This window comes from Neobacillus bataviensis LMG 21833 (assembly GCF_000307875.1).
Classification (GTDB): Bacteria; Bacillota; Bacilli; order Bacillales; family Cytobacillaceae; genus Neobacillus; species Neobacillus bataviensis.
Genome location: NZ_AJLS01000137.1, coordinates 1 through 57,671, shown reverse-complemented (window position 1 = coordinate 57,671; position 57,671 = coordinate 1). Strand labels below are relative to the sequence as shown.

Below are 57,671 nucleotides of genomic sequence, written 5' to 3'. Positions count from 1 at the left end.
TATTGCACATCTCCTAATCCATAATCTTGGAATTTTTCGATTAACGCCGATACAAGCTCTGTTTCCGGAACAGCTTGATGCCTTTGAATATCCAACATCAGATCACTATCTTTATTACGATAATTCAAATATAATTCCACTCCCTTTTTTAAAGGGGCTGGATGAATCACTTTAGGCATTGTTTTATCCATTACTACTTGTTGATATAGTGCATTATATCCCTCAACCTTTAGCCTAAAACATTCCACAGGTTTAAATTGCTCCCCAACGATATGAAGGGTGATGGGATCCTGATAATGTTGTTGATCCAGCCATCCTAGAATCGTAAGCAGATTGATTTGGCAAAACATATCGGCATCAAACCAACATTCGATGCTGGTAAAATTTCCACTAAAGAGGGAGTGCAATGGTTTTAGCGTGATGTCAGCATATTGCTCCGGCGTTACGTGATGAACCATTGCACGTACTTCAACAAATTCCTGCGAAAATAGCTCCCCCGTTGTGTTTCCATAACACATCGCTTCATTAAACGGGATCATCCTTTCCTGTTCGAGGAAATTCGTTTTGTTAAAATAGTTGTACATTTCTTGGCCATTTAATATATGTAATGGTTGAATTTGAATCATCTTTAACAGCCCCTGTTTCACTGAATTTGGCCAGTTACACGTATTTTACAAGTTAATTGAATTACTTAGAGTTGCGATTTATCTTATTTTAAATTCCTACCATTATTTCGTTTCCGCAAACCGGTCATAGGCTGCTTGATAGACTTCAACCAATCGGTCGACCCCAATTTCCTTTTGAGTCTGGATATATTGGCCCCATTTTGACAATGGTTCTTCGCCGGTAATAAACTTCTCTTCCATTTGTGCAACATAGTCATTTAACACGGTTGAAATTTCCATTACTTGGTCGAGTTCTTCGGGTTTCAAGAAAACATCTGGGAATGGGACTTGTCCGTTTGCGATAATTTTATTATCGGTTTCGCGATAATTGAACTCGGCAAATTTATTTTTAAATGATTTAGCAAAATCAATCCTCGTCCACTGTGGCACCGCAATGCCATAGTTCGGTGTTAATGTTCCACGATGATTCGTCGGCAGACCCGTTATATATTTCCGCGTTGTTTTATCCTTATCAGCCCATTCCCATACATCGCCCACATCTAATGAATGCAAGAAGGCTGAACCCTCGCTTGAGTAGGAATAATCAATCCAGCGGATCGTGGCTTCCGGATTTGGGTTGACATGGGTGATCGCAAACTGGCCGACACTTTGACCCGTACTAATCGGAATGACGGGCTTCACTGTAGTTGGACCTGTGACAGGCTTCACCATTGGATTTTCATCATTATCCCCTTTCCCTAAAAAGGCCCCCGGGCCCCAGCCCGCATATAGACCTATCCGATTATCATTCCCTTTAGCAATTTTCTGTTCATTTGACTGGGAAAAGGTTTCATGGTCAAGCAGCTCCTCCTCCCATAATTGATGCATATATTCTAAATAGGCTTTATACTCTGGCTGGATTGCGCCATACTTCACTGTACCGTTATACACCCCATGTTTGATGGAAACGATTCCAAAGAAACCCATGAACCATTGATGGATATCGGTCATTCTCATCGCCGTGATTGGAATCTCATCTTGTTTGCCGTTCCCATTAGGATCTTCATATTTGAATCTTTTTAAAAGCGCGTACAATTCCTCGGTAGTCCCAGGAAGGTCGGTTTCATGTAAGGCGTTTAGAAAAGAACCGTTGTACCAAAGCGGACTTTGCCCCCATGGCAGCGAGCGATCAACGGACGGCAATGTATAAATATGATCATCTGCAGCGGTAATTGATTTTTTGACATCCGGGTATTCTTCAAACATTTCTTGAATATTTGGCGCGTATTGTTCAATTAACTCTTCAAGTGGAATAAGGAATCCTTGTTTGCTGTATGCAGTAATTTCACTGTTGCTTAGTGAGGATCCATAAAGAATATCAGGCAGTTCTTTACTGGCAAACAGAAGTTTTTTCCGCGTCTCGAAGCTTTCAAGCGGTGGAGTAGAAAAAGTAAAATGAATATTCGTCTTTTTTTCCATTTCGATAAAGAACTTCATATCCTCCCATTTGGATACCCCAACATTTGGAGCAAACATCGAAAGAGTTATTTTCTTGTTAACAATGGGGAATCCCGTTTGATTTATTTTTTCCTTTTGTTTGGAACCGGTTTGGCTTTGCTCCGTTTTTGGACTCATTGTGCTTGTTTGAGAACAGGCGGCTAATCCACTTACTGATAATATAAGCGCTATCAATACTAGTTTTATATTTTTCTCTTTCACGCCACTCTTCCCCCTATTATGCCGATCTGCTTATAAAAGAATTTTACTAAAAATATTCTGACTCTTTAGTTAAAATTTTACCATAAATATAGTATGATGTTTTTATTAATGTAAATTTTTTTACTTGTTAGGAGGGAATTGGTTACGCAATGTTTAAAGTTCCGTCAAAATTACAGCTTAAATATGTCCTTTCTTATATGTTAATTTTCCTTGTTCCCTTTTCAACCATGGCATTCATTTTCTATCAAAATTCTGTCTCCAGCTTAAGGGGAGAGATTGAGCTGTCAAACATCAATAATTTAAATAATATTAAAACCATAACAGACAGCCGTTTAAAAGAACTAGCAAAAACCGCACAGCTCATTTCATTTAATCCTAAATTATCATCTTATATGATTAAAAAAAGCGAATTTCAATCAGAAGCGATTAAACAGCTTGAGAAGTATAAAGAAAATAGTTCGATTATCACGGATATCAATCTTTTCTTTCAGAATCAAAATATGATTTACTCTTCAAAGGGACTAATGTCCAGTGATATTTTCCTAAGAAACCAGACGGGTGTTCCAAACATAAGCCTTAGTCAGGAATTGTTAACCAATGAGATCATGAAAATTGATTCTCCCCATGTCTCTACAAACGTTAAGTTATTTTCCCATCATCCAGTATTTTTGTATCCGCTTTCCTCTGGTTCAGGAAACCCATATGGAAGCTTGGTATTTGAATTGGATGAAACCTTTTTTCAAGAGATGATTCGTAACACGCTTGGCAGCTTCGAAGGAAATGTGTTTATTCTTAATCAAAATCATGAGGTCATTGTGACGTATTCGAATAACAAGGATTCCAGCTTAAAATCAGCTGATATTCTTAAAATCACAAACAACAAATCCGGGATCAGTGAGATCAAGATCAATAATGTGAATTATTCCATATCCACGGTCAAATCTGAGACAAGCAGCTGGTCCTTTGCTACCGTTATCCCGACTAAACAGTTTTTTAGCAAGGTTTCAAAGTTTAAAACATTTATTTTCTTAGTGATTGCCTTTATCGTGTTTGTCACTTCGATTATTTCAATCTATATTTCACTTAGACAATATCATCCGATTAAGAATCTGATTGAATTTGTAAAAGGAAAGGATACAGCTTATCAACTGACGAGTAAAAATGAATTCGATAGTTTACAAAAGTCGATTGAGAATATGTACACGAATCATGAAAATTTGCATGAACGCTTTGCGAAACAGGAACCATTGCTGCGCGACCAATGCCTGATGATGCTCCTCCAGGGGCAAATGAAGGCGGCCGAACATGCCAGAGATTTATTCGAATCCTTTCAATTACATTTTGAAAACCCTTACTCTTTCGTCATGGTTGCATCATGTCCAACATCACAATTAAGCGATTTGAGTGGATTAAGCCAGATTCTGAGCGACATTAATGTATACGAAGTCGAATTAATAAATGATAATGTAATGGCTTACATTGCAAATTGCGAGACCGACCAACTCGTGGCGAAGCAGCAATTTTTAGAGCGATTTGAAAAGTGGCTGCTAGAACATGAGGCGACAGCGATTATTGGGGTTGGGGAAACCTATAAGGGGAAGGAACAAATCAATCGTTCGTTTATTGAGGCGTCTGCAGCACATGAGAGGGGGAAGGGGAATAAAAAATGCGGGATCACCTCTTTCATTGAAATAAAGGAATCCCATGAGTCACTTTGGCTGCCAAACGAGCATCTGCTGAAATTATCCCACAGCTATAAACAGGGAAATGCCAAAATTGCGAAAGAATCGATTACCTGTCTCTTTACCTGGTTAAAACAAAATCATTCATCGATTTTATTATCCAAGCACATGAAATATGATATCATGAACACCATTATGAAGACGATTACAGATATGAATCTTAGCTATTATCTTGAAAAATTTTATTATTTAACAGAGATTGATTCTTTGGAGCAATTGGAGGAGAAGCTGGCCCTATTTACAGACGACATTTGTCAGGTCATCAATAGAAACAAAGAAACACAAAAGAATGAACTACAATCCAATATTTTTAAATATATTGCCGATCATTTTGATCAATATGATTTAAGCCTTGAGAAACTAGCGGGTGAATTTAATCTTTCCACCTCTTATTTAAGCCGCTTTATTAAGGAAGAAACGAGTATCACGTTTTCTCAATATGTATGGGAGCTGCGGCTTAATGAAGTGAAGAATCAATTGGCACAAACCAAACTGCCTGTGAAGGAAATTATTTCAGAAGTGGGCTATATCGATGTGCCAAATTTCACGAGAAAGTTCAAAAGCGCTGTCGGGATTACACCGGGGGAATATCGGAAACTAAATTCACAAGTATAGCAAGAGGCTGTCCCCGCGTTGGGGCAGCCTCATTTATTTATCGATTTTCGTAGAATACAAGTTTATTGCCGAATGGGTCCCTTAAACGAATCTCTGTGTCCCCCCAGTCTGCCACTTCAAGACCTGGTTTGGCATACTTGTAATCCTTAGAAAGTAATGTTTTGTGAAAATACTCGATACCCTCAACTTCGATTCTTAGAGCGATTCCGGGACTAGAATCACCAAAGTGTTCAGAAAGATGTAACTTACATGCACCCCGAGATACCTGAAGATAAAGAGGGAAGTTTTCCCCGTACCGATGTTCCCAATCTAAAGAAAACCCTAGGACGTTCAAATAAAAATCCTTTGCCATACTCACATCAAAAATACGAAGAATCGGTGTTAGGCTTTTGACCTTTATAGTTGTTTCTTCCATTGAAATATCCCCCATCAATCAAATGCAATTTCTCGTTTTTTCTCAGCAGATTCGTAAATGGCGGTGAGAATTTTCATCATTTCCAGGCCATCTTCAATGCCGCCGATTGGCTCTTCCCCTGTTAAACAGCTGTTGACAAAATGATTAATTTCATTTTGGAATCCATCCGCGAAATTAAATGATGGATGATCAATTTGCGGTGTGCAATTGAGAATAATGTCATTTTCCTCACGCACCATGACTAGTTGCGGGTCAATTTCCGCTCCGCCTTTATCGCCAAAAATAATCGCGCTAGACTGATCCTGCTTGGCATGGAGAGTGAAGCTAACATCAACCATTAAGGACGCACCATTATCAAAGCGAATGATGGCATTAGCTAAATCTTCAACATTATTTTCCGGAGAGTAGTCGGCCGCTTGATAGAATGATAGAGTTTTGATATTGCTGCGATTCCCAAGCTTGTTATACGTATTGGCACTGACTGTCTTTACTTTTGGTCGCCCCATTAAGTACCATAGTAGATCGAGTACATGAACGCCAATGTCAATTAACGGGCCGCCGCCGGAACGGGATTTATCGGAGAACCAGCCGCCAGGATTCCCGAGCCTTCTTAGGTTGGATGCTTTTGCATAATAAATTTCCCCTAATGAACCATTGTCGATAAACTCTTTTAAAATTGCGATACTTGAAGCATGGCGGCGGACATAGCCAATCATGAATTGTTTATCTGTCCGTTCAGTGGCTGCTTTGATCTCCAGGGCTTCCTCATAACTCATGCACAGCGGCTTCTCACATAACACATGCTTTCCGGCATCCAATGCAGCGACCGCAATGTCCTTGTGGGTATTATTCCAAGTAACCACACTGACGGCATCCAGCTCCGGATCCTTAAGCATTTCTTGATAATCCGTATAGATGTTTGCAATCGCATACTTTTTGGCCTTTTCGGCAGCACGTTCTTCAACCAAATCACAAACAGCGACTAATTCTACAGTAGGATTGTTTTTATAGGCATCTAGATGTGCTTCTGATAAAGAGCCTGCACCAATAACACCAACTTTTAATTTCTCCATAACTACTTACCTCCAAATATATTCTTTAATAAAATCGCCAGTAACTGGCGGCTTTGTGACAGTAGCTCGGCTCCGCGACAGTAAATCAATCTTATCCGACAGTAACTCGGCTCCGCGACAGTAAATCAATCTTATCCGACAGTAATTTATCCTTATCCGACAGTAACATCGCCCTATACGACAGTTTTGCGCCCTTATACGACAGTTACTTTATTGACTGATCCACCTTACCCAATAATTCAAACACACGCTTAAATTTGTCTTTAGCTATCACAAAATCGGTATCGCCAGATTGTGTAATCGAATAGAATTGTTCATCGTAATCTTGATAGTTCGTGGTAGTCACATCCCCATCTGTATACGTGACAGAAACGCTTAGTTGATTTTGTCCGACTGCGCCCGATGCCTGTTCCCCCATATCGGTATCTGCCTTTAACTCTAACAGCGATAGAAACAAATCCTTGACGACTTGTGTTTCTACCTTTTTGCCATTGATCAAGTATGCTTCTGGATTTTCCATATTGATGGAGTACTTCTTGCCATCCCGTTCCAGCTCCAGCTTTTTCACCTTCGTAATAAACGCATAAACAGGGGCTTGAATCGCCAGCTTCACTGGGTTAAATTGAAAAATTTTATCTGGCTGCTCAATTTGCAGCTCGTACACCTTTTCAGAAGAATTGAATCTGACATAATAGCGATTGCTATCCTCAGCAATCGTATTTCCCACGATCACACGTTTTTCATGTCCATCGATGGTTTGAATCAACACATCTAAATTCGGATCCTGAAAGCCAAAATCAGCTGAAGTAGATGTTTCCGAGATGGGAACAGCCGCATTTACAAAGTCTAAGAATGCAGGAAGATCAGGATGCGCAATATCTACCTGTGGCTTTGTTTTAAATGGGTAATCGAGATAATAATCACTAAAATTCTGATCGCGTTTATCAGTATACCTCTGCAGCGTAAATTGCTGGCTTTTTGAAACATACTCGATCTTTTTGATATTCACTAGGCTGACCGGAAAGATTGTCCGCTCCATGCTTGAGGTATCCATGCTAAAGTGAACCATTTTCGCTACCGCGCTGGAGACGATATACACCGCGTCATCCTCCGCTTTCTTTACGTAGTACCCTTCCTTCGTCGGTGTTTCATTCCCCACGAAAAGGGCAATTTCTTTCCCTTCCTTTGTTGTGATTCTCACCTCTGTCTTCGCATCCTGCAATCCAAATGCCGCCAAATTCGGCTTTGTTACTTTTCTTTTTACTTCCATTTTGGCAAGGATGGATGCAATCTCTTCTGCCTTGTTATCTAGAGAACTTTCATCGTTGACCAGCCAAAGCAGCCCATCTTTTTTACGAAAATCAAACACACCATTGGCATTCTGAACCGTAAATGTTGCGATATTCTCCAAGTTTACTAGTTCCATAAATGGAGGCTGTTTTCCTTCTGTCGGCTTTGCCATATCATTATTTTTTGAAATGGTCATGAAGGCCGTTGTTAAGCCGATGCAGGCAACAAGTAACAATAAGATTGCTAGTTTCCTTTTTTTCATCATCCACACCTCCTATCCCTATTTCTTTTGTCTTCGATACCAGTAAAGGAACCCCGGCGTGGCGATCAACAGCGGAATAAAGAAAATGACCGCAATCGAAATGAGAATTTGCTGGTAATTATTCATTACTATTGGACTGCTTGAAATATCCTTTGGCCGGATCACTATTTGTTCCTTTGCATCCTGAAGCCAATTCACACTATTCACAAACATATCCAAATTGGCTTTATTACTGCTTTTAATCAAATTTTCATTTAAAAAGAAGGAATTCGAATACAGTACCATGGCTGGCTGTTCTTCCCCTTTTTCCTTTTTACTGATGACCACGCCAAGATGAAAGGGCCCTATTGGATCGTCTGCTTCCTGATTAATATCTCGCTTTACTTTGATATCATCCGGTAACTTGCTGTACGAATCCTTCGATGAACTCAACAATGGTGAAATGAGTAAATTGTCTTTCTTCACATGTAAAATTTCAATTGGCTGACCGTAGGCAACGATTGCTTTATAATTGGATTCTTGAAGGGAATCAACAATTCTATGCTTGCCAAACTCTGGAATCATGACGTATTTGTCAGAGTTTAAACGATGGGTCATATCGTTCTCAAATACAATCGAGCGCTGAATCTGGACACCATTTAGCTTTAAGATATTTTCATAGTTTTTCCGATCGGCGTCATATAAATCATCTATCACCAATAGCTTCCCGCCAGATGACATATACTCTTTCAGTTTCGCTGCTTCTTCTTCTGAAATGTCTTTTTTCAAGCTGTTAATCACTACCACGCTTTCCTTCGCCGCAGGGGCAGTGTCTGTTAATAAATTGATTTCTTCAATTATATAATTTTCATTCTCAAGCGCTTGTTTTAACTCCTCATTCAAGGCCTCCTCCCCATGACCGACAGTCGTGTAGATGACCTTTTCTCCTTTTGCCGTCACGCTTAAGATCGCACTGGTTATTTTTGATTCAGTGGCAATCTCCTTGACCTTACTTTGATCCTTTGATAATGTAACAAAATCAATGGGGCTTAAGGTTTTCACCTTGCCGCCGTTTTCCACAATGATCGAGCCAAATGTCAGGTTGCTGTCATCGCCATACTCCTGCAGCAAATTCGGATTTAATTCCGGGTCGATGAATTGGACTGTGATATTTGATGACGCCTCTTGATATTCCCCTACAATTCTTGCGTTCGTACTGCGTTCACTTCCGGCTTTTTCAAGAACAATGATTGTCACTTCATCTTTTAAGTCTGTTACAATCGTTTTCGTTTCCTTGGATAACGTAAACACTTTCGTATTGGTAAAATCAAATTTCTGATCAAATTTGGCTACAAATAAATTAAGAATGATCACAATAGCGATGACGACTAACAGGAAGGCTAATGAGAGACTTCCATATTTTAAATTCCTTTTTCGTGATTGATCAGTGATTTTTTTTACTTCCTTCATAACATATCATCCTTCCTAACTCCATCTTCTTCTTTCTAAAATGGCATAAGAAAAAAATAGAAAGAGGAAAATAATCGACAAATAGTAAACAATACTTGATAGACTAATGACTCCAATAAAATATTCATTACTATAATTTGTTACCGAAAGCAGTTTAATTGTTTTTTGAATGATTCCTTCGAAAAGGACTTTTTGCGATAGATATAACCAAATCGTGCCGCCAATGAAAACGATAAAGGTAATCAAAGCAATCCAGATATTTTTTAATAGCCAATAAAGTAGGCCTGAGAGGGCAAGAATGCCAACGATAACAAAAAACATGCCGGATAGCGAATCCCTTGGAATGAACTCCGACACACTCGAGATCGTAAAGAAAATGATACTGACCCCTAACGAACTGATGCCTGCAACAATTTGATTTCCTGAGATAACAGAAATGAAAATTCCAATCGCAATAAAGGCTGCTCCTAAGAAAAGAAAGCCGATATAGGAAGTAAGGATCAAATTGACATCGGTTTGGACAGTAAATGAACCAATGATGATTGCATGGATGGCCGTGATCAATACAGTCATGAGAAATAATACAATTGCCGCCAAATATTTCCCTAACACAACACTCCCTAAATGGAGCGGCGATGTAAACAGGAGCGGATCCGTTTTGTTTTTCTTCTCTTCCGCAAAGCTTCTCATCGTGATCATGGGAAAAATGAGGAGAAAAATAAACACCATATTATTGAGTGTGGAGCTAAGAACACTGTTCGGGTTAGGATAGATGTTCATGAAGGTAAAATATAACCCAAAGATGAATAAATAGATGGTCATAAACATCGTTCCATACCCGGTCATAAAGTATGCTTTCATTTCTTTCGAAAATATGGTTGTCACATCTATTCACCTTTTTTCTTCAAAATCGTTTGCATGAATAATTCCTCGAGGGAATTCCCTTGCAGATTCATTTCTAAAATTGGCAGTTCATGTTTGGAAAGCTCCCAAAATAGGGTTTCGCGTATATCTATATTGGGGTTATATAATATGCTGAAATCACAGCATTCTTTTTCAGAGTCAGGCTGTCCTTCAATCGATACGACTCCCTCAATGTGCTTGAGGATGGATTGAATTTTAGCAGAATCACCTTTAATTCGAATGAACAATTTATGCTGCAGATTCTTTGCTGCATCGGACTGCACATCCATCGGTCCCGCCGTCACCAATTCTCCCTTTTCCATAATGACCAAGTAGCTTGCGACGGAATTAATTTCACTTAAGATATGGGAGCTGATTAACACCAACGATGTCTCCCTTAACTCTTTAATAACCTTACGAATGTTTCGCAGCTCAGTTGGGTCAAGACCAACTGTTGGTTCGTCCAAGACAATTAACGGTGGATTCCCGAGAATGGCCTGGGCAATCCCTACCCTTTGTTTGTATCCTTTTGACAAATTCTTGATCAAACGGTGTTGGACATCAATTAAATGTAATTTCTCTAATTTCGATTGTATTTCGTTTTCTCGTGATTCTTTGGCAAGTTTTTTGACCTTTGACACAAATAGCAAATATTCATAAACGGTCATTTCCTCGTAAAGTGGAGGCGTATCGGGCAAATAGCCAATTTTCCCTTTCATTGCATCAGGCTCGTCTAAGATATTCATCCCATCAATCAACACATCACCGCTTGACATCGAAATATAACCAGTAATGATGTTCATGAGCGTAGATTTCCCAGCCCCATTGCTGCCGAGAATGCCGACAATCTCTCCCTTTGGAATCGACAGAGAGATATTATGTAAGGCAATATTCCCTTTATAGACTTTTGAAACATTTGATAGCACAAGCATATTCGTACCTTCCTTCCTATGAGATCCTTCAATCTAGGCAGCCATTACACAATTTTGTCATACACATTTTTTAACAGAAAGGATGAAACGAAACAGTAGATTCCCGGCAATAGAAAGAGTGTAATAGTCGGGATTAATAACATCAAATAAACAAAGATGGCAGCGGCAACGAGCATCATAAACGTCAGCTTGAATTCCTTGATAGAAAAGTATAATGATAGTTTAAATATTTCCTTCGTCTTCGACTTTTTCAACGATACGAATGGAAAGGCATATAAGCTGATACACATTAACAACGATAGCACAATCAAAAGCGGTAATAACAAGAATCCCATTGTTTCGGATTGTTGAATGATGGCATAATTAACCACCGCTAATATGTAGAAAAGGAATAGGATGGATGAAACGGTGATTGATTGTTTAAAGTGTTGACGATACCCCTTGAAATAGTCATTTATAACAGACACTTCCTGTGTTTGAACAAGCTTGTTCATTACCGTATACATCCCTGCGAGGGAAGGGCCCAGTGGAACAGCTACAATGCCAATCCAGATCACATGGTAAATCGAAAACGGAATATCCTGACTGGCGACCACCACCGCATAAAGCGAAAACACAAGCAGAATATTCGAAACAAGAAACAACGCACTAGACATAAACATCCAGTACAAATAATTCATCACCTTAAACAGCTTCCCATCAAAAAACTGCAAACCCTTCGATTCATTCATACCGAACACATCCTTATGGTGCCTGACACCCTTTCCACTATTATGGGGGTGCCAGGCTTGTATACTAGCAAACTTGTTTTTTCTTATTTGCCTTCTTCTTTTTTCTTTTTTAGTTCTTCTTTTGTTTTTTGGATTTCTTCTTCTGATACGCCAAGGTCGACTCCGTTGTCGTGGAAGTCTTTCAATGCTGCTTTAATTTGCGGGTCGACTGCTTCTAAGCCCGTTTGTACGGTTGTAGCGCCAGTTGCAATATCTTTGAATAATTTATTAACAATCCCGTTAAGCTCGCCAAAACCATAAATTAAATTCGTTTTTACGTTTTTATGCATGAGCATCGCGTACTCAACAGACTCAGCGTCATTTGCACCGACCTCATACTCTTCTCTTGTCCAGCGATCCCAATCTTTGGCTGTACCGATATTCGTGATTTCATCCCAAATTTCTAATTTCTCTTTAGGTTTTTCCGCTGTACCAAGCATGATTTCCATGGAATCATCAGCACCAACCGATACAGGCTGTTCCGGATGTTCGTTTGATGGACCTGCTGGGAAAGGAATAAACCCATATTCATCCTTCATTCTGCCGCCGTTCAAATCACTGGTAGATACCCACCAGTCTTGGGCAACCATTAAGACACGGCCATCACGGAAATCATCTCTGACATTGACCGGACCACCTTCTTCTTTCGGCTGCAAGAATACTCCTTTATGGTCTTTATTCACCTTTTGGAAGTACTCTAATGCTTCGACAATTTTCGGATCATTTAAATCAACATCCACACCATCCGCTGTCTTCTTAATCGCTTCTGCCCCATTGTTGTAAATTAAATCAAAAGCTAGACGATCCGCACCAAGTCCAAACACATCGGTTTTTCCGTCATTGTCTAAATCCTTTGTCGCAGCTTCCGCCACTTCAAACAATTTATCCCATGTCCACTCGCCTTTTTCGTATATGTCATATAGATTTGGCAAGCCAAGGTTTTGGAATTGAGTTTTGTTCCACCAAATCCCATCGCGAACGATTACTGTTTCCATTGTTCCAGGGCGAACGGAATAGGTTTTCCCTTTATATTCACTCGTTCTTCTAGCAGATTGTACCCATTTTGGATTATCAAAATCGACTACATTTAAATCACTGACAGGATAGGCGATTCCGTTCGCCGGGAATGCCGGGTAGTAGTTAAAAGCATGAACATAAACAATATCACCAACAGGGTCGCCGGCTAGTGTCGTACGAATATAATCGCCAACCATACTGTCGTATGGAATTTCAACAGGTTCAAATTTAAAGTTCCACTTCTTTTCCAGTGCTTGAATTCTCTCCAGCCACTTTTCCTTTACTTCACTGGCGTTAGGATCAATTTGTCGGAACGGCCCAGCCCATTTAAATGTCAGGCCGCCATAATCACGATCCTCCAAATCTTCGACTGGTACCACTTTATTGAATTTTTCCTCTACCTTCGGCTTCTCTGCCGTCTTCTTTTCAGCCTTTTTTGGCTCACCGCTTGTACTGTTTGAACACGCTGCCAATAAAAGGGCTAAAGAACACCCGGCTAATACTCGATAAAACTTCTTCACATCTTTCCCCCCAAATCATTAGTAGAATAAATTGCTATACCCTTCTGAAAACTAAATCTAAGCTGCTTGCCACAACCACCCCCTTCAAGTGCTATCCAACACCACGATGAAGTGGTGAACCCCTTCTTATCCGACGATCCCCGAGCGCTCAATGCTCTCAACAAAGTATCGTTGTGCGATGAAATAAAGGATGAACAGCGGAATGATTACTAAAATGGTTCCTGTATTATTGATCATGGATACCAATGCAGGGCTGACAAAACTTAATTCCGTTGAAAAGGCTTTGCTTGCTAATGTACCAAGAGAGTTCGCCATCACCTTATACTCAGATAAATACAAATTCGAGTAGAAATTATCAGTCCACTGCCAGACAAACCCGAATAACAGAATCGTCATCATCATCGGCACTGCACTAGGCAGCATGATTTTATAAAATGTTTTGAACACACCACAACCGTCCATATATGCGGCTTCTTCTAATTCATTTGGCATTCCGCTAAAATATTGCCGCATTAAGAAGATGTATAAGCCATTTTTAAGCCCCTGGGCTGTAAGCGATGTCAAGATAAACGGCCACAATGTGTCTAATAAGTTGATGCCTTTCTTTCCGGTTATCCATTCAAACAAGCCAAAGAAATCAAAAAAGCGAAAATGGAAAAACAGCGGGAGCATTAATGTCTGCGGCGGTATCAATAAACAAAAGATAACCACCATAAACAAGGTATTTTTAAACGGAAATTTAAAACGGGCAAACCCATAACCGACAATCGTACAAGAAATGAGTTGCAGCAGGCTTGTCAGCAATGACAGACCCAGCGTTCTAAAAAAAACAGAGCCATAATCCATTGCGGCAAAAACCGTTTTAAAATTGGTCATCGTGAATTCGCGGGCAATATAAACGACAGAGGCATCGTACAGGTCACTCTCTGTCATTAAAGAAACACTGAGTTTCGTTAACAACGGCTGTAAGATGACAAAGCAAATGCCAAAAATGATTACCGCCCTAATCAACGCCCATACGACCCGGCCGGCGTTTTTCCGGATAAAGTATTTTCGTTCTTCAAAGGAAAGCTTTTGTTTCACTTGCAGCTGCATGGATTTTTCCCCTCCTGACCTAGGTTTTATATCTTGAAGTTAGCTTTAGAACAATTAGTGATAAGACCGTCAATATCAGGGCAACTGTCCCTAAATAAACCCATGCCATTGCGGAACCTCTTCCAAACTCAGATTGGCTGAAAATCGTCGTTCGAATTAATGACATGATCTGATTATCTGCACTCGTAAAGGTATTAATGATCGTATACACTAGATTCACAATGATTAACGGGCTAACCATTGGGAAGGTGATTTTCCAAAAATTTTCCCAGCCTGTCGCCCCATCCATCGTGGACGCTTCATACAAGGATTTTGGAACAGACTGCAGCCCTGCTAAAAAGATTAAGATTTGTACACCTGAAGCAATGACAATTTCGTAGATTTGATCCACGGCTAGAATGAGAAAGCTGACAATCGGCGCAGGGATATTGATGGCAAATAGAAGTTGCCTAAATTGCAAAAACTGTAACGCTGTCGTAGACTTTTCAATTTCTTCCTTTGCTGCACCTTGAGCCGCATTAACGAGCAGATCCGTGTTTTCAATCGCCAAGACAATCCCTGATGTTAAAATAACTGGCAGAAAGAATATCGCTCTGGCAAAGGCTCGTCCTTTGAATTTCTGATTCAGTAAACTGGCGGCAAAAAAGCTGAAGATAATAATAACTGGAACCCTTGAGATAATTTCCGTCGCATTGGCCAGCAAGGACGGTACAAAGTTCGGATCAACTCGAAGGACTTTTTCATAGTTTTCGAGACCAATATTTGTTAGGTGGTAGCCCGAGGACGTAACACTTAACTTACTAAAACTAAATTGCAGTGATTGGATTAGCGGTGTTAAGAACAGCAACAAGAAGCCAATGAAAAACGGTGCGATAAACAGATAGCCAAACAGCGCCTTTTGTTGGGTAAGGGTCAGGCTTTTTCTTTTCTTGTTCCTTACCTTTGTCTTCACATTCACGGCAAGATTCACTTTATTCATCGCTTCCCACCGCCTTCTACAGCAAATTCCTTCGCTTTCACGATTGCACCACTTGGCAATTGAAAGTCCTGGTCTCGATAATTGACATACACGTCCACACCATTTTCATAGCTTGTTTGATATACCTGTTCTGCGATCTGTTCATGGTGAATAATCCGCTGGTTTTGTGTTATCTTTAACTGCTGATTCATCTCTTTGTATTTCTCCATTGCCTCCCTAAACCAGGAGTCGAATTGTACAGAGTAATAGGTAGCAAATTCCGTATTTTTAAGTATTTCATTCCCGCGATACATCCAGGTAAAATACAGACCTGCACCCGATTCCACCGCCTTTAAATAATCGGTTTTGAAATCCTCGGTTAAGTTCAACGCATTACCCGCAAATTCCACATATCCCTTTAACACCATTTGATAAAACGGAACCGTTTCATCCAGAATTGTATACTCATTTGAGTACATTGGAATGTCAACCATATCCTGCAAGTAACCAATGGCATAACTATTCGCATTTCTCCCTAACAAATTAATCTTCTTTTCTTTTAAAAGCTCAAAAGAGGATTGATAGTTTTCCATACTTGCTTCCCGGTCAAGCTGATGTTTCTGCGAAAAATTGGAGGAAAGACTTTTGGTCATGGAACGTAACAATAATCCTTTTAGTGAATTAGTTTTGTCACTGCTGAGAAAATCGCTGACAAGCGGCTTCGTATCAGCGGAACTTAAGATATAGCGTTCCGGATTTAACGTACTAGACCGTTTATCAATGCCATCCTTAACCAAATTCTTTCGTTTTAATACCGCGATTGTATTATCAAAATAGCGGGTCGCTTGACTATCCTTGGAAAAGCCATCAAACATCTTATCACGGTATACGTGCTGGAAATCAACCTCGAAATAGAGTGGAATCTTTTCCTTCTCTGTATAATCAATCAAGGAATTTCGTGTATAGTTTCCATCGTTTAAGTCTTTCATTTCCTTGATTTCATCCGGATAGTCATGATGAATGCCGCCATTAAACCAACCATTCATGATCACTTTGAGGTTATGGATCTCGCTTGCCTGTACTTTGCTCAGCATTTCTTGTGCCTCTTTGTAGGTGGTCAGCACCTCTGTCCCATCATAAGGAATACCGAGGAAGGTTTTCCTCACATTGATTCCTCCCAAAACTTCCATATAGAAGGGAATATCCTCTTTCTGTTTGGTCCGTTTCAATACGCCGTTTTTCTCAAGGTAAGCCTGATATACACGAGCCATGCCAGAATAATCAGCTTGATCCTTGTTTAAAAAGAAATATTGGATCTGATACTTTCCCTCATATGGCTCTTTTTGATAAAGCTGAAGCGCTCCATTCCCCGTCCGATTTTGCAAAGCACTTTTGCCATTTGGCACAATCGTGAACTCTGCATGAGCAAAGTTATAGGAATTCGTCTTCCCTGAAATATCCCCATAGACTTTAGCGTGCGTTGCTCCCTTCGTAATCACGGCAAAAAGGGCTTGGTCGTCCTTTTTTACGCCAAAAACAGGCATTCTTACGGCAATATCCTGGTTGTCGCTTGAGCTTGTCTGATAATTCAGGGTCTCATCTGCACCAAATACGTTGGAAATATACGTTGTTGCGGTTTTTTTGCCATTATTAAAGTTAATCAATGCCCCCGAACCATCTGGGACAAATAAATACCCATTTTCAGCAGAATCGGCTGCACCGAAATACTCAAGCAGTTTGATGTCCGTTAAAGTGGATTCCTCGCCATTGACTATATCCTTATGATCAATCGTTGCTTTGAAAGAATCCTGTTCAATGACATATTCAACCGGTACGGTAAAAAATGCTCCACCGGCCTCCTCAACCTGATTTTCTTCAATATCTTTGGCATACTCTTCCGCTGTATATCCGGCTTCGGCAAATAATGGTTCAGCTGCTTTTTGGCGAAAGCTCGGTGCCTTTGACCTTAGAATATAAAGCTTATTTGCCGGATCTTCTTGATACAAACGTAAGACTTCCTTTTGATCATCTTCGCTCATCTTCGCTAGAAATTTGTCCATTCGCTCATAGCTGATTTTTTTCGGAATAATATTTCCTTCAATTTCTTTTCCCAGCGTATAGGTCACGCGGACACCATTTTTAATCTTTTGGATCTTCACTTGATTATTTTTGACCGCATCTTTATACGAACTCAAAAATCCCTCTTGGACCTTGCGATTCAAATACCTTACCGTCAGCTGGGAGCGTAATTTCTCTTTGTTATCCAAGGTTGCAATGGTATCTGATTCCGCCTGAACGGGATTGGAATACCAAACAGCTTGACTCTGTTTAGACACAATGGCAAATTCCGCTGTTTGCTTATTCATGTAAAACAGTAAATTCTCATTTTCACTGACTAACTCCATTTGCAGTTTTTTCAATTCTGCTTCTACTTGTGTGGCCGCAGATGCTTTTGAAGGTGGAATGATGGCCACAAGTGAAAGGATGAGAACCATTATTACGATCATATATTTTTGCACTGTCACCCCTCCTTCACACACGAAAGCGTATTTCTTTATAGATAATATAGAAAAAACCGATAATTTGCTGGATGACACTTGTAAACAATAAGGCGATAAAAACAATTAATCCCATACCGATCAAAATACCCACAATGGTTAAGGCCGTCCTTTTTAACGAGTATTGATGCGTAACCATGGTGCCAAAAAAGAGCAAGGCAGCCGACCAGAGCAAGGAAATCGAAAGAAAGAAATAATAGAAGGCTCCCTCTTCGAAATTTAATACATGCGACAGGATGACCAATGGGACATTAATGAGAATAATCGGTGTTAATGAATAAGCCGCTGCAATAAAAATATCTTTAAATGTGCCTTCACCATCTGCTAAAGAAGTTAAACACCAATTGGCAGTACAGAATAAGAGAAATGGTAGTAAGACACTGGCAATTTCTAAATAAATATTTAATTCTTTGACATTATTAAAATTAAATAGGAATGCGGTATATTGCTGCCCGACAATAAAGGTCACGACCACAAGAAGGGTAATCGTGCTGGCTGCTGCTACCGATCCACGTTTTTCCTTTTTCAAATCCCAAAACCCATCGAAGGGACGGAAAATGAGATGTAGGCTATAGGATAATGCACTAAGATAGGGACTCATTTTCTGCCTCCTTTCTGCCTCTTCTTGTAAACCATTGTGATGTCAATACCAGGCGAACGAAAATCATGATGATAAGAGCGGACAGAACAGATGTCATAATCCTGCCAAAATGTTCATTTAAATATTCTCTTCGATAATCGCTAAATGCTTTAGAATAGTATTTTCTGTTATCTGCCAGCTTAAAGTATTCCATCGCTCGCTTGTTCTCATCATTGCGCAGATAAACTTTCCCAAGCCCTGTATAGGCAAGATCCGCATTCGCATTTAATGCTAATACCTCTTTCCATTTCTTCGCCGATCCTTGATAGTCACCATCATTATGTGCCTTGATCGCCGCATTCACTGTTTTTCCATACGCCGTTAGCTCGAAGGTAATAATCGCATTTTTCTTGTTATCCAACACAAATAATTGATCGTCATATTGCCCAAGTGCAACCGGATTCAAGAAATTCCCTAGACGATTGCCGTTTCCACCAAAGACATACAATAAATTTCCGTCATAATCATACGTGAAGATTTTCCCATCCGTACCATCTAGTGCACTATACACATGATAATCGGTGACGGAAATATCACGAAATTGCGTAAATTTATTGGAGTTACTGATATAATAGTCGCCGATTGGCGAACCATAGCCAAAATCACGCAGCACATTGACACCTGAAGGGTTTAATCGGCGGATCACATCTTTCCCGCGCTCCTCTTTGCTGATGTTTCCAAGTGTGACGTAAAGAAACTCATTCTCATCAAGAAAAAGATTATTGTATTCGGTTGGAATGATAAGCTTCATCCGTTTGATTTGTTCTTCTGACGCAAAATATTTAGTCCAAATATATTTAAGTGGATCAACAGAAACCTCGGAAGCACCCATAAATCCTTGGAAGGTGCCGTCAGGATTCAGCTCAATGATCCCTGAGTTCACACCGATTGCAATCGCAAAAATCCTGCCGGCGCCATCAACCGCTACCTTTGTCGGTCGGAACCCGGTCTTATCCGTAAGCAAGTTCGTTTCTGGTCTCACGATGCTCCTCACAAATCGGTTCTCCTGATCGAATTCAACAATCCGTTGATTTTCCGTGTCTGCTACAAATTTATGATTCTCACTTGTGACAAAAATCCCCTGCGGCTGATTCAGGCTATCACCATGATGAAAGGATGTAATCTCGCCAAGCGGTTCCATTTTTTCATTAAAGTAGACAATGCGATTATTCTTGGTATCCACCACATAAATCGTGCCATCCTTCGTCACAAACAGATCGCTCGGCTCCTTTAATTCCCCAACGCCAAGTGCTTGTCCATTCATTTCACTTACGGGAAGATAGGGACTGGGACTTTTTACTGGCTCAAGCCAGAAGTTATACGTGTAGCTATCATACGGAGCATCCGCTGAAGCGCTTTGGCTAAATACGCTAGAAACATAGATCACTAGCAGCAGGACCGCTGTATATTTCAATAACGTTCGAAACACTTTTATCAGCACCCCCTTAGTCCTTAATTCCTGAAGTAGACATCGTTTCAATCACATTGCTTTGTGAAACAATAAACACCGATAATGGAACAACCATCATAAACAGGGCAATCGCTGAAGCCGCCCCAGCCCGTGAAAAACCTGTTGCCACAATTTGATTCAAGGCGGTCGGCAGCGTCTTCAAAGCTTCGTTGTAAATAAATGTCCCCCCATTTAAGCTCCAAAGCGCCTGGAAAGAGAAGATCAGTAATGTCAACCATGCCGGTTTAACAAGCGGCATCGCCACTTTCCAAAATACATAGAATTCATTAGCGCCATCGAGTCTTGCTGATTCCAATAAGGAAACCGGAATCTGCTCCATAAACTGCTTCATCAGAAAGACGCCGAGCGGCGCAGCAATTGCCGGGACAATTAAAGAAAGATAGCTATCGATCCAGCCAATTTTCGCCATGATTAAATAGTTTGGAATGGCTGTTACATGTGGTGAGAACATTAATGCCAGAATGACCATGCTAAAGAACATCTTTTGTCCGGGAAATTTATGCTTTGCTAATACATAGGCTGCGAGTGACGCGACTACAAGATGCAGAAATGAACCAATCACGGTGATAAAGACCGTGTTAAAAATATAACGTGTGAACGGTACCCAGGAAGAATTCATTAAGGTAAATAAATCCCGAATGTTATCAAACGTTGGATGTCTCACAAAAAACTTTGGCGGGAATTGAAATAGCTCTTCTAATGGCTTGAATGCATTATTTACGGCATACACAAGCGGCAATGCCATAAATGAGGCTACTGCCAGCAGGGCCAAAACGTTAAAGATATCACCATACAAGGAACGATTTGGGGTTCTCCGCTTGATTTTCAATTCCATTATGTCCCCACCCTTTTCAAGATCTTTTGAATCAAAATATTGCAAGTGATCATAACTAAAAATAAGAGAGTTGCGATGGCTGACGCATATCCCATTTCAAAGCGAATCGTCCCGAAATCAACTAGGTGAGAGACAATCGTATGGGCAGCATAATCCGTCGATGGGAAACCAGCTAACGGCACAATCACATCGTGGATCGCAAATGATCCGGTAATCGTTAAGATGGCACCAAACATTAATTGCGGCCTCATCTGCGGCAGTGTAATAAACCATAGCTCCTGCCACCTGTTGCTCACCCCATCAATATAGCCTGCTTCAAACAAGCTCTTATCAAGTGTCTGCAGTCCGGCAACAAAGGCAAGAAACCCTGCACCAACACTTGTCCAAAGGATGACAATAAACAATGCCGGCAGCATATAATCAGGGTTGGTAAACCATTGTATCGGTTCTTTCAGAATCCCAATCTTCATAAGGAATCCATTGATAAACCCGTACTGATCGCCGCTAAAAATGATTCCCCAGATGACAAACACTTGTCCTGATAAGGACGGGGCATAAAAAACGACGACTAAAATCGTACGAACCTTTCTTGGGAGCTCATTGATAAACCAGGCGAATAAAAACGAACCAATATACCCAATCGGGCCCGTGATAAACGCGAATAAAAACGTGGTTTTAATCGACTTGATAAACAAATCATCGGATACAAACAAATTTAAGTAATTCTGCCAGCCAATAAATTTCGGCGGCTCCAAAATATTGTAGTAGGTAAAGCTTAGGCCAATCGAGATGATGACCGGCAGCACATAAAACACACTGAAAATCAGGGCAAAGGGGGCAAGAAATAAATAAGAAATCCTATTTTCTTTCACCTGTTTGCCCAATCTTCTCGACTTTTCTTTCCAGCGCTGAAAGGCTGTTTCTCGTTGAGCGCTGTCTGGTTGTATAAGATCGATTCCTTCATTAGAAGGAACATATTCTGCGTTCCGAAGCTGTGTGCCTCCCTCAGCATTACTCATGGTATCCCCCCTATCATTCTTCTAAATGTAAGCCAAACTCTTTTCGTTTGTTGGTAATTTCCCGATCAATCAATTGTTTATAATCAAGAATCGTTTCTCTTGGATCATCCAAATCGTTATAGACACGGCGAAAGGCATTCTCAATATGTCTTGAGGTGAAATATGCGCCCGGAACCTCTGGATTTCCTTCCACCCATTTCCATTGGTTTTCAAGGTTGCGATACACAGCAGACGGCCATCCAAGAATCTCCACTGCTTCCTGATTGGCGGTCGCATATCTTGCTGCAACACCAATAATGCTTTCTAACTCATTACCAAATTTCGCCTGTATATCTGCGGATGTCCACCATTTCATAAACTCCCATGCCTCTTGTTGCTTTTTCGAAGCCTTTAACATGATTGCGGCTGTTCCCGAACTGCTGACCGACCGATTGATCGTTCCATCTGGCTGCATTGTTCCCGGTACGGGGGCCATTTCCCATAATCCCTTTAACTCCGGTGCAAAAACCGATAAGTAGTTAAAGGTAGAATAGTCAGCAATCCCAATGGGCATCTCACCTGTACGAAAACGGTTCGCAAAATCATAGAGGACCGGGATGGAGTAATCAACAAATAACGAAGTCCAATCCTTGAAAGCCTTCACCGCTTCCGGCGATTCCAATTTTGTTGCTGCCCCATTGTCCGAATATAACCGGCCGCCATTTTGATATAAAAACATCGTGTATGAACTTAAGGTCGATTCGACACCGGCAACGGCCCCTGTCCCTGTTACACCGTTAATTGGAATGCCAATATTCATTTGATTCTTTTGGATATAAGGCATAATCTCATAGAGATCGGCCCATGTTTCTGGTTTTTGGATCCCTAATTCTTCAAAAATATCTTTTCGATAAAACATCATTGGAAACGTTTGCGTCTCCGGTAAGGCAAAAACTCCTCCGTTTAAGCGGTAAGGCAAAACTGCACTTGGTGAAAAGCGCGCTTCCACATCCTCATAACCAGTTAATTGACTGACATCGACAAGGGCATTCCTGATCGCATAATTGACTGGCGATGAAATAGGCACACCGAGGGCCACATCCGGCCCTTGTCCTGCTAATGTTGCCGGCAAAAGGGTGGCAGCATCAACAATCTCCACGTTGACATGGATCCCTGTTTGATTCTCAAAATAATTCTTCACGAGCGAATTTAGAATATTCCCATAGTCTCGGCTTGCTACCCATACCGTTAAATTATTTTTATCGGTTTCACCACCGAGGCTGGAATAATCCTCAAAGAATGAGCCGACAAAAGATCGGGTCGAATACCAACTGCTCGCAAATATATTTGCCCCTGCCGTTGGTGTTTCTAACTGACTGGAGGTGAGGAACAAATAATCCAGCTGCAAAGGGTTCTCCTGCATACTTAGAACCCATGCACCAAGCGAGGATAAATTGTTTTGAAAGGCCTTCCATCTGTCTTTTATCGATTTAGGGTCTTGTACCATTTGATCCAGCTGGATAACCAATGTATCTAACGTTGCCGTGGTAACTCCTTTTTTCGCCGTTTTCTTCGTTAAATCGGCGGACACCTTTGCTAAGCTTTCTTTTGCTTCTTTTAATTTCTTTAGTGCTTCAGGCGTTCGCTTCGCCAATTGATAATCCCGGAATGGATCGGGCGTGCTGCCGATAATCATTAACATTTCACGATAGGCCTCATTTAGATGGATTAAATCAGTCTCTACCGTACTGATCGTTTCTGCTAAAGCACCGAGGGAAACATCAAGTCGAATCTCATGCTTTCCTTTTTCTAAATAAAATAAGTACGGATCCTTCCCGTGAAGCTTATCGATTTGCCAAGCAGCATCATAATTGAATGAAATATTCTCCATTTCCTTAAACGGGATTTTTCCATCAATTTTTAATGATCTTGCTGCATAGGAACCACTTTTCAGATTTTGCCAATATTTCATGCCAATTTCATAGAGTCCCGATTCCGGCACATCTACTTCCCATGTCAGCCATTGTCCGACTCGTTTCCACGTATCCCCTCCAATGGTATTTAAGCGGATTTTCGTTGGATGGCTCGGTTCCGTTGCAGGAGTGGATCGGTCAAATGTCGGATAAAGCATTGGATCTGACTTGTAAGCAGCAGCCTCGGCCTGGATTTTAATTTCCTGATCCAGCTTCACCTTTTGATAGTGATTCGCTTGATATACCTTTTGAACGTCTGCGTATGTTGGGGTTTCTTCATACTGTGTTAGTTTCAGTGAGCGAATTAGCATCGTATCCTGGATGGCCTTGAGCTCAATACTGTTTTTACCTTTATTAAAATGAAAGTAAAGCGGTTCCTGTACATAGCCTAAATAATCACTGAAATAAGTAGTTTGCCAACGCGGTTCTTCCACTTGGGATGGACGGATTTCATTTTGATTCGCATCCTTTTTAACTTTGTTCGCATCCTTCCAGACCCTAGAAAACGATAGATATTGCGCATTTCTAAATGGAATTTCTCCATTAATCTTCAATTCTCTTTCAATATTCATGCCCTTCCCTTTATAAGGGTAATAGTCAATCTGAACATTGTAGAGTCCGGCTTCCGGGACATCAAAATCCCATTTCATTGTGCCTTCTTCAGGACTCACAACTGATGTTCCCGCTTGTCCTTCAAAGTCACGAATTGTTTCATATTTCTCACGATCCAGCAGGTTTTGTTCATCGATCACGATATCAACTGCCGGTTTTCTTCCACCATCACTTACTTTCGCTAGATACTCCTCATAGCTTGTCTTCATAACGGTAGTAGGTTCCAGCAGATCCTGTTGGTTTCCATCCTTTTTCTCGGCCGCGTAGCCAGGTTGAAAAGGGACAAAAATCGATACTATTAGTGCTAATACAATTGGAATGATAAAAGTACGGCTTTTCCACTTTTTCCCCAAATGACTCCCTCTTTTCAAAGTAGGTTCTGGTTTAAATATTCTGACTTCCTTGGTTAATCCGATCATACAATGCCTTTGCTTTCTTGTAGATATGTAGGTTTTTGCCTATGTGTCGCTTTTGAAAGTGTTTACAAAAACATGACAATAACGCAAAAAATACATATTGTGCAAGAATTTCCAGCATAAAAAAAGAAGGATTAAGACACTGCATGTCTTAATCCTTCTTAAATCTTGTACTACCCTTGCCAAACTAATTATTGAATGGTAAATCCATACCGATACATCTGATCTGCAAATAGCGTGAATTCTGGATGTGTTTTTGCCTGCCAGGAGTCATCGCCGCCAACACCCATTTGCTTATGGTTGATACGGACATATGTTTTTGTCCTCTCAGGCAATTGATATGGATGCCCTGCCTCCTGTAATTCTGTGGCAGTGTAGGCACCTGCATTGATTTCTAGCAACGAATCACCTGTTACTTGGAGTTTTACTCCCTGCTCATTCGCAATTTCAAAGGAACGAACATCGATTTTATTACCATGCTCCTGCGGTTTTAAATATGGAACAAATTCATTTTCCACAGTCGAAACATATCGCCCGATTTTAGCACCTTTTTCACGATCCCAATGATTCTCATGTGGACCCTTTCCATACCAGGAAAGATGTTCAAACGATTTTTTCAAAGGAATAATCATCCCGATTTCCGGAATTTCCGGCAGCCCCTCACCAGGCTGTAGTTCAAACACAACCCGGACTTCTCCATCTCCGGTTATTTCGTAATCAACCGTACATTGTGACACAGGCGATGTTTGCAATTGAAATACAGTCCGAATCTCAACTGTTTTATCCTTTTCTTCCACATTCAATTGTTGAAGCTTAGCCGTCCTGCCGGCGTGTTCCCAAATCCCCGCACGCTCGTCTAACTTGTTCCCGCGGTCATTATCGGTAAGTGCCCGCCAGAAATTCGGTACGATTGGGTCAGCTAATACCTCAGCACCCTGTTTTACAAAAGATGTAATCAGCCCTGTTGCTTTGTCTAAAACAGCGGAGAATGTTTCTCCCTCAATTTTTACATGCCCGTGGGTTTCCTCAAGGTTTTTAATGGGCTGGCTTGGTACTGACGCAGCAACACTGCGGTCGGATAAGACAAATTGATCAAATGCAATTTCATGACCTTTATCAGCCCAAAGCTGATCTTTTACCGTATGGAAACTAATCGTAATAATCGATTCATAATCTTCTTCTACATAGTTTGCTAGAACATCAGTCAGGTCCATGATCGTCTCCGATAATGGCGGACAAGAAACACGTATTGTATCACTTGCAATTTCTTCCCCATCTCTCAGCATCGTCCATCTTGCTTCATATTCGTTCAGTTCGGTGAAAAGCTGCTTGTTCATGATGGTAAAGAGGTTGTCTTCACGGCGAATATCAATTGGCTGATAGCACTTTTTCACTTCATACATTTTCGGTGTTAAAGACCCGTTTGCAAATAATAGGCCATTGCCGCTAAAGTTTCCGTCATTTGGTGATTCACCAAAATCGCCCCCGTAGGCTAAATACGTTTCGCCCGTTTCGGCCGTCGTTTGAATGGCTTGATCCTTAAAATCCCAAATAAAACCGCCCTGCAAAATCGGATACTGATTAAATAGATCTGTATATTGATAGAGATTTCCAACTGAATTTCCCATCGCATGCGCATATTCACAGACAATATAAGGCTTTGCCGGCACATCGCTCGTTTTAGCATGTAAGGCATATGCCTCGAGCTTTGATGGATGCTCATACATCATGCTTTCGATTTCAGATGCATCGCTTGAGGCTCGGTAGTGGGCCACACCCTCGTAATGAACAAGACGTGTTGGATCCTCTTTCTTGATATGTTCCTTCATCTTAATAAAGTTCGTGCCGCCAAAGGATTCATTTCCGAGCGACCAAATCACGATCGATGGATGATTTTTATCCCGATGCAGCATGGAATGGCAGCGATCTATGACATTTGCTGTCCACTCTTCCTTATCCCCTGGAACGGTATCAAGGAGTTCTGTTTGGCCATATGACCAAGAGCCGTGCGTTTCTAGGTTTGCTTCATCAATCACATACAGCCCGTATTGATCACATAATTCATACCAATAGGGATGATTTGGATAATGGGAAGTGCGAACAGCGTTAATATTATGTTTTTTCATGGCAAGAACATCGTGAAGCATATCCTCTTTCGTCACAGAACGCCCACGAAGATGCGACCACTCATGACGATTCACACCGTTAAATAAGATTCGTTTGCCATTAACCAGCATCAGACTATTTTTGATTTCAATTTTTCGGAAACCTACTTGACAGCTTTGCGCTTCCATAACGGTTCCATCCATTGTTTTCACTGTCACGACAAAGGTATAAAGCGCCGGCTGCTCTGCACTCCAAAGGGACGGCGAAAGAATTTCTTTGGAGAACTTCAGCTCTGCTTCTTCCATTGATTGCTGGTAATTTTCCGCCACCATTTCATGGAACACACGGTTTTTAGCCGGGTCGAATAATTGCACTTCAATCGTAACCGGCACATCAAACAAACTGGCATAATTGGATAGCTTCATGTCGACAGACAGTTCTGCATTCTGATAGTGATCATCCAAATGTGTTTGTACAAAATAATCGCGAACATGAAGAATCGGTGTAGTATATAGATAGACATCGCGGAAAATCCCACTTAAACGCCAAAAGTCCTGATCTTCCAACCAGCTGGCATCACTCCAGCGATAGACCTCAACAGCTAATTTATTTTTTCCTTCTATTAAATAGGGTGAGATGTCAAACTCACTCGGAGTAAAACTGTCTTCACTATATCCAACCAGTTCTCCATTTATCCACACATAAAATGCGGATTCCACTCCTGCAAAATGAATGTACACGGGCTGATTGTCCCACTCTTTTGGCTGTTCAAAATAAGTAATGTATTGGCCAACAGGATTATACTTTGTTGGCGCAAATGGCGGCTTGAGGTCTTCTTGGTTTTCCCATGGGTAGCGGACATTGGTATACTGCGGATAATCATATCCTTGGAACTGCCAATGCGAGGGCACCTGAATCGACTTCATCGCACTTTCATCGAAACCAAGCGTAAAGAAGTCCACCGTCTTTGACGCTGGGTTCTCGGAAAAGGTGAATTTCCATTCGCCATTTAACGATTTGCAAAACGGCGACTCCATAAGATCCCTTGTCATTGCATCATCTACAGATAAAAACGGCATGCTTGTGGCATGTGCCGGCAAACGATTTAGTTGAAATATTTCCGGATTATTATTCCATTCTGGATAACCATTTGCTGGTGGTGTATACACATATTTTTCTTTCGCCTTAAACATATCTCAAAGCCCCTTTCTTTTTATTCTTACCGCTAAAAAAATATCCATTTCAAAGATTCTCTTTAATCTTTTCATTAATCTCTTCTCTTTTTAGCAGGTACCACTCCCGGTTTAGAGGATATTGTTCAAACGTGATCCCGCCATCCAAGCCTTCTTCCAAAAGCTCAAGCACTTGTTCTCTGCCAATGAAGCTTTCTAACAATTGAAGGGCACGTAAATCTTGGAGTGCCTCATGTAGAACCTCAAGTCGAATGGATTCAATCGGGCCTTCTTCACCTGGATAGACAAGAAAAGCATCGCCTGATGGGAAGGCATAATGGGCATCGGTATTTCTAAATGGATCAATTGGTTTTTTCGAGTATTGCGAATACCAGAAATTATAGCCCCAGTGAAGAAAGCCAGCGATGTTGAATTTATACAATTGCATGCCGAGAACCCGATTGCGGAACGATGGCATATTGAAAAAGCGATTAGCAACTTTTTTATATTGGACACAGCAATGATAGGTCCACAGATTTTCTACACCATTATCCAAAAAAGGCTGGATATGGTCATTGGAAGGAATCGGCGTTTTGACAAGCCCTTTTTCGTAAAACGTATAGTCTGAAAGGGCGTCAATGACCGGAAAATCCTTCACATAGGTTTGTAGAATCTCACTGGCATTTTGATAGGATTCCACTTGATCAAGATGCGGCTCGTCTGACACATGGAAAAACACACGATGCTCTAATCCATTTTGTTTAATAAAATCAATTAAACAAGGTAGAAATTGGTGAAGAAATTGACGGTATTCATCACCGGCTGCATCCGTATCCCAGCCAAAAAACTGTTTTTGCTCTCCCTTTTCATAACCGATTATTTTCGGAGCATGCTTTGCCCCCCATTGGGTGAACAGGTGGGAAAACTCAAAATACGTGATTCCTGCATTCCTGCATAATTCAATCCATCTTCTGAGCGTGTCGAATCGGAAATGGTATGTGTCACCTGATTTTTCTACGTCAACAAGCTGTACAGTCGGACGCTCACCGCCAACTTCCGTATCTAATGGAGGGGTAAATAACGGTGTTAAGATCATATTCATTCCATGCTTTACAGCAGTTTGCACGAATTGCTCAATCCGTCTCCAATGTTCTTCGCTAAAGATATCCACATTGTAATAAGTAGCTAAGCAATCCGTATGGAACCATTCTGTATGTATTAATTGTTGTTCTGGCAGTTCGGCCGCAATGACCTCTAATTCAAACATTTCCCTACCGAGATATTCCCTATTTTCCTTTTCAAAATTCACTTCAATTAGATGTCTGCCTGGATCGACATCACCTTGAAGGTCAACCGTAATCCAAATAGCACGCCATTGTTCCGGGAAGGCCGTCAGTCCATCCCGTTTATCAAGCGGATAAAGTGGATCAGGATATAAGCCAGGCGTGATCCTGAGGATGAGATCATCATGATCGTGATAACAAGGGAATTCTGATGGGGCCAACCCTACGGAACGAACAGTTATTTTCTCTTTCAACGTCGATTGGATCCGCACCCTAATATCCTTTACCAACCTGGTAGATTTATAGGCAATCTGAAAGGAAAACGATTCATTTAAAAGCGCTGAACCATTGGTTACAGCGCTGTCCTTCAATTCTTGATCAGCAAAAACTTTCGTTAAAGAACTTACACATCTAGTTATTAAATCAAGCACCATCCATGGCACGCCCTTTCTTTAAAGAAAGTAATTTAGCCGTTTTACGCTCCATACTAGTAAACGCAGTATTCGCCAACCACATAAGTCCAAACGCTAATAAACTAAAACTAAAAAACGGGATTAGCCCCGGAATAAGGATGATGACCATACTAAATCCAACGACCAGTGCTGCCATACTAAGCACATGGAATGGATTGCCAATAGCAATGATCAGCGCATACTTCGCAACATTCACCAGCTTGATATCAAAATGGACATAGACTGGCATGATAAACAAGACCGTCATCAAGTAGAGGATCCCCATGATCCAAACGACAATGAGTAACACAGTCCCCATCATATCCTCGGGTCCTTTTAACAATTGGTAATAATAATACAAACTGAAACCCGTTGCAGTAATCACCCAGCCCAGAAGATTGGTTTTCACAAAGCTTGTTCGGTACAACTCCCAAAACGTCCGAAAAATAGGAAATTCCGTTTGTTTATGGATCCATTTTCTACTAATCGCAAACATGGTAAAAGTAGCCGGGAATATGCCTCCAATAATCAGCCCGGCAAACGAGAATAAGATCCAGATTAATTGCAGGACAAAAAATCGCGTAATCCATTCCATCACTGTATTTAACTTCCCCATATAGCCTTGTTGGAACATATTCCCCACCTCTTTCTATTTTTTTATCCCGCATTAACGGGCACGTGCGCTTCGATTAATTCCTGAAATCGAACAGCCATGATTTTATCGCCTTCCCCATTGGGGTGCAGGCCATCAGGCATGTATATTTCATACTCTTCGCCAAACAGGTCAAGTCCGTCTAGATAATAGATGTTTTGATCACCATGCTGCTTTAGCATATCAATGACTTGACGAATATCGCTTCTTACTTTTTCCAGTGATAAGCCCACTTCATTTGCTGCTGTTTCTCTTTCCCTATGAAAAATCGGAGACATAATCGCCAGTGGTACATCCTTGTGCACATCCCTAATCGTTTGGATGAAGCCGATTAATGCAGGGGTGAACGTTCTGTCCGATAATGTCTTTCCACCCACGATATTAATCCCTGCACATATGGAAATAAAAGCAGCAGGCAGATCGCGAATCATTCTGGCGACCATCGGCTCTAAATGACAATTGCCGCTATACCCAAGACAGGTAAGATTCAAATCCATTTTCTCTGCAGCCAGTGCCGGCCACGTTTGCGACGGACTATCGGAATAATAACAATGAGTGATCGAACTTCCATAGGTAATCCACTGTAAACGTGAATCGTCTACTAGTTCCCACTCTGCCCCTTCATCAATCCAAATCCCTGACACGGAAACAGGTACTTTCTGAGATAAATAGATTTCAATCAACTTCGTTTGCCCGGCAAGGGATTCAAAATGAACGATTGTTTCCCCTGCAGGTAGGTACGCTGTTTTTACTAGCGTACCATCAATGACACAATCCATTTCCATTAACTCAGAGGCTTCCATAATCCCAATCTTAATCGATTGGGTATTGCTACGAATTTTGATCCGCACTCCTGCCGGCATTTCCGCTTGGCCATTAATGCCGTTTGGATAATAGAACTCTCGCTTGTCAAAAGGGATTCTCCACGGCTTCATATACTCGTTCGTTTTTTCCACTGAAACGGCTCCGTGAAACAATTTTTCAGATAATAGAATCTGCTTCAAGTTTATTCCTCCCATTACCCCACACGATGAAACTAGTTAGGATTTCAACCAATCTAACGAAAACTTAGCAAACTGGATGTCCATATTGTTCCAATCAGAATAATCATACACTCGTTCGTACAGGACGCCAATTTCCCCGGTTTTAAGAACAGTTAAGCAGGAATAGCCATAATAGCCTTCTTCAATTACTTTGCTGTACGGCCATGTTTTCCCGCCATCTTCACTTAAGCGGATCGTTCCTTTTATTCTTGTTTTTTCATCAGCCGGATTTGAGAATAATACACGGACTTTTCCGTCCCCTAAGTCGGGATAAAGCACAACACTTGATTGGCAAATTGGATCAACCAATGTCTCATCAAACGTGACTTCGCCCCATGTTTTCCCACCATCCGTACTTGTTGTCACAGCGGTTCTTTTAAGCGTATAGTGGTTTCGCAAATAGTATTTCAATTCACCTGTAGGTAATTGAATGACTTGGGACTCTGTTAAATATTGTTTTCCTTCCGAGATTGTTTTCGCAGAAAGAACCTCACCGTCCAGCACTCTTCCGTCATTTGGCGACTCGCCCCGCTCCCACGTTACACCATGGTCATCGCTATACATACAAGCACAGCTTAGATGCCCTGCTTCATTTGAGAAATAGATTGGGAACACTATGCGGCCTTTTTTGTCACCGTGCTTCAACTGAATGCCACAGCCAGGACCCGAGCCAATAAAACGCATCCATTCTTCCTTCACCTGAAGATTTAATTCTCTCGGCTTCGACCATGTCAGACCATCATCATCACTTTGGATAATTTGCAAGAATGATGTTCTCGCTTCTAGCAAACTTTCATTCGGGTCAATTCCCTTTTTAAAATAAATATTACCTGCAGGCTGGCCTTCTAGGGTAACATATCCTTTTTCATCTACAGTATAGGCTGTTTTCTTGTCCTCTCCGTCGTAGACGCATCCATTTGCTGCTAGATAATAACACTCGCCATTACTATCATATAATTTTCGGCGTCCATCTGAATCAAAGCCAATTCCTGATTCACTTTTCCACAGGCCAATTCCGCCTGGAGTATGCATGAAAATCATAAAGATCGTCCCTGTTTCTTCATCTTCTACAAGGGATGTATCAATGGCAGCAGCACCATCTAATCCTTCTCCGGCATAAGCCACTAACTTTTGGACAGATCCCCATGTCACCCCATGATCTTCACTTCGCCTAATCGTTACATCGATTTGGTTCGGATTATCTGTTTGATCGACAATCCTGGCATCAATTCCAGCGATGACGGTTCCCTTCGATGTCGTAATCATTGATGGAATCCGGTAAGCTTTAGAGCCTGCAAGGTTCGGGTAAAAGATTGCTTCTGCTTGAATAGTAGACATTTGATTCTCTCCTAGCTTTTTAAAATTAATAAATGTGGGCACCAATTAGCACCCACATTCATTTTTTCATTATTTCTTTAACAAATCGGAAGCTTTTGGTGCTTTATCTAACTCGGCAAGAGTTTCTTTCCCGCCGTTATTCATCCAATTTTCAACGTATTTATCCCATTCTTTGTCGATATTGACTTCACCAACAATGGCCTTCATTCTAAATTCGTCTACGATTGTTGTTAGCTGACCTTTATAACGTTTTTCGACATCCTTAATTTTTGTTTCATTTAAAAGATCATACTTATACGGACGGATTAACATTTTTTCTTTCACATCGTCACGAGCATATAATTCGTTTTTAACCTTCATCGTATATTCAGATTGGAACCATGATACTCTTTCTTTATCATACGTACGGAAGTTGTATGCCCAGAAGCCGGAATTTCCTTCTTGCTCAGCAAATTCAGGACGAACTTTCAACGCTGACTTTTCTGGTGTACCTTCCCAGTCAGAATGCACGCCAACTTCTCCATATAATGTCCATCTTGCATCATTATCAAAGTTAATATAATCAAAGACTTGAAGAATTCTTGCTAGTTGTTCATCGGTAACTTTCTTCGAAACATAGAAGGCATCCGCTAGATTTCCAACTGGAATATAAGCACCTTCACCCTGCTGTCCATCCTTGCCAATTTCCGGTGCTGTTGCAAGCAATTTAGCAGTAGAATTTGGATCTTCCACGATGTTCTGCGGCGCACGGCCTTTTGCCCAGTCATCCATCGCAATGTAAGAAGGCTGTGCAATATAGTAGCCGATTTTTCCTTGTTTGTACTTTTCCCAGCTCTTGTTATTGTCAAGTGTGGTAAACTCAGGATCAATGAGGCCCATTTTATACCATTTTGCCATTAATTTTAGAAACTCTTTATATTTCTTTGAAACCTCTGTTTTTACCAGTTTGCCATCTTCCATCATGGTGAAATCAGGAGCAATTCCAAATGCACCCATTAACGTAGCTGACCAGTGGATTTGGTTGTTATACGGTGAAAGTCCGTACGTGTCGTTCTTTCCATTGCCGTCAGGATCGTTAAACGTAAAGGCCTTCAAAATATCTTCCACTTCTTGAATCGTATAAGCGCCATCTGTATAATAAATTTTTTCCCGGCCGCCGCTTGGGCCTACTTGTTTGATTTCACCAGGAGGTTTAATACCTAACTTTTCCAGCCAGTCAAGCCGGAATGTTGGGCCCCAGGCCAAACCATCAACGTGGTCATATTGGCCGATTAATTGAAGATATTCATTGTCAGTTCCCGGCTTTAAGTTCATCTTAATCCCCGGAGCATTTTCAGATAACATCTTCATATAGCGAGGTGCATACTTTTCAAGCATCTCTTTCGGAATGGTTCTCGTTAAACCTGAATCATATAGTTCTTGCGCCGACTTACCGCCTGTCGTAAACGCAAAGGTATCAGGAAGATCCCCAGAAGCGACCATTAAGTTTACTTGGTCAGCATTCCACGTATCCTGTTTTGTATTTTTTATTTTGATATTAAATTGCTTTTCTAATCGCTTTTGAACATAGTTTCCATCCTCTGCCTTACCTCTTGTCACAGAGCCTGATAGATTTAATTCAAGCTTCTTCGAGAAATCTCCTGCTTCAGGCAGGCTTTTCACATCCACCTTTGCTGATGCGTTACTTGCTTCCTTACTCGAACAGGCACTTGTAAAAAGAAGTGCACCGGAAACAGCCGCTATGGAAAGTGCTTTCACAAACTTATTCATATATACATCCCCCTTTATCCTTTTAATGAACCTATCATGATTCCTTTAATGAAGTATTTCTGCACGAATGGATAGATCAGTACAATTGGCCCAATTGAGATGATCACGGTTGCTGCCCGTACATTGCTCAGTAGCAATTGAGAAGTGCTCATACCGCCGCCGCCCATTTGGGCATTTTGTGTCATATCCATCGCTGTCAGCATGTCCCTCACGACGATTTGTAAGACTGTTTTAGAGTCATCTTGAATATAGACCAAAGCATGGAACCATTCATTCCAATGATACACGGCTGCCCAAAGTGCGACAGTGGCGATAACCGGTTTTGAAATCGGAATAATGATCTTCATAAGAATTTGAAAATAATTAGCCCCATCAATAATCGCGGATTCTTCAACGCCTTTATCAATCGTCATAAAATAATTCCGCATGATAATGATAAAGAACACATTCACTGCTGACGGTAAAATCAGTGACAAGCTATTGTCTAGCAATCCGAGATTTTTAACTAACAAGTAATCGGGAATCATTCCCCCTGAGAAAAACATCGCAATCAAGAAGAAGACGGTAAAAACATTGCGGAAAGGCAGGTCTTTTTTTGAAAGCGGATAGGCAGCCAGTATCGTAAACCCGACAATTAAGAAGGTACCGGCAACGGTTCTAATAATCGTATTGACATATGCTTTCATAACGTTCCCGTATGAAAATACATATTCATACGCATCTGTAATCCAGCGATCAGGCCATAAATGGACGCCAAGACTTGATGATGCCTTGGCATCCGAGAAAGATAAAACAATGGTCTGCCAAAAAGGATAAAGCACGATAATAGAGAACAAAATGTACCCCGACACATTGAGAATATCAAATAATGAAATTTTTTTCCGTGAAATTCCCATATAAAATCCTCCTTCCTACCAAATTCCGTGTTCACTTTTTCTACGAATAATAGCGTTTGCACTAAGAATCAGCACAATTCCAACTACGTTTTTAAATAATCCTACCGCTGTGGCATAGTCAAATTGGAATTGCTCCAAACCGCTTCGATAGACATACGTATCGATAATGTCAGCCACCTCGTAAACTAACGGGTTGTACAAGTTAAGGATCTGATCGAAACCTGCGTTTAAAATACTGCCAAGTCTGAGAATAAACATGATGATGACCATTGGCATGATGGAAGGAAGTGTAACGTGAATCATCTTGTGAAATCTTCCTGCTCCATCCATTTCCGCTGCTTCATACAATCCAGGGTCAATGGAGGCAATCGATGCTAAATAGATGATCGCTCCCCAGCCAATTTCCTTCCACATATCCGTTAAGACTAAAATCGGGATAAACGACGTTTTGTCCGCCATGAAATTGAGTGGTTCTCCTCCAAAAAGGGTAATAATAAAGTTTATTATTCCTCTTTGCGGGGAAAAGACTTCAATGACCATTGCCGACAAAATAACCCAAGACATGAAATGCGGCAAATAGGAGATCGATTGCGTCACCTTTTTAAATTTTTCACTTTTAATTTCATTTAGCAAGATGGCAAAAATGATCGGTGCCGGGAACACAATCACAACCTTTAATAAACTGATAATGACTGTATTCTTCAATGCCCTCACAAACAAGAAGTCACTAAACAGCCTTTTGAAATGTTCAAAGTTATTCCACGGACTATCCCAGATACCCAAGCCAGGTGAAAAGTCTTTAAAGGCAATTATAATCCCGTACATGGGAATGTAACTAAAAATAAATAACATAATCATCGGAATGAGCAACATGAAATATAGCGTTTTCATTTTTTTCATTTGGAGCCACTTAGTGTTTGTTTTCTTTTCAGTCTTTGCGGTCTCTACATTTTGTTTTTGTATTACAGTTTGCACTTGTTTTTCCTCCCCTCATTTTTATTTCTTTGAAATCGCTTTCTATAATTAGAATAATATAAAATTTATGTAAATTGTTTTACTATCTATAGGAAATGTAACACTATTTTAAGATAGGTAAAAAAATAGATCAGGCGCACGAATTATTCATGCGCCTCTCTTTATGAATTACTTTATATAAGGTTTAAACGCATTCGCAAAATTTTGCCCCATCAGTTTATAGCCTTCCGCATTGGGATGAAGATTGTCAGGCAGTAAATAACCATGTTCAGCTCCAAAAATGTCCAGACCATTTATGTAGAAAATACGCTCATCACCATTTTTTCTAAAGATATTTATTACCTCTTCCACTTCATCACGCATTTGAGCCAATGTAAAACCAACGATATTTTCCGTTGTTTCTCTATGGGCACCATATATGGAAGAACTCAATACGATTGGAACATTTTTATGCTTTTCTCGAATAATCTTAATGAATCCTATAACCACAGCTTGAAACGTTCGGTGGTTGTACGTTTCTGCATTATAAGAATTGATTGAAGCGTTTAGATGAATAAAATCTACTGAAGTATCTCTGATCATTCTAGCAGTCATAGGTTCATATTGACATTCACCGCTATAGCCTAAGCAAACCAGGTTTAAGTCTAATTCTTTTGCTGTAATTGCCGGCCATGTTTGTGATGGACTTTCTGCTAGATAACATTGGGTAATCGAGCTGCCATATGTCATCCACTTTTTCCGTGTATCGTTGAATGGTTGAAACGAAGCATCCTCGGCAATCCAAAGTGCTTTTAATTCAACTTTATTACGCTGGGATAAATAGATGTCCAGCCTTTTTGTTTGGTTTGGAAGATCTGCTGCTTCTAAGAACGTTTTATTCGCATCAACCACAATTGTCCTAAACAATTCATTATCAATTAAAATATCAAACTCCAACTCCAAAGGGCTAGGAGCGATTTCCAATTTAATTTTATCCGTATTACTCAGAAAAGATATTCTTACACCTGCTGGTACCTCGGCTTGTCCATTAAGTTGGTTGGGGGTGTAAAAGTCCTTTTCTTTGTAATTAATTCGCCATGGTTTTACATATTCCCCTTTATGTTCAAGGGAGATTGCACCATGTATAATTCGATCATCTAGTTCAATTTGTTTCATCCTATTTACCTCCAAACATGTTTACAGGCTGAAAACCTCGTCTTTCTTAAAATAAGGCTTGAAAGCAGCCGCAAAATTATGACCCATCAATTTGTATCCTTCTGCATTCGGATGTAAACCATCAGGGAGCAAGTTTTCATATTCTGCACTTAAAATATCTAATCCATTTACATAGAAAATATGTTCATCGCCATTTTTTCTGAATATATCTACAATCTCTTTCACTTGTTTTCTCATTTCTATTAATGTAAATCCAACTAGATTCGGTGTATCTTCTCGAAACGTTCCATAAATAGGAGAGCTTAATACGATTGGAACTGTTGGTTGTTTTTCACGAATAATTTGTATAAAACCGATGATGATCGCCTGGAATGTGCGATGGTTGTAACAGTCCCCACCGTATATATTAATTCCTGCGCTTAACGAAATGAAATCTACAGGCGTATCCCTGATTGTCCGTGCCACCATCGGCTCATATTGACATTGTCCGCTATACCCAAGACAAATTAAATCTAAATCCAATTCTTTTGCAGTGATAGCCGGCCATGTTTGGGAAGGACTTTCAGCTGCATGACATTGAGTAATGGAACTTCCGTATGTAAGCCATTTTTTTCCGGAGGATTTGTGCGCGGCCCAGTCTGCATGTTCATCAATAAAAACATTTTTCAATAAAACTTGTTGTTGTTGAGATAAGTAAACCTCAATTTTTTTATGATTGGTTGATAGATTTTCAATGGTAAAAGAGGTATCACCTGGTTGCACAATCACTGTTTTTATTCGTTCATGATCAATAACCACATCAAACTCTACTTCATTTTGAGATGGAGCGAATTCCACCATCAGTTTGGCAGAGGTGGTTTCAAATGTAATTCTAACCCCGGCTGGTATTTCTGCGTGGCCATTTAGAAGATCAGGAGTAAAAAAATCTTTGTCTTTGTAAAAAATTCTCCATGGCTTAATAAATTCACCGATTTTCTCGAGAGAAACTGCTCCTACTATGGTCTGCTCATTTAAGGGAATTGGTTTCATATATTATCCCACCTATTCTTTTTTTATTTCAATAAAATCCAAATAACAAAGGTATATAACCTTCGTTATTTGGATTCTTTCATAAAATCACCTTATTTTTTCATTAAATCAGTAACCTTTTCTGCTTTTTCTAACTCATCGGTCAGTTCTTGACCACCATTGGCCAAATAACTTTTTACATATTCATCCCATGTTTTATCAATATTTACTTCACCAACCATTGCTTTCATCATGTACTCATCCACTATTGTTTTTAATTGGCCGTCGTAACGCTTTTTAATGTCTGCTACTTTCGTTTCTTGTAACAAATCCCATTTGTATGGACGAATCATCATCTTTTCCTTAACATCAGGCCGTTGGAAAAACTCATTATTAAGCTTCATCGTATATTCAGATGTAAACCACTGCACTCTTTCCTTATCATATGTTCGGAAATTATACGCCCAGAAACCGGAATTACCTTCCTGCTCTGCAAATTCAGGTCTTACTTTTAAAGCGGATTTTTCAGGTTCACCTTCCCAATCAGAGTGAACCCCCAATTCTCCATACAGTGTCCATCTTGCATCATTATCAAAGTTGATATAATCAAATACCTGAAGGATTCTTGCTAATTTCTCATCTGAAACCTTTTTAGAAACAAAGAAGTTATCTGCTAAAAGCCCTACAGGTAAGAATGCGCCAACCCCTTGCTGGCCATTTGGTCCGATTTCCGGAGCAGTAGCTAATAACTTAACTTGAGAATCTGGATTCTCTACAATATTTTGCGGAGCTCGGCCTTTTGCCCAGTCATCCATGGCAATATATGCAGGTTGAGCTATATAATAACCAATCTTTCCTTGCTTGTACTTTTCCCAACTCTTATTGGCATCTAAAGTCGTAAACTCTGGATCTACTAACCCCATTTTATACCACTTGGCTATCAATTTAAGGAATTCCTTATATTGATCCGATACTTCCATTTGAACTAATTTACCATTTTCCTTTATATTATAGCCTGGAGCAAGTCCAAATGACCCCATTAATGAGGCAGCCCAGGAGGCATTATTATTGTATGGAGAAATTCCGTAGGTGTCATTTTTGCCATTTCCATCTGGGTCATTAAAGGTAAACGCCTTCAAGATTTCTTCAACTTGGTCTAATGTATAAGCAGAGTCAGTAAAGTAGATTTTTTCACGGCCACCGCTTGGGCCTACTTGTTTTATCTCTCCAGGGGGTTTAATTCCTAATTTCTCTAGCCAATCTAATCTAAATGTTGGAGCCCAAACTAATCCATCCGTATTTGGATATAACCCGGTTAATTGCATGTACTCGTCATCTGTACCTGGGGCAATATTTAATTTTAGTCCCGGAGGATTCTCGGATAACATTTTCATATAACGAGGTGCATACTTTTCAAGCATTGCTTTCGGAATGGTTCTTGTTAACCCTCCATCATATAGTTCTCTTGCCGTCTTTGGCGCCCCTGTAAAGGCAAATGTATCGGGTAAATCCCCAGATGCAACCATTAAATTAACTTGGTCTCTATTCCATGTATCAACCTTTGTATTTTTAATTTTAATGTTAAATTGCTTTTCTAACCTCTTTTGAACATAGTTTCCATCTTCAACCTTGCCTCTTGTCACAGATCCTGAAAGATTCAGTTCAAGCTTTTTAGAAAAATCTCCCGTTTTAGGCAAGCCTCCCACATCAACTTTTTCTGCCTCTTTACTTGCTTCCTTATTCGAACATGCTGATGTAAAAATAAGTGCACTTGAAAAAGCTGCTATTGAAAGTGTTTTCAATATTTTCTTCACATAAAACTCCCCCTTTATTCTTTTTTGTATTGTAAACGTTAACAATTTTTAGAATAATACAAATTATCAACCGGAAGTATCACTATCTATAGGAAAAGTAACACTATTTTAAGGCAAGTTAAGATAGGAGGTTTATTACTCCCATATGGCAAAAAAAAGAAGCCTCTCGAAAGAAGCTCAATTTACATGGCAGCAGGAATGACAATTGTAACGGTTGTACCTTCCCCCCAAATACTTTCAATATCTAACCCGTATTGATTCCCAAAATGAAGTCGGATTCTTCCATTTACATTGTAAATACCTGCTTTATCCAACGTCGCTGAAGTTAAATGATTCTTAATAATCGCAAGATCATCTTCTCTTATTCCGATTGCATTATCCTTTACAATGATATGAATCTGATCTTCAATTAGCTTGCAAGAAATATGAATCGTGACCCTGTTCTTTGTTTTTCTTGCACCATGATGAATCGCATTTTCAATTACCGGCTGCAGAATCAGCTTGACCGTTTTATAACTCAATATTTTTTCGTCTCCATCCCAGACACATTCAAAGTTATCAAAGCGATAAGACATAATTTTAATATAGGTTTTCGTGTACACTAGTTCATCACGAAGAGTAATCATCACTTGTTCTCGATTGGTAATAAACCGGAACAATTTGCTCAACGACGCAATCATCTCCAGCGCCCGTTCCGTCTCACTTGATTCAACAAGATAGATCAAATTATCCAGCGTGTTGTATAAAAAATGCGGATTAATTTGCGACTGTAGTGCATTTAGCTGAAGTTCCCGCTTTTCATATTTTAATTGAATTCGTTCTTGATCGGCCAAAATCGTCTCATGAATCAACTCTTCCATTCTCTCAACCATTTTATTGAAATTTTGAGTGAGGGAGTCCATTTCGCTGATTCCCGATAATTGTTCCACCACCTCATGATGCGAGCCTTGTAAATCAAACGTATGAAACAGCGAATTCAACTGGCCGATTGGCCGCAGCATTCGTTTCGAAATCCAATAGGCAAACGCGAGCAGCAAAAGTAATACCAGTGCTAGCAGATAGGCATCACTAATAAATAATTGCTCAATCTGCTTTTGAATCGCGGAATCATTATAGGTTGAGATAAACTTCCAATCCATGCCGGTGATTTCCTTCTTGAAAATATGATAATTAGTGCCGCTCTCCTTATCAGAAACAATGGTGCCAATTTTAAGAGGATCCGGATGGGAGAGAATCCGATTATGCTGATCTGCGAGCAGCATGTTGAGGCCTGTCTTTTGCCAATCGGCATAAAATTTCGCCAGTTCATTCCCTTCCATATCGACAGTAATGTAGCCGATACTTTTCGCGTTGTCAGCTACAGAAAAAGCAGGCATTCCAATCACAATGGTCACATCATTAAAATGATTTTTTTCCAGTGTATAGCTTATATTTCGGCCTGTGGCTTGTAACTGCATTAAAAAATGCGGATCCATTTGCTTGTTCTCGCTATATCCGTTCGTATAGATTGGTTTGCCTTCCAGGTTGTATATCTTAACAGTTTGCCGTCGTAATTCAAGGTATTGCTTTTTATTGAGCAATTCATGGCCAATACTTTCTGCATCCTCTTCCATCATCGAATGCAGCACGTTGTTATTGTAGGCGATTCGCGTCAGCAACAGCACACGCTGGTTAATTTCATTGTTCATCAGCCGCGCCATCTTTTCATGCGAAGCACGATAGCTTTCCTGCAAATCACTCGAAATAATTTTTGAAGTTTGTCCGTAAAGCATCACCATAAATATGACAAGCGGCAGCAGCACCGTTATCACGAAATAAAAGAAGAAGCGCTCACGCAAGCTCACTTTCATGACCCTGTTTTTTTTCTGTTGAAAAAGACTACTGTAATTCCTGCTTTCTTCATACCCCTTTATCGATTCAATTAACCGATCAAGCGGCTGCAGCACCTTTCGTCCTACTATTCTAGAAAAAATATAAGCAATCAATGCGGAAAAGAGAAAAGTAGCAACAAGCATTTTCCACATCAGCGCCATTTGCTTTTTATAAAAACTTAATTTTTCTACATAAACAAGCTGAAAATTATAATAAGGAATACTAGAGTGGTAGATCCCTGTATTCTCATAGGTTCCTTGTAATCCCTTTTTGGATGAAGGCAATTTTTTAAGCTTCGCCGGCAGGTTATCGACAGCTTTATCGCCTTTAAAAAACAGTCTGCCGTTTTGGTCAAATAAGCCGATATGATCAGCGTAAAAGATATAATCGTCAAGGTTTTTAGGATTGATAAAGATTAAAATTACCCCTTTATTTACCCCGTCGGCAGAAAGTATATTCACACCAAAAAACATACTGTTATTCAAATCCTTCGAGCCGGAAGCTTCCACCGCTTGCCCCCCCGAAATGGAAGGAATCTCAATCTTCCTGTTGGCTTCACCGATGGAAACAAAATGATACTGACGTTCAGCCTCATTGTTTAACTTCATTCCATTATACTGATAATCGATATATTTCATATCTGAGCTGAACTGCGTTTCCGGTGTCACAATCAGGATATTGTCTATCAGTTTATTATTTTGCCTGATCGTGTATAAGTATTCTTCAAGATTCGAAAGCTGCTTATACTTCTCAGAAGGGCTAAGATTGTTGTCTCCTAATTCATCTAGATAGCGGATAACAATCTCATTTGTCTTCAAATTATTTACAGTATCATATATATTATTAAACTCTGTTTGTAGTTCAGTAGAAATCTGATCCATCCGTAACTGAACCGATGTTTCCTTCTTTTCTTCGATAAAGTTTTTGATTTTCATATAATATAAACTGCTTAACAGCAAAAGAAATACGAATACAGTGATTAACGAGAACCTTAATAAGAAGGTATGGAAGGGAAGATTCCCCATTGTTTTTTTCATGATGTTCCTCCAATGGAGTTATCTTTTTTGCTGTCGTCTGAACACTACAGGTGTCATACCTGTTTCATTTTTAAATACTTTGTTAAAATACGAATGGCTTTGAAAACCTGTCATGTCAGAGATTACCTTTATTTTATAATCCGTCTTTCTAAGCAGGTTTGCCGCTTCTTCCACCCTGACTTTATTGACATAATCAATAAAGTTTTCCCCGGTTTCTTTTTTAAAAATAGCACTAAAATAGGCAAGGTGCAGGAATAAATGGTTGGAGATATCCTCCAAGGTGATCCGTTCCTGATAATGTTCCTTTACATATTCTTTCGCCATGAGCACATATCGGTTATTATCCTTCTCCTCACTTTTAGACAAATCAAATGACATCGTTTCCAGCATTTGCGTCAGCCATCGTTTTAATTCCTTTAAGGAGTCAATTTCGTATATTTTCCCCAATACTTGCTGATGATCAATGGAAGGCAGTGAAAGCTCCTTTTCTTTGAAACGAAATAATAGAATGATAATGAGTTCAGAACAAGAACCGCGGGTTTCGGCAATTTGCAAGCCACTAACCTGTTTTAATGAATCAAAAAAATGGGTAACAAACTCACTGACTTCGGCAATTTCATTCGTTTTTCTCTTCGAAAGGAGCAGACTTTCAATCTTGTTCACATGATCCATCATAAAGTTGGGGATTTGCTTGTTATTTCCCTTTTCATTATTGTCAGATACGTCTTCATAAAAGATAACCGTTTCATATTCATTAAAATATTTATAGCTGTACGCATAAACAGCTTCATTATATGATCGATTAATGTCAGCATATGTGCAAGCCTTATCACCAACACCCACCACAAAATTTTTCTTATCTTTAAATACGTCACCAAGTTCTTCCTGTAATGAGTCGACAAACTTCTGAATGTTTGGCAATAGAGCTTGTTTTGAAAAATAAGCAGAATCTGTCAGTAATAAAATCAAACTATTCCCATAAAACAATATCGGCACTTGGTAGCGATTCCAAAAGTCTGCAGCCAGCTCCGTGATTCTCTGTCTGATTGAAAAAGTGGAAGTTTCTTTAAACAGCTGGTCAAATGAAAAAATCGCCACTTTAAAAGATTGTGTCTGCTGATTCCAATGGTCGGCATAATTTGGTAAATTTTCTCCTTTTATTAAATCTAGGAGCATGAGCTCTTCCGTGTTCCATTTCTCATAAAAGTGATTTACCTTTTGCAATTCCGCATCTTCTCTTAATTCCTCGGCCATCTTTCCAAAAGCATCGTAAAAATCATTCTTCATCAATGGTTTTAACAAATATCCCTTCACACCATAGTGAATCGCCTCTTGAGCATATTTGAAATCATCGTAGGCACTAAGGATGACTACTTTTATTTCCGGATAGGAGGTTTTAATTTCTTTTGCTAGCTCCAAGCCCGTCATTTCCATCATCATCACGTCTGTCAAAACGGCATGCGGCTGTTCCTTTTTAATGAGTTCTAATGCTTCACGACCGTTTTCAGCAGCACCTACTACTTCAAATCCGACTTCAGACCATGGGAGAAAATGCGTCAGCCTGTCCCGGATGTTTTTTTCGTCATCAACCACTATTATTTTGTACACTCCAATCCCCCTCGTCAGAAGATTATTTAATTAGTTTAGTAACTATATTTTATCAGAAGACCAAAGGTTCCAAAAGTCGAATTTTGCGCTTTACAATTTATGGCATTCTATGAAAATGGAAAAGAGGCTTCCATGAAGCCCCTTTTTACAGCATCTTTTCAATCACAGCCTGGGCTGTACTTTCTTTATTTCGAATCGATTCTTTATACGTCCGTTTAAAATACTCCGTATAGAGTAAATCTAATAGGTACAATTGCGATATTTTGGCTGATAGACTTCCGCCTTGCAGCGGCCCTTCATTTGCACCGCAGAGCAACGTGATATCTGCAAAACTTGTTAATGGTGATTTGGCAAACCTTGTAATCGCAATAATCGTGGCACCTTGTTCTTTTGCCGCTTTTGCCACATCAATCGTATCCTTAGTCGAGCCAGAATAAGAGATAAGCACAGCCACATCTTTTTCAGTCAGTAATGCTGCCGACATAATCTGCAGATGGGTATCCATCTGGCATTCGGTTTTATTCGTAATCCGCAAAAACTTATTCTTAGCTTCCATCGCCGTCATGAAGGAAGCACCCACACCAAAAAAGTGAATGCGATGGGCCCGGGTAAAATGATCGACAGCCCTTGAAAGATCCTGCTCGTGGATTAAATTAAAGGTCTCTGTTAAAGCACTTATATTGGTAGATAAAATCTTTGATGCCAGTTCAAAGACCGTATCCTGCATCGTAATTTGCCCTGATATTTGCGGCGTTTCTTCCCCTTGAGAAATGCTGTGCGCCAAAGCAATCTTAAACTCTTGATATCCTTTCAGGTCCAATGTTTTGCAGAATCGAGATACACTGGACTCCCCCACATTACAGGCATCTGCCAGGTCTGTAATAGACATGTAAAGAACTTCCTTTGGGTGTTCCAGGATATAATCGGCTGCCTTTTTTTCCGTATTGGTAAATGAATTATATCTTGAATGGATGTGAGCAAAAATATCAATATTGGTCATTCTACACCTCTTACTTGTTCCCTCTTGCATGAAGAGACACAGCCCCAAGGACACCTGCCTTATTTCCAAGCGACGCCTTGATTATTTGAACATCTGAAAAGCTTCCCATAATATTTGCTTTTACTTTCCTTGAAGCCATTTCCACCAGCTTGTCTTGCTCCATGATACCGCCGCCCAAAATGATCGCCGGCGGATTAAAGATATGAATTAACGAAGTGAGTCCGAGTGCTACTTCAAAAGTCCACTCTTCGACAACATTTTCTAATCCGGAATTTCCCATGTTAATTTTTTCAAAAATGATTCTTCCATTGACACATTCAGGGTCTATTTCTTTCGCTCGTTTGACTAAAGCGGTGGTGGATGCATACGTTTCATAGCACCCCTTGAAACCACAGTTACAAGAATTCCCCAATGGATGGGTAATCATGTGTCCAAACTCAGCAGCTACACCAGTATGGCCTTTATAAATATGCGAATCAAGCACAATTGCCCCGCCTATTCCGGTACCATACGTCAAACAAAGAAACTCGCTGAATTCCTTACCGGCACCATAGATTCCTTCTCCTAATGCCGCCGCATTGACGTCATTTTCGACTTTCACCGGTACACGGAATTGGGTTTCAAGAATTTCCTTTAGTTTCGTGCCGGTATAACCCGGAATATTTTCATTCGCATAAATGATGGATCCTTCCAAAGGATCCACTTGTCCCGCCGTGCTGATTCCAATGGCATCAAAGCCGTGGTATTGCTGTATGATATGAATGAGCTTTTCGACTACGAACTTTCCGCCCTTTTTACTTTCGGTCTCGTATTCATTAAATTCCTCAATATTTCCGAATTCATCAGAGATACACATCTTAATCGATGTTCCGCCGATATCAGCAGCTGCTATTTTCATTGTCAATCATCACCAGTCCACATCTAAATTCCGGAAGAATTAACTAATTGCCGCAATAAATCGTTTCGTAATTTCCATCGGTCTTGTAATCGCAGTACCGACTACTGCCGTATGAACTCCTGCAGTAAACACACTCTTCAGTTCTTCCGGTGTCCAAATTCCGCCTTCCGCAATGACCGGAATAGGGAGTTCTTGAGCCAGCTGTTTCATTAACTCCAAATCAGGCAGTGATCTACCTTTCGTATACTCCGTATACCCAGACAGAGTGGTACCGACACAATCAAACCCTAGACGATGAGCTTCCACTGCCTCTTCATAGGTAGAGCAATCGGCCATAAATAGCTGTTCCTTGTAGCTCTCTCTTATTTTCGGGAAAATCTCGCTAATCGTTGTACCATCAGGGCGAATTCTGCTCGTTGCATCTAAGGCGATAATCTCGACTCCTTGACGATATAGCATATCGATTTCCTTACATGTTGGGGTAATGAAAACATCTGATCCTTCATACACCTGCTTAATGATCCCGATGACAGGCAGTTGAACGGTTTCTTGAATTTCTCTTATATCCTCGACACTGTTTGCTCTAATTCCAGCAGCCCCTCCAAGCATGGCCGCATACGCCATTTTCCCCATGAATGGAGAGCTGTGAAGCGGCTCTTCAGGCAGCGCCTGACAGGAAACAATTAGTTTTCCCTTTAGTTTTTCAAATACGTCCTGCTTACATTTCATATCCATTCAGCTCCACACTTTAATTAATCGCACTTACCTTGCATCCATGTTTAAGAATGGCTTGATCAATCATCTCTTTAATACCGTTAATTTTGTCCAGATCTTCCCCTGTTACTTCCTCAAAAGGCGCCCTTACACTGCCAATATTTATACCATTTAGCTTCAATACTTCTTTGATGGCGGAATACATCGACCCGTTTAATGAGCAAAGGGCAATAATGATATCATTAATATCTCGTTGAATCTTTCTTGCTTCTGTAAACTTCCCAGCAGACACAAACTCTTCCGCCCTTAAGAGCAGCTCTGGCATTGCCGCATACGTTCCACCAATTCCGCTGTCTGCCCCGATTAATCTTCCGGATACATACTGCTCATCCGGGCCATTAAAGACGATAAATTCTTCGCCGCCCTCAGCCTTGAATCGTTCAATATCCATGACTGGCATCGATGAATTTTTTACGCCAATTACTTTTTTGTTTTCTAGTAATTGCTTAAAGAGATTCATAGAAAGATTATAGCCAGTGGTTTGAGGAATGTTGTAAATAATAAATGGTAAATCCGTTGCATCCATAATGTCTGTCCAATACTTATAGATTGAACTTTCCGGTAATTTAAAATAGATGGGTGGAATGGCAGACAAGGCATCATAGCCGAGTTCTGCGGCATATGCAGCTAAACTGACACTATCTCTCGTTGCTGGTGCGCCAACATGGGCAATTAACGTCAATTTCCCTTTCAGGCATTCTGCTACATATTTTAAAGTAGCTTTTCGTTCCTCAAGGTTTTGATAGATACATTCCCCCGAACTCCCACCTACATAAAGACCTTGTACTCCCTTTTCGTAAAGATACTGGCATAAGTCTTTTGTTCTTTCTTCAGAAACTTCACCTTCATCGTCATAACAAGCATAAAAAGCAGGGAATATACCTTTAAATTTATCCGCTTTCATTTTTCTTCCCACCATCTCATAATTTTATTGTTTGAATTAATTGAAATATAACATATTCCTATTATCATGTAAATAATTTTCAATACTTTATATAATAATGAAAAAAATTACCCATTTCTGGTCATGAATGTTCCTAAATTTCCACAATTTTTTTATATCTACTTTTCCTTTTTTTTGCTATTCTATATGGTAGATGTAAAAAAAATGCATTATTTTTGGAGGAAATGTCGAATGAGGACTGCTAAAAATAAAAAGAAAAGAAAGTGGCTTAGAGTAACAGGTATTATCCTGTTAGTCTTATTAGTTGCTGGTGGCACTTATGCGTTCACCGTCTATAAATCTTTAAAAACTGCCGTAGAAACCATGCACCAGCCAATTGATCGGAAACAATCCGAAAAACGTCAGGAACCAGTTACGTTTAAGGAAAAAGACCCATTTTCGGTATTAATGTTAGGGGTTGATGAACGCGCAGGAGACAAGGGGCGTTCCGATACGATGATCGTATTAACCGTCAATCCAAACAATAAATCAGTGAAAATGCTCAGCATCCCACGTGACACCCGTACGAAAATCGTTGGAAAAGGAACAGAAGATAAGATTAACCATGCCTATGCCTTTGGTGGAATTCCTATGTCAATGGATACGGTTGAGAACTTCCTTGATATTCCAATCGATTATTACATGAAGGTGAATATGGAAGGATTTAAGGACATCGTAGACGCAGTTGGCGGTATTACCGTCCAGAATGATCTAGACTTTACTCAAGATGGATTCCATTTTACAAAAGGACCATTAACCCTAAATGGCGAAAAAGCCCTAAGTTATACTCGAATGAGATACGAAGATCCTAGAGGTGACTTTGGCCGTCAAACAAGACAGCGCCAGATTATTCAAGGGGTCATTCAAGAAGGGGCAAGTGTATCAAGCTTGACTAACTTCTCAGATATTTTTGCTGCCCTTGGCAAAAACGTAAAAACAAACCTGACTTTTGATCAACTAATGGACATACAAAAGAATTACAAAGAGGCAGGAAAAAACATCCAGCAGATGGAAATAAAAGAACAAGGCACCATGATCAATAAGATCTACTACGGATTAGTATCACCTGAAGAACAACAACGAGTGCAAAATGAATTAAAAGCGCAACTAGAATTGAAATAAAGCAGGGGTCAGTTCTCTTGCATCATCGAAGCAGGGGAACCGCCCCCTGCTTCAACTACTTTAATGAGGAGGAAAACAATGAAAACCGTTTACGACTTTCAAGTAAAAATGCCCAATGGCAAGGCGAAATCACTGAAGGAATACGAAGGTAGACCGTTAATTATCGTCAATACAGCCAGTAAGTGCGGATTTACCCCTCAATTTAAAGGACTTCAAACATTATACGATACATACAAAGAGCAAGGCTTGGAGATATTGGGTTTTCCATGTTCTCAGTTCAATAATCAGGAATTTGCTCAAATTGAAAAAACAACTGAATTTTGCCAGGTTAACTATGGGGTGAACTTTCCCATTTTTGCAAAAGTTGACGTAAATGGCCCTTTTTCGGATCCCCTATTCAAGTTTTTAAAGGAACAGAAGACTGGTCTATTATCCCCCAGGATAAAATGGAATTTCACAAAATTCCTTGTCAACCGTAACGGCCAGGTAATCAAACGCTATGCACCAACGGTAGATCCAAGCAGTATCGAGGCGGATTTAGAAAAGTTATTTTCTTGAAAATAGCAAACGAGCTTTCCATTATGGAAAGCTCGTTTTTTTCATCCCACCCATGAGAATCGTCCCTGCTTCAAAAAGGATTATAAAACCTATCACCGTCGTGGAAGGTGATGTATAGCGATACCACTAAAATAAGAACAAATAGAATAATAGTAACAATATCAATTTTTTGAAAAGGTCGGGCGCGGTACCAGGTGCGCTTTTTGTTTTTTCCAAAGCCGCGCAGTTCCATCGCATTGCTGATAATCTCAATCTTATCAAGGCTGGATAAGATCAGCGGGATAATAATCGAGGCGGCATTCTTAATCCGCTTCGGCAGCTTTTCCTTGCGCGACATATCAATCCCGCGGGCTTGCTGGGAAAGGGCAATCGTCCGAAAATCCCGTTGGATGTCGGGAATATAGCGTAACGCCAGCGCGACAGCATAGGAAATGCGATAGCTGACACCGATACGGTTTAATGATGCGGCAAATTCACTTGGATTGGTCGTCACGATAAACAGAATCGCCGCAGGAATGACCGTGAAATATTTAAGCGTGACATTCATTTGATAAAACAGCTGCTCAAGCGTTAGCGAATAGCGCCCGCCGTCGATGTCAACCAGTACATGGCTTGTCCCGTAAATCGCGACACCTTCTTGCGGTGAAAACACATAGATTGCTAGATTATTTATCAGGAGAAAAAACAAAATAAATAGAAGGACAAAGGCTACTTCCTTAAGTTTCACCTTGGAAACGATGAACACGCCCATACTTAATAGAAAGAGAAAGATCAAAACGCGCGTATCATAGGTGAGCATCGCAATCGATGACCAAATCATAAAGCAAATCATCTTGGTTACCCCTGTAAGCCGGTGGACTGGTGATTGCCGCTCAATATAAGAAAGCATCTCTACTGCCATTTCTGCCTCACCCCTCGATCATACGCGATAAATCGCCGGACAAACTCTTTCGGTTCGCCGAACCCCGCCCGCTCCGCCAGTTCAAAAAGGGACGTTTCCTTTAAGTTTGCCTGTTTGATAATAGTAGCATCCGCCAATACATGAACGGCAGTATCATCCGCTATTTTTCTCCCGCTTGCCATCACGATCGCCCTTGGTGTGTATTCAAGCATCAGATGCATATCATGGGTAATCATGATAATCGTTACTCCATGGCGGTTAAGTTCAACTAAAAACTCCATGATTTCAGTATAATGGCGAAAATCCTGCCCAGCGGTTGGTTCATCCAGAATCAGCACCTCTGGTTCTAAAACTAAAATAGAGGCAATCGTAACCCGTTTTTTCTGCCCAAAGCTTAGCGCCGAAATCGGCCAGTTACGGAACGGATACAAGCCGCAAATCTTCAATGTCTTTAGGACGCGCTCTTTTATTTCGTTTTCCGGGACACCGCGGATGACGAGGCCCAGCGCCACTTCATCATAGATCATCTGCTTTGAAATCATCTGATTCGGATTTTGCATCACCATGCCAATTCGTGCAGCCCGCTCTTTAATCGTATCGCCGCTAATATCCTGACCACGATAATAAATTCTTCCCGAGCTCGGCTTCTCAAAGCCACAGATTAATTTAGACAGCGTCGACTTACTAGCACCATTTTTTCCAACAATACTGACCATCTCTCCTTTTTCAATCGAAAAAGAAACATCGTGAATCGTCCGTTGCCCCGGTTTGTAACCGAACGTAATATCCTTTACTTCCAAAACGACTTCTGTTTTCGCCCGAGGCTGCGGTGGATTCACGTTTGTAAACCAATCTGCTAATTGAGCTTTGCAGCTATCGATACGAAAGGTATCTGGATGGGCAGGCTGCATGTCAGGTGTAATTTTACAGCCGGCATATTTGGCCGCTTTTACATATAAGGGCTCACGGACGGAACACTGCTCCAACAGCGGGGAAGCCAATAATTCATCTGGAGTCATATCACCGATAATCCTGCCATCATCCACGACAATGATACGGTCAACAGGGCAATGCAAGACATCCTCAAGGCGGTGCTCAATAATCACGACCGTTTTGTTTGTTTCGCGCTGGATCCGGTCAATGAGTTCGATTGCATATTTTCCCGTTGCCGGATCAAGATTTGCCAGCGGCTCATCAAATAATAGGATCTCTACATCATCGACCATGACCCCGGCAAGCGAGACCCGTTGCTTTTGTCCCCCGGAAAGGTGATGGAGTGAGGAATCCAAATACTCCTCCATTTCGACCATTTTCGATACTTCTGCTATCCTTTTGAACATTTGTTTTTGTGGTGCACAATCATTTTCAAGCGCAAACGCGATATCCTCAGCGACCGTGAGTCCAATAAATTGCCCATCTGGATCTTGGAGAACGGTACCGACTTTTTTAGAAAGGGTGAAAATATCGAGATCCATCGCATCCTCACCGCTAATTTTCAAGCTTCCGGACACTTGTCCTTTATAAGAAAAGGGAACAAGGCCATTGAGACAATGGCCAAGTGTGCTTTTTCCTGAACCTGAAGGCCCAACAATCAGAACCTTTTCCCCGTCATGGATCGTTAAGTTGATCTCATGTAACGTTGGTGCCGTCTGACTGCGATACTGAAAGCTATAGTTTTCGAATTGAATAACCGGTTTTTTCATAAAAATTCTCCTAATAATTGTAGCTTTTTGAATTCGCTCATTGAATAGCAAAATTCGCTCATTGGCCATCGAAATTCGCTCATTAAACATTGAAATTCGCTCATTGAACCTCATAATTCGCTCATAGAGAGGTTAAGTCATTACATAAATCATGAAATGTAGATAATTGAGGTGTGAATTTTCACTTTTTTAACGACGATCTGATATATCGGCGATTTTTGTATGTTTATCGGCGAATCTGCGATTATATCGGCGAATCCAAAAACACCCGCAAACTTACATAACAAATCTTATACATCCTTCGTCAAACTGCCGCTTTGACTGCGGCTTTTTGCATAAATGCTTAGCAGCAGCGTACCAAGAACAGCGACCGTCACCATGTTTAATCCGCCAGCCACTGCCCCTTGTAAATAAACCTTATTCGCTGGTTCTGCATAAATCAACACATCCAAGGTTGGCGCAATCACGAACCAGCCAATCGCTTGGACGATAATTTGAACGACGTTAAATAGGATGATTTTTTTTACCGTAAAAACGCCCGATTCAATATTGATTTTCTTCGCTGCCAGGCCAATTAAGAAGCCGACAATTCCCGAGACGACAACCCAGCTCCACCACGGCGTTCCATAGAAGATCGCATCCTTTAAGGCATGACCGATTAAGCCAATCAAGCCGCCGGCAACTGGTCCGAAAATAATCGCCATTAATGCTAAAAAGCCATATGAAGTGTCGAAATTCGTATTCGGAACCCCTGTTGGAATAGAGGCAAATCTCCCTAAAATCACGAATACAGCTGCTCCAATTCCTATCGCCACAATCGTTTTAATCGATAACTGATTTCTTTTCATTTTCTAAAACCCCCAAGTAAAATATTTTTACACAATTTTCCGAATGATTATTTTCCAAGAAGCCCCTGTTTCAATATGATACGCTTTTGAAAAAGAACCTTGGTTTAGCGCTACACCAATTTTGTCGAGTGAATTGACGTAGAGCAATGGTTCTCCTAAATGAATGTCAGCGAATGTACGACCATAGGTCATGATATTTTTATAGACTTGACGGGTGTCATTTTCAATCGTCACTTCAAAGGAATCGCCATATCCCGCTGATAAATCTTTAAAAAGCAAACGGTCAATATTAGTCCATAAATTTCCGAAGCGAATATCAAGTATGTCGATGTGGCCTGTTAGGACTTGGTTGGTAATACTCGGCTCCGCCATGGGCAGCTCGATAAGAGAATCCACCGGCACCTCCGGACCTACCTGTTCAAACGTAATCAGCTTGGAAGCAAGCCGCGCCCCTGTATAGGCATACACATCACGGCCGTGAAACGTATAGGATTCACCTGAGTGCGGCAGGCGATTGACGGTCTCATCGATGATTCTTGCTTCCGCAATGCCAATACATTTTTTCAAATGGGTAAGCGTCCCGTTGTCTGGAGTAATAATATACTGACCTAGCACCGTTTTCACGGCAATACTTCTGCGCTCGGAGCCAACACCCGGATCCACAACCGACACAAACACCGTGCCTTCCGGCCAATAAGAAACCGTCTGATACAAGCGGTAGGAGCCTTCCCAAATATGATACTGCGGGATGTCATGAGTTAAATCAAAAATCCGGATGTCCGGATTCACAGAAATAGCCACACCATACATCGCACTTACAGCACCATCACTTGTACCAAAATCAGTTTGCAATACGAGATTATTATTCATTATATTTGCCTCCTCCGTTTTATATTCTTGAAGCGGGGGACGGTTCTCCCGCTTTATCATGCACTGGAAGCAAGGGAACCGTCCCCTGCTTCCCAATAAAAAAACCACGCCCCTATCCATTTAAAGAAAATAGATAAGGACGTGGTTGTTCGCCGCGTGGTACCACCTTAATTTACTGTTTGCTCACACAAAACAGCCTCTGCAAGTACGAGAGCGTATATGCTGCTCTTCATACTGTGGTGTGGATAACGAGCACCAAATCTCGTCGGAACCTACTCCAATCCAGCTACGATTGTTTCAGCACGAAGCTCTGAGGCCATTGTTCGGATTCGTATTTTTGCTTCTTTTCAGCTCCCGAAGCTCTCTGTGAAAAATAACGTAATCGTACTTTCCCTCTTCATTGCTTTTTAAAATGAATTATTCGAAATTTATAAAAATTATAGTTTGTATTTTTGGAATAGTCAATACGAAGTGACTAGATTTTGTAGAATTTTTGAAGTGGAGAGTAAAACAGGAAAATCGGCGAGTAACGGATCAAAGGTGGGCAGTAAAACGCCAAAAGTGGAGAGTAAATCCCGAAAACCGGATAGTAAAATGTTCAAAGTGGAGAGTAAATAGACTGACCCTTCTTTTCGCGAACCGCCCTCCTTTCCCAGCCGCCTGTGATAGAATGGGAAGCAGAGGAAACAAAGTAGAACAGGACTTTTTATTATGTGACTGAAAAAGGGTGTTTCAATTGAAATCTATCAATCAACGATATGGTAAAATAAAGATTGTTTATTTAATTGCCATTGTTACCACCATCGCATTAGGCCTTGCCTCAAGGAAATACGGCGAGTTGCTTCCGTTTTTTGTTGCGCAGAATACGGGGGATGCGCTATGGGCGATGATGGTTTATTTTGGTTTCCGTTTCTTACTAGTGCGTAAAAGTCTGCTAATAGCAATCTTGCTTAGTTTTTTATTTAGTTTTGGCATTGAGTTCAGTCAATTGTATCAAGAAGACTGGATCAATCAGATTCGCGGCACTATCCTTGGAGGATTGATCCTAGGTAAAGGATTTCTTACCGTGGATCTGATTCGGTATACAGTGGGGATCCTGCTGGCAGCCGGGTTCGATAAAGTGGTGAGAATGTTGAATCCCGTAGACAAAATGGCTACCTAAAGACAGTAGATTGTCAGAAAAGGAATTGATAAGATGTTTCCAGCCATGGATAATCTACTCTGCCTGCTAAAAAGCCCACAACTCGCAGAACTAAAAAACAGCGGGATTGACCTTAGTTTAGTATGAGTTGAAACGAAAGTTGTCGATAATTGCCGGGGAAATTTAGCGGTAATAGCCCATATTATTGCACTACTTGGCTAGTGGTAAATCCCTTTGCTTTCATTGTTGGTAATCCCACAAAATCCCCCAGCTATCTTTGTTTTTAACCACATATACATCTTGCTCAAAGTTAAATTTCCCGTATTTCCCTTTATACATTTGGAGAACTTGAAAATGATAGGCTTCCTTAAAAGGCTTTTTGTCTTTGGCCATTCTCCATTTTTCAACTTTATCTAGATATTCGATAGAATAATCAAACGTCTCTGCCCCGAAATGCCCCATAAAGACGTGCGCCCGGTCATTAATATAGGTCGACTTTTCCCACCGTTCTTTCATGAAAGGATGGAATAGCTCCCACGAATCAGTAAAATTCCCTTCCTGCTCATATGTATAAAATTCGTCCACGACCCTTTGCGCCTGTTCCTCGGCGGAAAAGAACATCGACTTAATCATTACAATGATTAGGATTATGACAATAAACACTCCAATAAATAGGCCTACACGCGATTGTCTTTTACGCATTTTTTCTCCTTCCATAAAATGATTTTATTCATTATATGAAAGATTTCACCCATTTATTATCCAAAGGGGAAGCATCAAGCTTCATGAAAAAGAAGCAAGAGAACTGTCCCCTGCTTCCTAAATAGTAGTATAAAATTCAGACTTACGATTTTTTACGCTTGGGAGTTTTTCTCTTACTCGTTGAATACGGTTAAGGTCAATATCGGACAAAATTAAGGTTTCTTCTTCGCCTCCGCTGGCTTGGATAACACCCATCGGATCGACGATCACACTGCGTCCGGTAAAAATATCGCCAACCAGGTTTGCGCCGCAGACAAACATGGTATTTTCAATAGCTCGAGCGCGAATAAGCGTTTGCCAATGATCCTCTTTCATCGGTCCTGCCACCCAGCCAGCAGGAACAAGCAGGATATCTGCCTCTTGAAGCGCAAATTGCCTTGCGATTTCTGGGAAGCGTAATTCGTAACAAACCATTAATCCTATTTTTCCAAACTCTGTTTCTACTATTTTATATTGATTTTCACCCGGTATAATCGTATCAGATTCATGATAATTAAACGCATCGTATAAATGGGTTTTTCGGTAAGAATGGACGAGCTGTCCTGAACGATTGATAAGGACGGTTGTGTTATATGCACGTTCTTGATCATCTGGTTTGGATTCATACAGACCGCAAACCACATAAATTTCGTTTTGGCGGGCAGCTTCCATTAATCCGGTAACAAACGGGCCATCCAATGGTTCTGCCACATCTACAGGTAAGACACCAGACTTCGGGGTAGCCAGTGCCATAAAAAATTCAGGTATGATCACAAAATCTGCGCCCAAACCTTTTGCTTTCGAAATGTATTGGGTGGCCTTCTCTAAATTAGCGGATTTATCAATACTTGTGGATAATTGTGCAATTGCTACTTTCATCAAAATACCTCCTGAAACTAGTTTAGTATTTTTCCTCTATTATATTATAGACTTATTTTTATAATATACATTAACTTATTCCCAATATTCTAAAAAGTATTTTCAGCATATGATGAGGCGTAACAATGAAAGCCGGATCTCTTAATAGAAAACAACGAAAAGGTCTTCATCCCGCTTATGAAGACCAAAACGCTCATCGAATACATGCAAAATGGTCTTCATCCCGCTTATGAAGACCAAAAC

45 protein-coding genes and 1 other annotated feature (1 of these 46 running past the window's edge) are annotated in these 57,671 nt (G+C 40.5%); of the genes, 4 read left to right on the top strand and 41 right to left on the bottom strand.

The genetic code is table 11. From position 1 onward, the window contains the following. Nucleotides 1–626, bottom strand: the 5' portion of a protein-coding gene (locus BABA_RS20955) for a hypothetical protein (protein ID WP_007087250.1). It extends 64 nt beyond the left edge of the window; only the first 626 of its 690 coding nucleotides appear in the window; the start codon lies at nucleotides 624–626; its stop codon lies off the left edge, out of view. A 102-nt stretch (nucleotides 627–728) separates the two neighbouring features. Continuing rightward, nucleotides 729–2,324: an extracellular solute-binding protein gene (locus BABA_RS20950; RefSeq protein ID WP_007087249.1), complete on the bottom strand. Its 1,596-nt coding sequence runs from the start codon at nucleotides 2,322–2,324 to the stop codon at nucleotides 729–731. Nucleotides 2,325–2,473: 149 nt separating this feature from the next. On the opposite strand from BABA_RS20950, the gene BABA_RS20945 reads away from it, so the two are divergent. Then, nucleotides 2,474–4,681, top strand: coding sequence for a helix-turn-helix domain-containing protein (locus tag BABA_RS20945; RefSeq protein WP_007087248.1), 2,208 nt, complete (start codon nucleotides 2,474–2,476; stop codon nucleotides 4,679–4,681). Nucleotides 4,682–4,718: 37 nt separating this feature from the next. On the opposite strand, the gene BABA_RS20940 is transcribed toward BABA_RS20945, so the two are convergent. The 33 genes from BABA_RS20940 to BABA_RS20775 all read right to left on the bottom strand — a co-directional run bounded on the left by BABA_RS20940 (nucleotide 4,719) and on the right by BABA_RS20775 (nucleotide 48,626). After that, the gene (locus tag BABA_RS20940; RefSeq protein WP_007087247.1) at nucleotides 4,719–5,096 is read right to left on the bottom strand and encodes a glyoxalase superfamily protein; all 378 of its coding nucleotides are present in this window, start codon (nucleotides 5,094–5,096) and stop codon (nucleotides 4,719–4,721) included. Nucleotides 5,097–5,110: 14 nt separating this feature from the next. Beyond that, nucleotides 5,111–6,169, bottom strand: a complete 1,059-nt coding sequence (locus BABA_RS20935; RefSeq protein ID WP_007087246.1) for a Gfo/Idh/MocA family protein — start codon at nucleotides 6,167–6,169, stop codon at nucleotides 5,111–5,113. 205 nt (nucleotides 6,170–6,374) lie between these two features. Continuing rightward, nucleotides 6,375–7,721 carry a DUF4340 domain-containing protein gene (locus tag BABA_RS20930; protein ID WP_007087245.1) on the bottom strand — a complete coding sequence of 449 codons (1,347 nt, stop codon included), beginning with the start codon at nucleotides 7,719–7,721 and terminating at the stop codon, nucleotides 6,375–6,377. A gap of 18 nt (nucleotides 7,722–7,739) precedes the next feature. Continuing rightward, nucleotides 7,740–9,170, bottom strand: coding sequence for a GldG family protein (locus BABA_RS20925; RefSeq protein ID WP_007087244.1), 1,431 nt, complete (start codon nucleotides 9,168–9,170; stop codon nucleotides 7,740–7,742). Nucleotides 9,171–9,185: 15 nt separating this feature from the next. Then, complete coding sequence (locus tag BABA_RS20920; RefSeq protein WP_007087243.1) at nucleotides 9,186–10,055, bottom strand: ABC transporter permease; 870 nt, start codon at nucleotides 10,053–10,055, stop codon at nucleotides 9,186–9,188. Between the two features lie 2 nt (nucleotides 10,056–10,057). Next, entirely contained in the window at nucleotides 10,058–11,005 is a 948-nt protein-coding gene (locus BABA_RS20915) for an ABC transporter ATP-binding protein (protein WP_007087242.1), read from the bottom strand. A gap of 44 nt (nucleotides 11,006–11,049) precedes the next feature. Next, entirely contained in the window at nucleotides 11,050–11,736 is a 687-nt protein-coding gene (locus BABA_RS20910; RefSeq protein WP_007087241.1) for a DUF624 domain-containing protein, read from the bottom strand. Nucleotides 11,737–11,819: 83 nt separating this feature from the next. Further along, complete coding sequence (locus BABA_RS20905; protein WP_007087240.1) at nucleotides 11,820–13,313, bottom strand: ABC transporter substrate-binding protein; 1,494 nt, start codon at nucleotides 13,311–13,313, stop codon at nucleotides 11,820–11,822. Between the two features lie 126 nt (nucleotides 13,314–13,439). Then, nucleotides 13,440–14,408 carry a carbohydrate ABC transporter permease gene (locus BABA_RS20900; protein ID WP_007087239.1) on the bottom strand — a complete coding sequence of 323 codons (969 nt, stop codon included), beginning with the start codon at nucleotides 14,406–14,408 and terminating at the stop codon, nucleotides 13,440–13,442. A gap of 19 nt (nucleotides 14,409–14,427) precedes the next feature. Next, nucleotides 14,428–15,387 (bottom strand): carbohydrate ABC transporter permease, encoded by a 960-nt coding sequence (locus BABA_RS20895; protein ID WP_007087238.1) that lies wholly within the window; start codon nucleotides 15,385–15,387, stop codon nucleotides 14,428–14,430. After that, nucleotides 15,384–17,885, bottom strand: a complete 2,502-nt coding sequence (locus tag BABA_RS20890; RefSeq protein WP_007087237.1) for a DUF5696 domain-containing protein — start codon at nucleotides 17,883–17,885, stop codon at nucleotides 15,384–15,386. Before BABA_RS20890 ends, BABA_RS20895 begins: the two co-directional genes overlap by 4 nt. Before the next feature lie 13 nt (nucleotides 17,886–17,898). Then, the gene (locus BABA_RS20885) at nucleotides 17,899–18,525 is read right to left on the bottom strand and encodes a Yip1 family protein (RefSeq protein WP_007087236.1); all 627 of its coding nucleotides are present in this window, start codon (nucleotides 18,523–18,525) and stop codon (nucleotides 17,899–17,901) included. Beyond that, nucleotides 18,509–19,993: an NHL repeat-containing protein gene (locus BABA_RS20880; RefSeq protein ID WP_007087235.1), complete on the bottom strand. Its 1,485-nt coding sequence runs from the start codon at nucleotides 19,991–19,993 to the stop codon at nucleotides 18,509–18,511. The genes BABA_RS20885 and BABA_RS20880 overlap by 17 nt, the downstream gene beginning before the upstream one ends. A 16-nt stretch (nucleotides 19,994–20,009) precedes the next feature. Continuing rightward, nucleotides 20,010–20,870 carry a carbohydrate ABC transporter permease gene (locus BABA_RS20875; protein ID WP_007087234.1) on the bottom strand — a complete coding sequence of 287 codons (861 nt, stop codon included), beginning with the start codon at nucleotides 20,868–20,870 and terminating at the stop codon, nucleotides 20,010–20,012. Further along, entirely contained in the window at nucleotides 20,870–21,889 is a 1,020-nt protein-coding gene (locus BABA_RS20870; RefSeq protein WP_007087233.1) for a carbohydrate ABC transporter permease, read from the bottom strand. Before BABA_RS20870 ends, BABA_RS20875 begins: the two co-directional genes overlap by 1 nt. Nucleotides 21,890–21,902: 13 nt before the next feature. After that, complete coding sequence (locus tag BABA_RS20865) at nucleotides 21,903–24,806, bottom strand: extracellular solute-binding protein (RefSeq protein ID WP_007087232.1); 2,904 nt, start codon at nucleotides 24,804–24,806, stop codon at nucleotides 21,903–21,905. A gap of 254 nt (nucleotides 24,807–25,060) precedes the next feature. Continuing rightward, the gene (lacZ, locus tag BABA_RS20855) at nucleotides 25,061–28,168 is read right to left on the bottom strand and encodes a beta-galactosidase, LacZ type (RefSeq protein WP_007087231.1); all 3,108 of its coding nucleotides are present in this window, start codon (nucleotides 28,166–28,168) and stop codon (nucleotides 25,061–25,063) included. 49 nt (nucleotides 28,169–28,217) lie between these two features. After that, a complete protein-coding gene (locus tag BABA_RS20850; protein WP_007087230.1) occupies nucleotides 28,218–29,864 on the bottom strand; it encodes a DUF4091 domain-containing protein in 1,647 nt (548 codons plus the stop codon). After that, nucleotides 29,854–30,516 carry a YesL family protein gene (locus tag BABA_RS20845; protein WP_007087229.1) on the bottom strand — a complete coding sequence of 221 codons (663 nt, stop codon included), beginning with the start codon at nucleotides 30,514–30,516 and terminating at the stop codon, nucleotides 29,854–29,856. Before BABA_RS20845 ends, BABA_RS20850 begins: the two co-directional genes overlap by 11 nt. A 23-nt stretch (nucleotides 30,517–30,539) precedes the next feature. Then, complete coding sequence (locus BABA_RS20840; RefSeq protein WP_007087228.1) at nucleotides 30,540–31,538, bottom strand: SGNH/GDSL hydrolase family protein; 999 nt, start codon at nucleotides 31,536–31,538, stop codon at nucleotides 30,540–30,542. Between the two features lie 36 nt (nucleotides 31,539–31,574). Next, complete coding sequence (locus tag BABA_RS20835; RefSeq protein ID WP_007087227.1) at nucleotides 31,575–32,915, bottom strand: sialidase family protein; 1,341 nt, start codon at nucleotides 32,913–32,915, stop codon at nucleotides 31,575–31,577. A 69-nt stretch (nucleotides 32,916–32,984) separates the two neighbouring features. After that, entirely contained in the window at nucleotides 32,985–34,685 is a 1,701-nt protein-coding gene (locus BABA_RS20830; protein WP_007087226.1) for a type 2 periplasmic-binding domain-containing protein, read from the bottom strand. A gap of 14 nt (nucleotides 34,686–34,699) precedes the next feature. After that, nucleotides 34,700–35,581: a carbohydrate ABC transporter permease gene (locus BABA_RS20825; RefSeq protein ID WP_007087225.1), complete on the bottom strand. Its 882-nt coding sequence runs from the start codon at nucleotides 35,579–35,581 to the stop codon at nucleotides 34,700–34,702. Nucleotides 35,582–35,596: 15 nt separating this feature from the next. Further along, nucleotides 35,597–36,556: an ABC transporter permease gene (locus BABA_RS20820; RefSeq protein ID WP_007087224.1), complete on the bottom strand. Its 960-nt coding sequence runs from the start codon at nucleotides 36,554–36,556 to the stop codon at nucleotides 35,597–35,599. 168 nt (nucleotides 36,557–36,724) lie between these two features. Then, entirely contained in the window at nucleotides 36,725–37,711 is a 987-nt protein-coding gene (locus BABA_RS20815) for an SGNH/GDSL hydrolase family protein (protein WP_007087223.1), read from the bottom strand. Nucleotides 37,712–37,732: 21 nt separating this feature from the next. Next, nucleotides 37,733–38,740, bottom strand: a complete 1,008-nt coding sequence (locus BABA_RS20810) for an SGNH/GDSL hydrolase family protein (protein WP_007087222.1) — start codon at nucleotides 38,738–38,740, stop codon at nucleotides 37,733–37,735. Nucleotides 38,741–38,832: 92 nt separating this feature from the next. After that, nucleotides 38,833–40,533 (bottom strand): type 2 periplasmic-binding domain-containing protein, encoded by a 1,701-nt coding sequence (locus tag BABA_RS20805; RefSeq protein ID WP_007087221.1) that lies wholly within the window; start codon nucleotides 40,531–40,533, stop codon nucleotides 38,833–38,835. Between the two features lie 182 nt (nucleotides 40,534–40,715). Next, on the bottom strand, nucleotides 40,716–43,442 hold the full coding sequence (locus BABA_RS20800; RefSeq protein WP_007087220.1) for a cache domain-containing sensor histidine kinase: 2,727 nt from the start codon (nucleotides 43,440–43,442) through the stop codon (nucleotides 40,716–40,718). A gap of 18 nt (nucleotides 43,443–43,460) precedes the next feature. Next, nucleotides 43,461–45,050, bottom strand: a complete 1,590-nt coding sequence (locus BABA_RS20795) for a response regulator (protein WP_040347161.1) — start codon at nucleotides 45,048–45,050, stop codon at nucleotides 43,461–43,463. A 145-nt stretch (nucleotides 45,051–45,195) separates the two neighbouring features. Continuing rightward, a complete protein-coding gene (locus BABA_RS20790; protein ID WP_007087218.1) occupies nucleotides 45,196–46,050 on the bottom strand; it encodes a MurR/RpiR family transcriptional regulator in 855 nt (284 codons plus the stop codon). A gap of 10 nt (nucleotides 46,051–46,060) precedes the next feature. Continuing rightward, a complete protein-coding gene (locus BABA_RS20785) occupies nucleotides 46,061–46,948 on the bottom strand; it encodes an ROK family protein (RefSeq protein ID WP_007087217.1) in 888 nt (295 codons plus the stop codon). A gap of 39 nt (nucleotides 46,949–46,987) precedes the next feature. Continuing rightward, on the bottom strand, nucleotides 46,988–47,677 hold the full coding sequence (locus BABA_RS20780) for an N-acetylmannosamine-6-phosphate 2-epimerase (protein ID WP_007087216.1): 690 nt from the start codon (nucleotides 47,675–47,677) through the stop codon (nucleotides 46,988–46,990). A 19-nt stretch (nucleotides 47,678–47,696) separates the two neighbouring features. Beyond that, entirely contained in the window at nucleotides 47,697–48,626 is a 930-nt protein-coding gene (locus tag BABA_RS20775) for a dihydrodipicolinate synthase family protein (protein ID WP_007087215.1), read from the bottom strand. 231 nt (nucleotides 48,627–48,857) lie between these two features. Between BABA_RS20775 and tagU the strand changes: the two genes are divergently transcribed. Further along, a complete protein-coding gene (gene tagU, locus BABA_RS20770; protein ID WP_007087214.1) occupies nucleotides 48,858–49,787 on the top strand; it encodes a polyisoprenyl-teichoic acid--peptidoglycan teichoic acid transferase TagU in 930 nt (309 codons plus the stop codon). Nucleotides 49,788–49,865: 78 nt separating this feature from the next. Next, entirely contained in the window at nucleotides 49,866–50,345 is a 480-nt protein-coding gene (locus tag BABA_RS20765) for a glutathione peroxidase (RefSeq protein ID WP_007087213.1), read from the top strand. 70 nt (nucleotides 50,346–50,415) lie between these two features. Here BABA_RS20765 and BABA_RS20760 read toward each other — a convergent pair whose 3' ends face one another. The 4 genes from BABA_RS20760 to BABA_RS20745 form a co-directional block, all read right to left on the bottom strand. After that, nucleotides 50,416–51,246, bottom strand: a complete 831-nt coding sequence (locus BABA_RS20760) for an energy-coupling factor transporter transmembrane component T family protein (protein ID WP_007087212.1) — start codon at nucleotides 51,244–51,246, stop codon at nucleotides 50,416–50,418. After that, the gene (locus tag BABA_RS20755) at nucleotides 51,237–52,949 is read right to left on the bottom strand and encodes an ABC transporter ATP-binding protein (protein ID WP_040347185.1); all 1,713 of its coding nucleotides are present in this window, start codon (nucleotides 52,947–52,949) and stop codon (nucleotides 51,237–51,239) included. The genes BABA_RS20760 and BABA_RS20755 overlap by 10 nt, the downstream gene beginning before the upstream one ends. Before the next feature lie 290 nt (nucleotides 52,950–53,239). Next, complete coding sequence (locus tag BABA_RS20750; protein WP_007087210.1) at nucleotides 53,240–53,797, bottom strand: ECF-type riboflavin transporter substrate-binding protein; 558 nt, start codon at nucleotides 53,795–53,797, stop codon at nucleotides 53,240–53,242. A 27-nt stretch (nucleotides 53,798–53,824) separates the two neighbouring features. Continuing rightward, on the bottom strand, nucleotides 53,825–54,667 hold the full coding sequence (locus BABA_RS20745) for an SAM hydrolase/SAM-dependent halogenase family protein (protein WP_007087209.1): 843 nt from the start codon (nucleotides 54,665–54,667) through the stop codon (nucleotides 53,825–53,827). A gap of 132 nt (nucleotides 54,668–54,799) precedes the next feature. Further along, nucleotides 54,800–55,077, bottom strand: a binding site (T-box leader). A 326-nt stretch (nucleotides 55,078–55,403) separates the two neighbouring features. Here BABA_RS20745 and BABA_RS20740 point away from each other — a divergent pair. Further along, a complete protein-coding gene (locus BABA_RS20740; RefSeq protein WP_007087208.1) occupies nucleotides 55,404–55,829 on the top strand; it encodes a ribosomal maturation YjgA family protein in 426 nt (141 codons plus the stop codon). A gap of 219 nt (nucleotides 55,830–56,048) precedes the next feature. Here the strand turns inward: BABA_RS20740 and BABA_RS20735 are convergent, their stop codons facing one another. Together BABA_RS20735 and BABA_RS20730 are read right to left on the bottom strand one after the other, a co-directional pair. Continuing rightward, nucleotides 56,049–56,510 (bottom strand): hypothetical protein, encoded by a 462-nt coding sequence (locus BABA_RS20735; protein ID WP_007087207.1) that lies wholly within the window; start codon nucleotides 56,508–56,510, stop codon nucleotides 56,049–56,051. 117 nt (nucleotides 56,511–56,627) lie between these two features. Beyond that, nucleotides 56,628–57,428 carry a carbon-nitrogen hydrolase family protein gene (locus tag BABA_RS20730; protein ID WP_007087206.1) on the bottom strand — a complete coding sequence of 267 codons (801 nt, stop codon included), beginning with the start codon at nucleotides 57,426–57,428 and terminating at the stop codon, nucleotides 56,628–56,630. Nucleotides 57,429–57,671 lie beyond the last annotated feature (243 nt).

Bases quoted from the DNA above. Each gene is read 5' to 3' on its own strand.
- BABA_RS20830 (WP_007087226.1), bottom strand. From the start codon at position 34,685: ATGAATAAGTTTGTGAAAGCACTTTCCATAGCGGCTGTTTCCGGTGCA.
- BABA_RS20900 (WP_007087239.1), bottom strand. From the start codon at position 14,408: ATGCAGCTGCAAGTGAAACAAAAGCTTTCCTTTGAAGAACGAAAATAC.
- BABA_RS20800 (WP_007087220.1), bottom strand. From the start codon at position 43,442: ATGAAAAAAACAATGGGGAATCTTCCCTTCCATACCTTCTTATTAAGG.
- BABA_RS20835 (WP_007087227.1), bottom strand. From the start codon at position 32,915: ATGTCTACTATTCAAGCAGAAGCAATCTTTTACCCGAACCTTGCAGGC.
- BABA_RS20915 (WP_007087242.1), bottom strand. From the start codon at position 11,005: ATGCTTGTGCTATCAAATGTTTCAAAAGTCTATAAAGGGAATATTGCC.
- BABA_RS20735 (WP_007087207.1), bottom strand. From the start codon at position 56,510: ATGCGTAAAAGACAATCGCGTGTAGGCCTATTTATTGGAGTGTTTATT.
- BABA_RS20885 (WP_007087236.1), bottom strand. From the start codon at position 18,525: ATGAGTCCCTATCTTAGTGCATTATCCTATAGCCTACATCTCATTTTC.
- BABA_RS20775 (WP_007087215.1), bottom strand. From the start codon at position 48,626: ATGAAAGCGGATAAATTTAAAGGTATATTCCCTGCTTTTTATGCTTGT.
- BABA_RS20755 (WP_040347185.1), bottom strand. From the start codon at position 52,949: ATGAAAAAACCGGTTATTCAATTCGAAAACTATAGCTTTCAGTATCGC.
- BABA_RS20730 (WP_007087206.1), bottom strand. From the start codon at position 57,428: ATGAAAGTAGCAATTGCACAATTATCCACAAGTATTGATAAATCCGCT.
- BABA_RS20845 (WP_007087229.1), bottom strand. From the start codon at position 30,516: ATGTTCCAACAAGGCTATATGGGGAAGTTAAATACAGTGATGGAATGG.
- BABA_RS20825 (WP_007087225.1), bottom strand. From the start codon at position 35,581: ATGGGAATTTCACGGAAAAAAATTTCATTATTTGATATTCTCAATGTG.
- lacZ (WP_007087231.1), bottom strand. From the start codon at position 28,168: ATGTTTAAGGCGAAAGAAAAATATGTGTATACACCACCAGCAAATGGT.
- BABA_RS20790 (WP_007087218.1), bottom strand. From the start codon at position 46,050: ATGACCAATATTGATATTTTTGCTCACATCCATTCAAGATATAATTCA.
- BABA_RS20940 (WP_007087247.1), bottom strand. From the start codon at position 5,096: ATGGAAGAAACAACTATAAAGGTCAAAAGCCTAACACCGATTCTTCGT.
- BABA_RS20780 (WP_007087216.1), bottom strand. From the start codon at position 47,677: ATGAAATGTAAGCAGGACGTATTTGAAAAACTAAAGGGAAAACTAATT.
- BABA_RS20945 (WP_007087248.1), top strand. From the start codon at position 2,474: ATGTTTAAAGTTCCGTCAAAATTACAGCTTAAATATGTCCTTTCTTAT.
- BABA_RS20925 (WP_007087244.1), bottom strand. From the start codon at position 9,170: ATGAAGGAAGTAAAAAAAATCACTGATCAATCACGAAAAAGGAATTTA.
- BABA_RS20895 (WP_007087238.1), bottom strand. From the start codon at position 15,387: ATGAATAAAGTGAATCTTGCCGTGAATGTGAAGACAAAGGTAAGGAAC.
- BABA_RS20910 (WP_007087241.1), bottom strand. From the start codon at position 11,736: ATGAATGAATCGAAGGGTTTGCAGTTTTTTGATGGGAAGCTGTTTAAG.
- BABA_RS20875 (WP_007087234.1), bottom strand. From the start codon at position 20,870: ATGGAATTGAAAATCAAGCGGAGAACCCCAAATCGTTCCTTGTATGGT.
- BABA_RS20760 (WP_007087212.1), bottom strand. From the start codon at position 51,246: ATGGCAGTAGAGATGCTTTCTTATATTGAGCGGCAATCACCAGTCCAC.
- BABA_RS20935 (WP_007087246.1), bottom strand. From the start codon at position 6,169: ATGGAGAAATTAAAAGTTGGTGTTATTGGTGCAGGCTCTTTATCAGAA.
- BABA_RS20850 (WP_007087230.1), bottom strand. From the start codon at position 29,864: ATGGTGCTTGATTTAATAACTAGATGTGTAAGTTCTTTAACGAAAGTT.
- BABA_RS20815 (WP_007087223.1), bottom strand. From the start codon at position 37,711: ATGAAACAAATTGAACTAGATGATCGAATTATACATGGTGCAATCTCC.
- BABA_RS20750 (WP_007087210.1), bottom strand. From the start codon at position 53,797: ATGAAAAGAAATCAGTTATCGATTAAAACGATTGTGGCGATAGGAATT.
- BABA_RS20765 (WP_007087213.1), top strand. From the start codon at position 49,866: ATGAAAACCGTTTACGACTTTCAAGTAAAAATGCCCAATGGCAAGGCG.
- BABA_RS20810 (WP_007087222.1), bottom strand. From the start codon at position 38,740: ATGAAACCAATTCCCTTAAATGAGCAGACCATAGTAGGAGCAGTTTCT.
- BABA_RS20930 (WP_007087245.1), bottom strand. From the start codon at position 7,721: ATGAAAAAAAGGAAACTAGCAATCTTATTGTTACTTGTTGCCTGCATC.
- BABA_RS20745 (WP_007087209.1), bottom strand. From the start codon at position 54,667: ATGAATAATAATCTCGTATTGCAAACTGATTTTGGTACAAGTGATGGT.
- tagU (WP_007087214.1), top strand. From the start codon at position 48,858: ATGAGGACTGCTAAAAATAAAAAGAAAAGAAAGTGGCTTAGAGTAACA.
- BABA_RS20785 (WP_007087217.1), bottom strand. From the start codon at position 46,948: ATGAAAATAGCAGCTGCTGATATCGGCGGAACATCGATTAAGATGTGT.
- BABA_RS20870 (WP_007087233.1), bottom strand. From the start codon at position 21,889: ATGAGTAATGCTGAGGGAGGCACACAGCTTCGGAACGCAGAATATGTT.